Origin of the sequence: uncultured Boseongicola sp. (assembly GCF_937988555.1) — a bacterium.
Taxonomy (GTDB): domain Bacteria; phylum Pseudomonadota; class Alphaproteobacteria; order Rhodobacterales; family Rhodobacteraceae; genus Boseongicola.
In genome coordinates this window covers 1-57,048 of the sequence record NZ_CALJXO010000221.1, presented here as the reverse complement: position 1 = coordinate 57,048, position 57,048 = coordinate 1, and the positions used below count along the sequence as shown (strand labels likewise).

General features: G+C 56.8%; 52 protein-coding genes and 1 pseudogene. 35 read left to right on the top strand and 18 right to left on the bottom strand.

The features are described 5' to 3' along the window. Together Q1B15_RS13550 and Q1B15_RS13545 are read left to right on the top strand one after the other, a co-directional pair. The coding region (locus Q1B15_RS13550) for an insulinase family protein (protein WP_299754405.1) at positions 1-849 on the top strand (849 nt) is incomplete at its 5' end. After that, entirely contained in the window at positions 846-2,159 is a 1,314-nt protein-coding gene (locus tag Q1B15_RS13545) for a pitrilysin family protein (RefSeq protein WP_299754403.1), read from the top strand. The genes Q1B15_RS13550 and Q1B15_RS13545, both read left to right, overlap by 4 nt. 279 nt (positions 2,160-2,438) lie before the next feature. Here the strand turns inward: Q1B15_RS13545 and Q1B15_RS13540 are convergent, their stop codons facing one another. The 3 genes from Q1B15_RS13540 to Q1B15_RS13530 are packed head-to-tail and all read right to left on the bottom strand — an operon-like array spanning position 2,439 to position 5,538. After that, complete coding sequence (locus Q1B15_RS13540) at positions 2,439-3,248, bottom strand: transglutaminase family protein (RefSeq protein WP_299754401.1); 810 nt, start codon at positions 3,246-3,248, stop codon at positions 2,439-2,441. Then, positions 3,248-4,210, bottom strand: coding sequence for an alpha-E domain-containing protein (locus Q1B15_RS13535; RefSeq protein WP_299754399.1), 963 nt, complete (start codon positions 4,208-4,210; stop codon positions 3,248-3,250). Before Q1B15_RS13535 ends, Q1B15_RS13540 begins: the two co-directional genes overlap by 1 nt. Continuing rightward, complete coding sequence (locus tag Q1B15_RS13530) at positions 4,207-5,538, bottom strand: circularly permuted type 2 ATP-grasp protein (RefSeq protein WP_299754414.1); 1,332 nt, start codon at positions 5,536-5,538, stop codon at positions 4,207-4,209. Before Q1B15_RS13530 ends, Q1B15_RS13535 begins: the two co-directional genes overlap by 4 nt. Before the next feature lie 229 nt (positions 5,539-5,767). Between Q1B15_RS13530 and Q1B15_RS13525 the strand changes: the two genes are divergently transcribed. From Q1B15_RS13525 to uvrC, 10 genes are all read left to right on the top strand, one after another. Beyond that, positions 5,768-6,772 carry a ligase-associated DNA damage response exonuclease gene (locus tag Q1B15_RS13525; protein WP_299754398.1) on the top strand — a complete coding sequence of 335 codons (1,005 nt, stop codon included), beginning with the start codon at positions 5,768-5,770 and terminating at the stop codon, positions 6,770-6,772. 93 nt (positions 6,773-6,865) lie between these two features. Further along, positions 6,866-8,386 (top strand): 2,3-bisphosphoglycerate-independent phosphoglycerate mutase, encoded by a 1,521-nt coding sequence (gene gpmI, locus Q1B15_RS13520; RefSeq protein WP_299754397.1) that lies wholly within the window; start codon positions 6,866-6,868, stop codon positions 8,384-8,386. Continuing rightward, on the top strand, positions 8,383-9,486 hold the full coding sequence (locus Q1B15_RS13515) for a peptidoglycan DD-metalloendopeptidase family protein (protein WP_299754395.1): 1,104 nt from the start codon (positions 8,383-8,385) through the stop codon (positions 9,484-9,486). The genes gpmI and Q1B15_RS13515 overlap by 4 nt, the downstream gene beginning before the upstream one ends. Positions 9,487-9,495: 9 nt before the next feature. Continuing rightward, positions 9,496-10,857: a S41 family peptidase gene (locus Q1B15_RS13510; protein WP_299754393.1), complete on the top strand. Its 1,362-nt coding sequence runs from the start codon at positions 9,496-9,498 to the stop codon at positions 10,855-10,857. Between the two features lie 169 nt (positions 10,858-11,026). After that, positions 11,027-11,956 (top strand): ABC transporter ATP-binding protein, encoded by a 930-nt coding sequence (locus tag Q1B15_RS13505; protein ID WP_299754391.1) that lies wholly within the window; start codon positions 11,027-11,029, stop codon positions 11,954-11,956. Continuing rightward, complete coding sequence (locus tag Q1B15_RS13500; protein ID WP_299754389.1) at positions 11,953-12,714, top strand: ABC transporter permease; 762 nt, start codon at positions 11,953-11,955, stop codon at positions 12,712-12,714. The genes Q1B15_RS13505 and Q1B15_RS13500 overlap by 4 nt, the downstream gene beginning before the upstream one ends. 177 nt (positions 12,715-12,891) lie before the next feature. Then, positions 12,892-13,692 (top strand): S49 family peptidase, encoded by an 801-nt coding sequence (locus Q1B15_RS13495; RefSeq protein ID WP_299754387.1) that lies wholly within the window; start codon positions 12,892-12,894, stop codon positions 13,690-13,692. A gap of 179 nt (positions 13,693-13,871) precedes the next feature. Further along, on the top strand, positions 13,872-14,819 hold the full coding sequence (locus tag Q1B15_RS13490; RefSeq protein ID WP_299754385.1) for a calcium/sodium antiporter: 948 nt from the start codon (positions 13,872-13,874) through the stop codon (positions 14,817-14,819). Further along, a complete protein-coding gene (locus Q1B15_RS13485; RefSeq protein ID WP_299754383.1) occupies positions 14,816-15,601 on the top strand; it encodes an SDR family oxidoreductase in 786 nt (261 codons plus the stop codon). Before Q1B15_RS13490 ends, Q1B15_RS13485 begins: the two co-directional genes overlap by 4 nt. 300 nt (positions 15,602-15,901) lie before the next feature. Continuing rightward, positions 15,902-17,767, top strand: coding sequence for an excinuclease ABC subunit UvrC (uvrC, locus tag Q1B15_RS13480; RefSeq protein ID WP_299754381.1), 1,866 nt, complete (start codon positions 15,902-15,904; stop codon positions 17,765-17,767). Here the strand turns inward: uvrC and Q1B15_RS13475 are convergent. Continuing rightward, positions 17,764-18,441, bottom strand: a complete 678-nt coding sequence (locus tag Q1B15_RS13475; RefSeq protein WP_299754379.1) for a hemolysin III family protein — start codon at positions 18,439-18,441, stop codon at positions 17,764-17,766. The genes uvrC and Q1B15_RS13475 overlap by 4 nt on opposite strands. 89 nt (positions 18,442-18,530) lie before the next feature. Between Q1B15_RS13475 and pgsA the strand changes: the two genes are divergently transcribed. Genes pgsA through Q1B15_RS13460 form a run of 3 tightly spaced genes read left to right on the top strand, consistent with a single transcriptional unit; the run spans position 18,531 to position 19,893 of the window. After that, complete coding sequence (gene pgsA, locus Q1B15_RS13470; protein ID WP_299754377.1) at positions 18,531-19,208, top strand: CDP-diacylglycerol--glycerol-3-phosphate 3-phosphatidyltransferase; 678 nt, start codon at positions 18,531-18,533, stop codon at positions 19,206-19,208. After that, positions 19,205-19,453: a molybdopterin converting factor subunit 1 gene (moaD, locus tag Q1B15_RS13465; RefSeq protein ID WP_299754375.1), complete on the top strand. Its 249-nt coding sequence runs from the start codon at positions 19,205-19,207 to the stop codon at positions 19,451-19,453. Before pgsA ends, moaD begins: the two co-directional genes overlap by 4 nt. After that, the gene (locus tag Q1B15_RS13460) at positions 19,453-19,893 is read left to right on the top strand and encodes a molybdenum cofactor biosynthesis protein MoaE (RefSeq protein ID WP_299754373.1); all 441 of its coding nucleotides are present in this window, start codon (positions 19,453-19,455) and stop codon (positions 19,891-19,893) included. The genes moaD and Q1B15_RS13460 overlap by 1 nt, the downstream gene beginning before the upstream one ends. Positions 19,894-20,323: 430 nt before the next feature. Here the strand turns inward: Q1B15_RS13460 and hrpB are convergent, their stop codons facing one another. After that, entirely contained in the window at positions 20,324-22,726 is a 2,403-nt protein-coding gene (gene hrpB / locus Q1B15_RS13455) for an ATP-dependent helicase HrpB (RefSeq protein WP_299754371.1), read from the bottom strand. Positions 22,727-22,805: 79 nt separating this feature from the next. Here hrpB and meaB point away from each other — a divergent pair, with 79 nt between their 5' ends. The 3 genes from meaB (at position 22,806) to Q1B15_RS13440 (ending at position 25,026) form a co-directional block, all read left to right on the top strand. Beyond that, a complete protein-coding gene (meaB, locus tag Q1B15_RS13450) occupies positions 22,806-23,810 on the top strand; it encodes a methylmalonyl Co-A mutase-associated GTPase MeaB (RefSeq protein ID WP_299754412.1) in 1,005 nt (334 codons plus the stop codon). A 156-nt stretch (positions 23,811-23,966) separates the two neighbouring features. Then, positions 23,967-24,257 (top strand): 50S ribosomal protein L28, encoded by a 291-nt coding sequence (gene rpmB / locus Q1B15_RS13445; RefSeq protein ID WP_299754369.1) that lies wholly within the window; start codon positions 23,967-23,969, stop codon positions 24,255-24,257. A gap of 319 nt (positions 24,258-24,576) precedes the next feature. Next, on the top strand, positions 24,577-25,026 hold the full coding sequence (locus tag Q1B15_RS13440) for a low molecular weight protein-tyrosine-phosphatase (protein ID WP_299754367.1): 450 nt from the start codon (positions 24,577-24,579) through the stop codon (positions 25,024-25,026). 403 nt (positions 25,027-25,429) lie between these two features. Here Q1B15_RS13440 and Q1B15_RS13435 read toward each other — a convergent pair whose 3' ends face one another. Continuing rightward, a complete protein-coding gene (locus Q1B15_RS13435; RefSeq protein WP_299754410.1) occupies positions 25,430-26,020 on the bottom strand; it encodes a LysE family translocator in 591 nt (196 codons plus the stop codon). 82 nt (positions 26,021-26,102) lie between these two features. Between Q1B15_RS13435 and Q1B15_RS13430 the strand changes: the two genes are divergently transcribed. From Q1B15_RS13430 to Q1B15_RS13405, 6 genes are all read left to right on the top strand, one after another. Then, the gene (locus tag Q1B15_RS13430; RefSeq protein WP_299754365.1) at positions 26,103-26,546 is read left to right on the top strand and encodes an Lrp/AsnC family transcriptional regulator; all 444 of its coding nucleotides are present in this window, start codon (positions 26,103-26,105) and stop codon (positions 26,544-26,546) included. Positions 26,547-26,672: 126 nt separating this feature from the next. After that, positions 26,673-27,242 (top strand): DUF6778 family protein, encoded by a 570-nt coding sequence (locus tag Q1B15_RS13425; protein WP_299754363.1) that lies wholly within the window; start codon positions 26,673-26,675, stop codon positions 27,240-27,242. Between the two features lie 40 nt (positions 27,243-27,282). After that, positions 27,283-28,068, top strand: coding sequence for an ion transporter (locus Q1B15_RS13420; protein WP_299754361.1), 786 nt, complete (start codon positions 27,283-27,285; stop codon positions 28,066-28,068). A gap of 12 nt (positions 28,069-28,080) precedes the next feature. After that, entirely contained in the window at positions 28,081-28,761 is a 681-nt protein-coding gene (pth, locus tag Q1B15_RS13415; protein ID WP_299754359.1) for an aminoacyl-tRNA hydrolase, read from the top strand. A gap of 140 nt (positions 28,762-28,901) precedes the next feature. Then, positions 28,902-29,789 carry a DUF2332 family protein gene (locus tag Q1B15_RS13410; protein WP_299754356.1) on the top strand — a complete coding sequence of 296 codons (888 nt, stop codon included), beginning with the start codon at positions 28,902-28,904 and terminating at the stop codon, positions 29,787-29,789. A 34-nt stretch (positions 29,790-29,823) separates the two neighbouring features. Beyond that, entirely contained in the window at positions 29,824-30,198 is a 375-nt protein-coding gene (locus Q1B15_RS13405) for a DUF2237 domain-containing protein (protein ID WP_299754354.1), read from the top strand. A gap of 27 nt (positions 30,199-30,225) precedes the next feature. Here the strand turns inward: Q1B15_RS13405 and trpB are convergent, their stop codons facing one another. Then, positions 30,226-31,458, bottom strand: coding sequence for a tryptophan synthase subunit beta (gene trpB / locus Q1B15_RS13400; RefSeq protein ID WP_299754352.1), 1,233 nt, complete (start codon positions 31,456-31,458; stop codon positions 30,226-30,228). A gap of 67 nt (positions 31,459-31,525) precedes the next feature. After that, positions 31,526-32,554: a tryptophan--tRNA ligase gene (trpS, locus tag Q1B15_RS13395; protein ID WP_299754350.1), complete on the bottom strand. Its 1,029-nt coding sequence runs from the start codon at positions 32,552-32,554 to the stop codon at positions 31,526-31,528. Between the two features lie 83 nt (positions 32,555-32,637). Between trpS and Q1B15_RS13390 the strand changes: the two genes are divergently transcribed. Further along, the gene (locus Q1B15_RS13390; RefSeq protein ID WP_299754348.1) at positions 32,638-33,330 is read left to right on the top strand and encodes a rhomboid family intramembrane serine protease; all 693 of its coding nucleotides are present in this window, start codon (positions 32,638-32,640) and stop codon (positions 33,328-33,330) included. On the opposite strand, the gene murJ is transcribed toward Q1B15_RS13390, so the two are convergent. From murJ to Q1B15_RS13375, 3 genes are read right to left on the bottom strand one after another with little or no spacing between them, the layout of a single operon-like run. Then, positions 33,321-34,901 (bottom strand): murein biosynthesis integral membrane protein MurJ, encoded by a 1,581-nt coding sequence (murJ, locus tag Q1B15_RS13385; RefSeq protein ID WP_299754346.1) that lies wholly within the window; start codon positions 34,899-34,901, stop codon positions 33,321-33,323. The genes Q1B15_RS13390 and murJ overlap by 10 nt on opposite strands. Positions 34,902-34,929: 28 nt before the next feature. Beyond that, complete coding sequence (locus Q1B15_RS13380; protein ID WP_299754344.1) at positions 34,930-37,746, bottom strand: [protein-PII] uridylyltransferase; 2,817 nt, start codon at positions 37,744-37,746, stop codon at positions 34,930-34,932. Beyond that, complete coding sequence (locus tag Q1B15_RS13375; protein WP_299754342.1) at positions 37,706-38,869, bottom strand: penicillin-binding protein activator; 1,164 nt, start codon at positions 38,867-38,869, stop codon at positions 37,706-37,708. The genes Q1B15_RS13380 and Q1B15_RS13375 overlap by 41 nt, the downstream gene beginning before the upstream one ends. 81 nt (positions 38,870-38,950) lie before the next feature. On the opposite strand from Q1B15_RS13375, the gene rsmI reads away from it, so the two are divergent. Both rsmI and gshB read left to right on the top strand, forming a co-directional pair. After that, positions 38,951-39,814 carry a 16S rRNA (cytidine(1402)-2'-O)-methyltransferase gene (rsmI, locus tag Q1B15_RS13370; protein ID WP_299754340.1) on the top strand — a complete coding sequence of 288 codons (864 nt, stop codon included), beginning with the start codon at positions 38,951-38,953 and terminating at the stop codon, positions 39,812-39,814. Positions 39,815-40,306: 492 nt separating this feature from the next. Then, positions 40,307-41,242, top strand: coding sequence for a glutathione synthase (gshB, locus tag Q1B15_RS13365; protein ID WP_299754338.1), 936 nt, complete (start codon positions 40,307-40,309; stop codon positions 41,240-41,242). A gap of 12 nt (positions 41,243-41,254) precedes the next feature. On the opposite strand, the pseudogene Q1B15_RS13360 reads toward gshB, so the two are convergent. Next, positions 41,255-42,347, bottom strand: a pseudogene (locus Q1B15_RS13360) (magnesium chelatase domain-containing protein). A gap of 191 nt (positions 42,348-42,538) precedes the next feature. Between Q1B15_RS13360 and Q1B15_RS13355 the strand changes: the two are divergent. The 6 genes from Q1B15_RS13355 to Q1B15_RS13330 all read left to right on the top strand — a co-directional run bounded on the left by Q1B15_RS13355 (position 42,539) and on the right by Q1B15_RS13330 (position 49,172). Continuing rightward, complete coding sequence (locus tag Q1B15_RS13355; protein ID WP_299754336.1) at positions 42,539-43,417, top strand: RNA polymerase factor sigma-32; 879 nt, start codon at positions 42,539-42,541, stop codon at positions 43,415-43,417. A 124-nt stretch (positions 43,418-43,541) separates the two neighbouring features. Further along, on the top strand, positions 43,542-44,738 hold the full coding sequence (gene coaBC / locus Q1B15_RS13350) for a bifunctional phosphopantothenoylcysteine decarboxylase/phosphopantothenate--cysteine ligase CoaBC (RefSeq protein WP_299754334.1): 1,197 nt from the start codon (positions 43,542-43,544) through the stop codon (positions 44,736-44,738). A 1-nt stretch (position 44,739) separates the two neighbouring features. After that, entirely contained in the window at positions 44,740-45,204 is a 465-nt protein-coding gene (dut, locus tag Q1B15_RS13345) for a dUTP diphosphatase (RefSeq protein ID WP_299754332.1), read from the top strand. Beyond that, entirely contained in the window at positions 45,204-46,241 is a 1,038-nt protein-coding gene (locus Q1B15_RS13340) for a HesA/MoeB/ThiF family protein (protein WP_299754330.1), read from the top strand. Before dut ends, Q1B15_RS13340 begins: the two co-directional genes overlap by 1 nt. A 67-nt stretch (positions 46,242-46,308) precedes the next feature. Further along, positions 46,309-48,333 (top strand): M3 family metallopeptidase, encoded by a 2,025-nt coding sequence (locus Q1B15_RS13335; protein WP_299754328.1) that lies wholly within the window; start codon positions 46,309-46,311, stop codon positions 48,331-48,333. Continuing rightward, positions 48,330-49,172, top strand: coding sequence for an inositol monophosphatase (locus Q1B15_RS13330; protein ID WP_299754326.1), 843 nt, complete (start codon positions 48,330-48,332; stop codon positions 49,170-49,172). Before Q1B15_RS13335 ends, Q1B15_RS13330 begins: the two co-directional genes overlap by 4 nt. Here the strand turns inward: Q1B15_RS13330 and Q1B15_RS13325 are convergent. Next, entirely contained in the window at positions 49,169-50,875 is a 1,707-nt protein-coding gene (locus Q1B15_RS13325; protein ID WP_299754324.1) for a bifunctional sulfate adenylyltransferase/adenylylsulfate kinase, read from the bottom strand. The genes Q1B15_RS13330 and Q1B15_RS13325 overlap by 4 nt on opposite strands. 167 nt (positions 50,876-51,042) lie before the next feature. After that, positions 51,043-52,038 (bottom strand): thioredoxin-disulfide reductase, encoded by a 996-nt coding sequence (gene trxB, locus Q1B15_RS13320; protein WP_299754322.1) that lies wholly within the window; start codon positions 52,036-52,038, stop codon positions 51,043-51,045. A gap of 176 nt (positions 52,039-52,214) precedes the next feature. On the opposite strand from trxB, the gene Q1B15_RS13315 reads away from it, so the two are divergent. After that, complete coding sequence (locus Q1B15_RS13315) at positions 52,215-52,715, top strand: Lrp/AsnC family transcriptional regulator (RefSeq protein WP_299754320.1); 501 nt, start codon at positions 52,215-52,217, stop codon at positions 52,713-52,715. Here the strand turns inward: Q1B15_RS13315 and Q1B15_RS13310 are convergent. From Q1B15_RS13310 to lgt, 4 genes are all read right to left on the bottom strand, one after another. Further along, positions 52,712-53,515: a Hint domain-containing protein gene (locus Q1B15_RS13310; RefSeq protein ID WP_299754318.1), complete on the bottom strand. Its 804-nt coding sequence runs from the start codon at positions 53,513-53,515 to the stop codon at positions 52,712-52,714. The genes Q1B15_RS13315 and Q1B15_RS13310 overlap by 4 nt on opposite strands. Before the next feature lie 322 nt (positions 53,516-53,837). Further along, positions 53,838-54,596: a peptidoglycan editing factor PgeF gene (pgeF, locus tag Q1B15_RS13305; RefSeq protein WP_299754316.1), complete on the bottom strand. Its 759-nt coding sequence runs from the start codon at positions 54,594-54,596 to the stop codon at positions 53,838-53,840. Next, positions 54,593-55,654 (bottom strand): SAM-dependent methyltransferase, encoded by a 1,062-nt coding sequence (locus Q1B15_RS13300; RefSeq protein WP_299754313.1) that lies wholly within the window; start codon positions 55,652-55,654, stop codon positions 54,593-54,595. The genes pgeF and Q1B15_RS13300 overlap by 4 nt, the downstream gene beginning before the upstream one ends. Further along, positions 55,651-56,535 carry a prolipoprotein diacylglyceryl transferase gene (gene lgt, locus Q1B15_RS13295; protein WP_299754407.1) on the bottom strand — a complete coding sequence of 295 codons (885 nt, stop codon included), beginning with the start codon at positions 56,533-56,535 and terminating at the stop codon, positions 55,651-55,653. The genes Q1B15_RS13300 and lgt overlap by 4 nt, the downstream gene beginning before the upstream one ends. Positions 56,536-56,632: 97 nt before the next feature. On the opposite strand from lgt, the gene Q1B15_RS13290 reads away from it, so the two are divergent. Beyond that, on the top strand, positions 56,633-56,881 hold the full coding sequence (locus Q1B15_RS13290) for an accessory factor UbiK family protein (RefSeq protein WP_299754311.1): 249 nt from the start codon (positions 56,633-56,635) through the stop codon (positions 56,879-56,881). The last annotated feature ends 167 nt before the right edge of the window (positions 56,882-57,048 follow it).

Genomic DNA, 57,048 nt, shown 5'->3' with positions numbered 1-57,048 from the left:
CGTGCCGCGCAGTACCTTAGCCACCCCTATAGCATTCCGATCATTGGCTGGAAACATGAAGCCGAGGCGCTGACGCTGGAAGACGCCGTTTCGTTTTATGAGCAGCATTATGGGCCCAACAACGCGATCCTTGTGGTTGCGGGCGATGTGCAACCGGACGAAGTGCGTCGTCTTGCCGAGCAATACTACGGTGTGATTCCACCCAATCCGAATGTGAAGCCACGTGAGCGTGTAACCGAACCTCCCCAGCTTGCTGAGCGCCGGCTCTCCTATGCGGATCCCCGCATCGGTCAGGCTTATGTAATCCGCACATATCTTGCGCCCGAACGGGATGCGGGTGCGCAAGGAGAAGCGGCCGCTTTGACGCTTCTGGCCGAGTTGTTGGGCGGGTCGGGCACGACATCGTTCTTCGCCGAGCAGCTTCAGTTTGAAAGCCAGGTCGCGATCTATTCGGCGGCGTTTTACAGTGGACTTTCGCTTGATGAAACAACGTTTGGTCTGATCGTTGTGCCAAGCGAGGGTGTCAGTCTTGCCGATGCAGAAGCGGCGATGGACAAGGCTTTGGATGCCTTTCTAGAGACCGGTGTGGATATGGCAGACCTCGAACGCATCCGCATGCAAATCCGGGCGTCAGAAATTTACGGGCAGGACAATCTGTCGTCTCTCGCACGCACCTATGGTGGCGGGCTTACCAGTGGGCTGACAATCGAAGACATCGAGGCATGGCCGCAAATCCTTGGCGAAGTGACAGCCGATGACATCATGGCCGTCGCGGCCACCATTTTTGAGCGCCGAAATGCTGTCACTGGTTGGGTGATGCCCGAAGGGTCCGAGGAGTTGATGCAATGATCCGTGTTGTCTTTGCCACGATGATGGCTATGGCTATGGCGGCCCCTTTGAAGGCGGCTGTTGAAATTCAGGAAGTTACGTCGCCCGGCGGCATTGAAGCCTGGCTGGTACAGGAGGACTCGATCCCGTTTGTGTCGCTGCAAATCCGGTTCCTGGGCGGTGCATCGCTTGATCCGACAGGCAAACGCGGTGTGATTAACTTGATGACCGGATTGATCGAAGAAGGCGCGGGCGAGATGGATGCCACCGCCTTTGCGGAAGCCCGCGATGGATTGGCGGCAAGCTTTGATTTTTCCGTCCAGGACGATGCTTTGAGCGTGTCGGTCCGAATGCTAAGCGAAAACCGCGATGAAGCCTCTCAGTTGTTGCGCGACGCATTGGTCAACCCGCGCTTTGATGAAGATGCGGTTGAGCGCGTGCGTGCGCAGGTTCTATCAGGCATCAGATCCGACGCCACGGATCCGAATTCGATTGCGAGCCACACCTTCGACGCGATGGTGTACGGCGATCATCCCTACGGCAGCGACAATAGCGGAACCCTTGAAAGCGTGGCTGCGCTGACGCGAGACGACATTGTTGCGGCACATCGCGCTGTTTTGGCGCGGGACCGCATCTATGTCGGCGCGTCCGGTGATATCTCGGCCGAAGAGCTTGGGCTGTTGCTTGATAGTTTGCTGGGTGGCTTGCCTAAAACGGGTGCAGAATTGCCGGGGACGGCGGAGCTTAACATCACCGGGGGCATGACAATTGTACCTTTTGAAACTCCGCAATCGGTCGCGTTTTTTGGCCATGCGGGTATCCCGCGCGATGACCCGGACTTCTTTGCGGCCTTCGTTGCCAATGAGATTTTCGGCGGCTCGGGTCGCCAGTCTCGGCTTTCGGAAGAAGTGCGCGAAAAGCGAGGTCTGACTTATGGCGTCGGGTCGTATCTTGTGAACTTCGACAATGCCGACATGCTTTTGGGTCAGTTTGCTTCTGCCAATGACCGCGTTGCGCAAGCGATTGATGTCGTGAAAGCTGAATGGGCCAGGATCGCCGAAGAAGGCGTCACCGAGGAAGAACTGGCCGAGGCCAAAACCTATCTGACGGGTGCGTATCCCTTGCGTTTCGATGGGAACGGCCCGATTGCGCGGATCATTGTGGGGATGCAGACCATTGGGCTAACGCCTGATTACATCACAACCCGCAACGACCGGGTCGAGGCTGTGACCCTGGATGACGTCAAGCGTGTGGCGGCCCGGCTATTTCAGCCCGAAAACCTGCGGTTTGTCGTTGTAGGGAAGCCGGATGGATTGGACAGTACGAACTGATTGGACGAAAAAAAGGGCCGTGCAAGCACGGCCATCCAGTCAGGGAGGAACTAATATGCTGCGCGGTCGTAAATCTGCGCGGCTGGAATAAGAATCTGCTAATTCGTAAAGACACAATACCTATCAAAACGAGACTACACAGTCTGCGGACGCTGTGCGTGATTTTTCTTCATCACGCCTAAAAATGTGGCAATATTACCTCATCGCCGAATGTTATGGATCGCGCGACGCGCCTCAGATGAGGTTCTCCGCAAAAAGCCCTCAGATTGATAAAAAACCCTATTGTTGACCTGCATCAATGATTGTCACGTCGACACTTAACGCTTCTGCGCCCGAGCCTTGAGACACCCCTCGGATGGGCGCGGCATCGATCGCATCAAAGCCCGACCCAAGCCGGATATAGCGTTCGTCGGGGCAAACTCGGTTCGAGGCATCAAACCCAACCCAGCCCAAATCCCGCACATATAGCTCGGCCCAGGCGTGGCTTGCTTCCGCGATGGCACCTACGGCGTGAAGATATCCGGTCACATAGCGCGCGGGAATTTCCAGACTTATGGCTGCTGCGACAAGCGCATGTGCGTGATCCTGACAAACGCCACGCCCTGCTTCCAGCGCTTCTGCGGCCGTGGTCCGTTCGTCGGTTTCTCCCGGAACATAGGCAATCGCTTCACCGACGGCTGTGGCAAGTGCATGCGCTTCGGCAATTGGGCTTCCGGCGTCTTTTACGGCGGCTTCGGCAAGGTCGCGTATTGCGGGGCTTGCGTGGGTGAAAGGCCCGCGCCTGACGTACGCCAAAGGCGGTACTTTCTCGGAGTGGCCGCGCAGGACGCCAGACAGATCTGTCGTTTCGACCGTTCCGCTGACCTCGACAACGACATTTTCGACGGAGCCAAGGAAGGTCGCGGTTTCGATCAGATCACCGGCGCCGTCACGGAAGCTTGCGCCACGTACCGCGCCTTCGATATCCACGTTCCAATCCAGAATTTTCTGACCGTCAAACAGAGACGGCCAAAGCCGCAATGATTGCGCGACACCCCGCTTTGGCGGGTCAAATCGGTAGCTTGTGCGGTGGTTTACTTGTAAGCGCATTACCGGGCCTCCCCACTTAGATAGACGCCGCTAATGACAGCCGCCAAAGCCGCGATCTCGTCAATTGACCGCGACAAGAACTCGTGGAGCCCCTCTTCAAAGATATCATCGACGGTAATCTCGCTCATGTTAGCCACCAGAAGACGGGCCTGGGTTTGGGCTTCGGTTGTTTGCCCATAAGCGCGGGCAAGCCGGTCCAGATGCCAACAGGCCTCCTCGGCGCAGGTGATCAGCGATCGTGGTGCCTTACGGTTAAGGATCAGGAAATCGGCAATTTTAGCCGCTGTAACCTCGCCGCCATAGGCCCAACTGAACGCCCGGTGGGCGGACAGTGCCCGCAAAATCGTCCGCCACTGGTAGTTATCAAGTTCGGTCCCGACGAAATCCACCTGTGGCAAAAGCACAAAGTATTTCACATCCAAAAGGCGCGCGGTGCTATCGGCGCGTTCAAGGTATGTGCCGATATTCAGGAAATCGTAACCGTCGATCCGAAGCTGCGTGTCTTCGATTGTGCCGCGGATCAATGCGGCTGTTCGCAAGGTCCAATCAATCAGATCGCTCATCGACAGTTTCGAGCGTTCTGTCCGCTTCAACTCGCGCATTTCTTGATTGGCGTTGTTCAGCGCGTCCCACGTCTGGCTGGTCAGTGAGGTGCGGACAATGCGCGCGTTTTCGCGAGCATGTTCAATACACGAAGCGACGGACGAGGGATTATCGGAATCAAAAAATAGGAAGCTTTCCACGTTTCGTTCTCGAATATCGTCCCCGTATTTGGCCTTGAAGGTACCGGCCGAGCCGCTGGCGCGCAGGACAGATTCCCACTCGTTGCGAAAGCCGCCCGCAGTGTTTGGGATCAGCGCATTGCGTGAGCCAACTTCGAATAGACGGGCGACGGTTTCGGCGCGCTCAACAAGGCGCCCAATCCAAAAAAGGTTCTCGGCGTGGCGGGCAAGAAGGGTCATTCGGCCAACACCCAGGTGTCTTTGACGCCGCCACCCTGACTTGAGTTCACCACCAGCGAGCCGTCTGTCAACGCAACCCGCGTGAGGCCACCCGGTACAAGTTCTATGTTCTCTCCGACAAGGCAATAGGGCCGCAAATCGACATGGCGCGGTGCGATCCCTTCCTCGACGAATGTGGGACAGGTCGACAGCGCGAGTGTGGGCTGGGCGATGTAGTTTCCGGGATTGTCTTCGATTTTCAGGCGGAACACTTCGATCTGCTCCTTGGTCGAGCGCGGCCCGACCAACATCCCGTACCCACCCGATCCATGGACCTCTTTCACGACCAGCTCGCCAAGATTCTCAAGCACGTATTTCAGCTCGTCTTTCTTGCCGCACTGCCAGGTCGGGACGTTGTTCAGGATCGGTTCTTCGCCCAGAAAAAAGCGGATCATTTCGGGTACGAAGGTATATATTGCCTTGTCATCGGCGACACCGGCCCCCGGCGCACTGGCGATGGCAACACCGCCCGAGCGATAGACATTCATCAATCCTGGAACGCCGAGCATTGATTCCGGTCGAAAACAAAGCGGGTCAATGTAGGCATCGTCGATACGGCGATAAATCACGTCAACTTTCTTGGGGCCTTCCGTCGTGCGCATGTAGCAGAAGTCGCCTTTGACGAACAAATCCTGCCCCTCGACTAAAGCCACGCCCATCATGTCAGCCAGAAAACTGTGCTCGTAGTAAGCCGAATTGAAATGGCCGGGCGTCAGGATTGCAACCGTCGGCTCGCCATCGCATTTTGCGGGGGCGACGCTGGCAAGTGTGCGTCGCAGTTGCGCCGGATAGCTCTCCACAGGGGCAATCCGGTTTTCGCGGAACAATTGCGGGAACATCCGCATCATGATCTCGCGATTCTCCAGCATATAAGAGACACCTGACGGGGTGCGACAGTTGTCCTCAAGGACGAAAAATTCGTCGGGGCCGGTCCGTACAAGGTCGATGCCAACGATATGACTGTAGACACCGCGCGGCGGCTTGATCCCAACCACTGCTTTCTCGTAGGCCTCGTTTTGATAGACAAGACGCCCCGGAATAATCCCGGCTTTTACGATCTCACCGCGCCCGTAAACATCCATAAGGAAAGCGTTCAACGCCTTCGCACGCTGTTTGACGCCGCGTTCCAGCTTGCGCCATTCTTGGGCGGCGAAAATGCGCGGGAACATATCAAAAGGGATCAGCCGGTCCGGGTCGCCCCCTTCGCCGTAGACCGCAAAAGTAATGCCGATGCGCCGGAACAGGGCTTCGGCCTCGGATTGCTTGGTGTTGCGGAATTCCTCGGGCATCTCAGCCGCCCATGCACCAAGTCCCTCATAGGGTGGGCGGATCGCATTGCCTGAGCCCATTTCATTGAAGTAGTTTGGTTTTTTCAACATTATTCCCCTTGTTCTCGCTGACTATGATCGCCGAGGCTGGAAAGTCAAAGGGCAAGCGCGCCTGGCTTTCGGCAGGTAAAGTCTGGATTTATGCAATTGCCTGCTGTTCGGGCAGTTTTGGGACGCTAAGATTAAAGGTATGGGCAAAACGCCAATTCTGACGTTCACCAAGAAGGGTGTCTTTTGCCCGGCTGGGGGCTTTTATATTGACCCTTGGCGGCCGGTTGACCGGGCGTTGATTACGCATGGACATGCGGACCACGCAAGGGGCGGCATGGGGCGTTACCTGGCGACCAAGGCCGCGGCCCCGGTGATGCGGCATCGCCTTGGTGACATCGCGCTTGAGACCATCTCCTATGGCGAGCGCCGGCAGATCGGCGATGCAAAAGTCAGCTTCCATCCGGCCGGCCATGTTCCGGGTTCAGCACAAATTCGCATTGAAGTTGGCGGCGAGGTCTGGGTTGTTTCGGGCGACTACAAAGTCGTGGACGATGGTGTCAGCGAGCCTTTCGAGCCGGTGCGCTGTCACACGTTCATCAGCGAATGTACGTTCGGTTTGCCGGTCTTCAAATGGGACGCTCCGTCATCGGTGGCCGCCGATATGAACTCCTGGTGGGCTGCAAACGCGGCGTCGGGTCGGTTCTCGATCTGCGGGGCCTATGCGCTGGGCAAGGCACAGCGCATCCTTGCAAGCCTCGATCCTTCGATTGGCCCGATCCTGACGCATGGGGCGATTGAAAACACAAATGAAGTCCTGCGTGCACAAGGCATAAGACTGCCCGCGTCCATCCGTGTGACGCCCGATCTGAAGCCCGCAAATTATCCGGGGGCGTTTGTTCTGGCCGTGCCTTCAGCCATGGCAAGCGCCTGGGCCGGTAAATTCCGCCCGACATCCACGGCATTTGCAAGTGGCTGGATGGCGCTGCGAGGTGTGCGGCGTCGCCGCTCGGCGGATCGGGGCTTTGTGCTGTCGGATCATGCGGATTGGGACGGTTTGAACATGGCAATCAAAGCTACCGGCGCCGAGCGCGTGTTTGTGACCCACGGCTATACGTCGGCGTTCCGGCGTTGGCTGGAGGACCAAGGATATGACGCCGGGATCGTCGAAACCGAATTTGGCGCAGACAGCGAGGACGATCTTTGACGGACCGTGCGAAGCTAACTTCTTTTGGCGGTGGTTTTCCTCGGGCCACGCTTTCTATATGGTCCGCGAAAATCCCAACCTGAAAGGCATGAGATGAGCATCCCGAAACCTGTGGTTCTGTGCATTTTGGACGGCTGGGGGCTCCGCGCGGACCGCGAAGCAAACGCGCCGGTTCTTGCAAATACGCCGACGTTTGATCGGATTATGGCGACCTGCCCGAATGCGACTTTGATCACCCATGGGCCTGACGTTGGTTTGCCGACAGGGCAGATGGGTAATTCCGAAGTGGGTCACACCAACATCGGTGCAGGCCGCGTCGTTGCGATGGATTTGGGGCAGATCGATCTGGCGATTGAAGACGGATCGTTCTTCGACAACGAAGCCATTGGCGCTTTTGCCAAAAAACTACAGGGCAGCGGTGGCACGGCACATATTATCGGGCTGGCATCACCGGGTGGTGTACATGCCCATCAGACCCACATCGTCGCGGCAGCAAAGGTGCTGACCGATCGCGGTGTGAGTGTTGTGGTTCACGCAATTACAGACGGCCGCGACGTGCCGCCGCAATCAGCGCACGATCAGGTCGCTGCTTTGGCGCAAGCATTGCCGGAGGGCGTCAAAATCGTTTCAGTTTCCGGGCGGTATTTCGCGCTTGATCGCGACAATCGCTGGGACAGGGTTGAGAAAGCCTATCGTGCCATGGTGCTAGGCAAAGCTGATCCCGTGGCTGATGCGGTCGAGGCCATTGCTAAGCGGTATGAGCTTGGTCAGTCCGATGAATTCATCGAGCCCTATATCGCTAATGGTTACCAAGGGATGAAGGACGGCGACGGCGTATTTTTTGTCAATTTTCGTGCGGATCGTGCGCGCGAAATTTTGAGCGCGATAGGGGCGCCTGTGTTCTCGAATTTTGACGTCGGCGAGCGTCCGAAATTGGCGGCCCTTCTGGGAATGGTGGATTACTCGCAGGCGCATAACGCGTTCATGACCGCCGCTTTCCCCAAAAAGAAGATCGCCAACACGCTTGGTGAATGGGTTGCAAAGCACGGATTAACTCAGTTCCGCTTAGCAGAAACGGAAAAATACCCGCACGTTACGTTTTTCCTGAACGGCGGCAAAGAGACACCCGAGACCGGTGAGGATCGTTTTATGCCGAAGTCGCCCAAAGTGGCGACTTATGATTTACAGCCTGAAATGTCGTCGGTCGAAGTGACGGAGCATTTCGTGGCGGCGATCGAGGACGGCTATGATCTGATCATCGTGAACTACGCCAACCCGGACATGGTGGGTCACACCGGTGATCTGGCCGCCGCGATGAAGGCCTGCGAGGCCGTTGATCAGGGGCTTGCGCGTGTGATCGTCGCCTTAGAGGCGGCGGGAGGCGCGATGGTGCTGACGGCTGATCACGGGAATTGTGAGACCATGGTCGATCCTGAAACCGGCGGTCCGCACACGGCGCATACGACCAATCTTGTGCCGGTTGCCGTGATCGGCGCGCCGGATGGGGCCACTCTGATGGACGGACGACTTGCGGATCTTGCGCCGACGCTTCTTGATCTTCTCGGGTTGAACGCACCGCCTGAAATGACCGGGCAAAGCTTGATCACGCGATGAAGCATCTTCTGCTTTGCCTGTCACTGGCCTTCGCTCCGGCGGTTTCGGCGCAGGACTCCGCTGCGGATTTGGCGCGCGAAGCGTCTGATTTTCTGCAGGAGGCAGCTTTGGCTTTGTCCGAGGCAGACGGCGCAGGCAATCGGATTGCGGCTTTGACGGTCACGGTGCGCGCTTACGAGCGTGGGCTTGCCGCCATGCGCGAAGGTCTGCGTCTTGCAGCCCATGAAGAACGCGCAATCAGCAGCGCTTTGGAAGGGCGCGATGCCGAGTTGATGCAGCTTTTGGCGGCGCTGCAAAGCATCGAACGCAGCGGCGGTGCGGCGCAAGTCTTGCACCCCGACGGCCCGCTTCCGGCGATCCGCACCGGTATGCTGGCCAGCGAGTTGGTCCCGGCGCTTAATACGAGGGCGCAATCAGTCGCGCGCGAACTAGAAGGCATACAGGATATCGTTGCCTTGCAACTTGCGGGGCAAGCGCAGCTTGAAGATGGCTTGGCGGGCATTCGCGCGGCGCGGCTTGCTTTATCTGAGGCCGTCTCAAATCGCAGTGATCTGCCGCAAGCAGCTGCGACCGATGATGCTGCGATGGAGGCGTTGATAAACTCCTCCGAGACACTCGCCGCCTTCGCCGACAATTTTGTGACAGCAGCCCAGGGGCCGGACGCTGCCGGTGAAAGCTGGGCTTTGCCAGTGGTCGGCCGGGTCCTGCGCGATTTTAACGAGGCCGACGCGGTGGGTGTGCGGCGCCCCGGTTGGATTATTGCGACAAATGCAGCGGCAATCGTCACCACGCCTGTGGCGGCCACGGTTCGGTTTGCGGGCGCTTTGCCGGACTTCGGAAAGGTCGTGATTTTGGAGCCGCGTGCAGGCGAATTGCTGATTTTGGCGGGCGCGTCTGATCTGTTTGTGACCCGCAGTCAAATCCTGGCATTGGGCGAACCAATTGGCCTTATGGGCGGCGATTTTGCACGTGAACAAGAGAAATTGATCGAAAGCGAACAAGGCAGTGGTCAACCTGGCCGCGAAACGCTTTATATTGAGCTAAGACAGGGCCGGGAGGCCGTCGACCCCGGGTCGCGGTTTCATCGGCAGATAGATTAAGGAACTGTAATGAAAAGATTCTTTCTAGCGTCCGTCACCGGTATCATGCTTGGCGCCGTTGTGACTACGCAGGTGGCCGGACCGTTGTTGGCGCAAGAAGCCGACCGAAAGGCCTCGGTTTACGAACAATTGGACCTGTTCGGTGATATATTCGAGCGGATCCGCGCGCAGTATGTCGAAGAAGTAGACGAGGGCGACCTGATCGAAGCTGCGATCAGGGGCATGCTGACATCCCTTGATCCGCATTCGTCGTATCTGTCGCCAGATGACGCCGCCGATATGCGTGTGCAAACACGTGGTGAATTTGGTGGGCTTGGCATCGAGGTCACACAAGAAGAGGGCTTTGTGAAGGTCGTCTCTCCGATCGACGGAACGCCAGCTGATCAAGCCGGTGTCGAGGCGGGTGACTTCATCACCCACGTGGATGGCGAAAGCGTCCTGGGCCTTGGTCTTGATCAGGCAGTTGACCTGATGCGTGGCCCGGTCGGCAGTGAAATCATCATCACAGTGGTGCGGGAGGGCGCAGGCGAACCCTTCGATGTCTCCATCATCCGCGATATCATCACTTTGACTGCGGTGCGCTCGCGCACAGTTGGCGACACTGTCGTATTGCGCCTGACGACCTTCAGCGATCAGACATTCCCGTCGATGCGCGACCAGCTTGCTGAACAAGTGGAAGAGCTTGGCGGCCTGGACAACGTCAACGGCTTCGTTATTGACCTGCGTAACAACCCGGGCGGTTTGCTCAATCAGGCGGTGCGTGTTTCGGACGCGTTCCTTGACGCGGGCGAGATCGTGTCGACCCGTGGTCGCGATCCGCAAGATGGCGACCGCTTCAATGCAGAAGAGGGCGACCTTGCTCAAGGAAAACCGATCGTTGTTTTGATCAACGGTGGCTCCGCATCGGCGTCTGAAATCGTTGCGGGCGCTTTGCAGGACCATCGCCGCGCCATCGTTGTCGGCACCAAAAGCTTCGGCAAGGGCTCGGTGCAAACCGTGATGCCGCTTCGGGGCGAAGGCGCGATGCGCCTGACCACCGCACGGTACTACACGCCGTCGGGTCGCTCGATCCAGGCGTTGGGCGTGTCACCGGATATCATCGTGGCTCAGCCGCCGCGCCGCGAGGAAACTGAAGAGGAGACGCCGCAGCGTGGCGCCCGCTCCGAGGCTGATCTGCGTGGTAGCCTTAACAACGACAGCCTCAGCGAAGATGAGCGCCGCCTGATCGAAGCGGATCGTGCCAAGGCAGAAGCTTCCGCGGACCTGCGTGAAGAGGATTATCAACTCGCATATGCGATTGATATTCTTAAGGGTATTTCTGCGTTAGGTCCCGAATATGCGGCTGCGTTGGCGGCTCAAAAGGCCGACTAGTCACCCCTGATTAAGTGTTTAAACCGGCGAGGATTTCCTCGCCGGTTTTTCGTTTCTGAGGGTCGTTTAGCCATGCGCTCTCTTCATCTGCGTAGCTCGTCTGTTCAAAAATCCGCAATGTTTCCCACGGACGTTCCCGGTTAGGGTCCTGTGCGAAGGAGGTTTAAAAATGCCCGCAATCGTCGAAGTTCAGAACGTCACAAAGACCTATGATGGTGGGTTTGACGCGCTGAAGAACATCAACCTCGATATCGAGCAAGGTGAAATCCTTGCCCTTCTGGGTCCAAATGGAGCCGGGAAGACGACCTTGATTTCGACGATTTGTGGTCTGTCATCGCCGACAAGCGGCCACATCCAAGTCGGCGGGCATGACGTCATAAGCGACTATCGCGAGGCTCGCAAACTGATCGGGCTGGTGCCGCAGGAAATCAATCTCGAACCCTTCGAGTTCGTCATAAACACCGTGCGGTTTTCGCGGGGTCTGTTTGGCAAGCCAAGGAACGACGCGTTGATCGAAAACGTCCTGCGCGACTTATCTCTTTGGGACAAACGGAACGCGCGGATTGCCGAATTGTCAGGTGGTATGAAGCGCCGCGTCCTCATCGCAAAGGCGCTAAGCCACGAGCCACGAGTTTTGTTCCTTGATGAACCCACCGCAGGTGTGGATGTGGAGTTGCGCAAGGATATGTGGGCCATGGTCGACCAGCTTCGCCAGGACGGGGTCACGATCATCCTGACGACCCACTACATCGAAGAAGCGGAAGCCATCGCCGACCGCGTTGGCGTAATCAACAACGGCGAAATTCTTCTGGTTGAGGATAAGCAGGATTTGATTGTCCGCATGGGACGCAAGGAAATGCGGATCGAACTGACCGAGCGCGTTGAAACCATTCCCGACAGTCTGGCAAAATACAATCTGCAGCGCGCCGATGACGGGTCTGCCGTTGTTTACGTTTACGACACCCGTGGTGAACGCACCGGCATCACCGCTCTTTTGAAAGACCTTCGGGAGGCTGGCATGGGACTTCGAGACGTGCAGACGCACCAAAGTTCGCTGGAAGACATCTTTGTGACTCTCGTGCAGGAGGCCTCGGCATGAACTGGTACGGTATTCGCGCGATCTGGCGGTTTGAAATGGCGCGGTTCTTCCGGTCGATCATTCAATCGATTGTCTCGCCTGTTTTGTCTACGTCGCTTTATTTTGTTGTGTTCGGCGCCGCAATCGGCAGTCGTATCGATTCTGTTGAAGGCGTGAGTTATGGCGCGTTCATTGTGCCAGGGCTAATCATGCTCTCGGTGCTGACCCAGGCGCTACAAAACGCGAGTTTCGGGATCTATTTCCCGAAATTCATCGGGACAATTTACGAAATCCTTTCGGCGCCGATCTCCTCCCTTGAAATAGTCGTCGGTTACGTAGGCGCCGCCGCGACAAAGGCGATGATAATCGGCATAATCATTCTGATCACGTCCTTTTCCTTCGTAGATATTTCGATCCAACACCCGTTTTGGATGATCGCCTTTCTGGTCCTGACTTGCGTGTCTTTCTCGCTTTTGGGGTTTATCATCGGCATCTGGGCGAGAAGCTTTGAGCAACTAAATCTCGTTCCGCTTCTGGTGATCACGCCGCTCGTTTTCCTTGGCGGATCGTTTTATTCAATCACCATGCTCCCGCCAATCTGGCAGACGATTTCCCTGTTTAACCCTGTGCTTTATCTTGTCTCCGGCTTTCGGTGGTCGTTCTTTGGCGCATCGGACGTGCCCGTCCTTGCAAGCCTCATCGCAATCACTGGCTTTACCGCGCTTGGTCTTGCGATCGTCTGGTGGATTTTTCGCACGGGGTATCGCCTGAAAGCCTGAAGACTAATGTCAGAAATTCAAAATAAATTGCGCTTCTTCTTGGGGGCGGATACTCGTGGGGGAGGCGTTAGCCGGGGTGCTGGCGCCTTCTAGGATGTGACCGCAGACGCAACATATCGATGAACAGCGCGACATCTTCACTTGTTGCGGCCCAAAGGACACCCTACATCGGTCTCCATGAAGCGCTTTATTCCATTCATGAAATCGCCGCCAACGGTCTCGGTCCTTCGACTGCAGGGGATCATCGCTGCACAAGCCCGCGGAGCTGCGTTGAATGACGCAGGCCTTGCGGACCTGATACAAAAAGCCTTCACCAAAGGCAAACCTGCGGCTGTCGCTTTGGCGATCAATTCGCCCGGCGGAAGTCCAACGCAGTCGTCGCTTATTGCGGCCCGCATTCGTCGCCTGGCCGAGGAAAAAGACATCAAGGTTTACGCCTTTGTCGAAGACGTTGCCGCGTCGGGGGGGTACTATATCGCCTCTGCGGCGGACGAAATTTGGGTGGATCGCCACTCGATTGTTGGCTCTATCGGGGTCATCTCCGCTGGGTTTGGCTTTACTGATCTGATCGAGCGCTACGGGATTGAACGTCGCGTTTACACAGCTGGCAAATCAAAGAGCATGCTTGATCCGTTCCGTCCCGAAAACGCGGACGATGTGACACGGCTCAAGGCGCTACAGGAACACATTCACCAAGGCTTCATCGATCACGTAGAAACCCGTCGTGCCGGACGTCTGAATGCGGACATGGAACTGTTTGCCGGAGACATCTGGGTGGGAGACGCCGGAATTGAAACGGGCCTCATCGACGGTGTTGCTCATCTTGTGCCGAAAATGAAAGACCTCTTCGGCGACAAGGTGAAATTCCGAGTGTTCCAACAGCGCAAACCATTGCTTGGTCGCCTCGGGGCGCAAGTGACAGACGATGCGCTGGGAGCCTTTGAGGACCGCGCCTCCTTCGCGCGTTTCGGGGTCTGACGTCTCATATGCTAATCAAGACTGTCACGCTTTTTCTTGTTGTCATCGCCGTTCTGGCGATGTTTGGAAAAGTGCGTTGGATTTTGCCTTGGAAAACCCGCCTTGATACTGCGAAATGCTCGGCCTGCGGCCGCCACCGTATTGGCAAAAGTGCTTGCCCCTGCGGGAAGGGGTAAGGCATGGAGTTTCTCTTTGCGGGCATAGGTCTGGTGATCTTGCTTCTGGCCGGCGACCTTTTGGTGCGCGGGGCCGTGAATTCCTCCCTGCGGCTTGGGGTTCCTGCGTTGATCGTCAGCCTGACGGTCGTGGCCTTCGGTACATCGGCGCCAGAGCTTCTGATTTCTGTTGCAGCTATTATGGACGAAGCTCCGGGTCTTGCGCTTGGCAATGTGGTCGGGTCGAACACTGCAAATATCCTTCTGGTCCTCGGCATACCCGCATTGATTTCAACGCTGAATACCTCCGAATGCGACACGCGCAAAAGCTATTTGACCATGCTGTTTGCCAGCATAATCTTTGTCGGCCTGGCCTTTATGGGGCCGATCACATGGGTTCACGGGGTGGTCCTTCTGGCGATGTTGGCACTGATCCTGGGCGATCAGGCAAGGCAGGCGTTGGTCCACCGACGGTCGATGAAAGCGATGGAAGACGACCTTGAAGGCGTCGATCCGGATATGCCGTGGTGGAAAATTTGTCTGTTCCTGCTGCTTGGCCTCATCGGTCTGCCGCTTGGGGCGAATATTTTTGTGGACGCGTCGCTTGTCATCGCCAGAAACTTCGGTGTGTCCGACAGCGTGATCGGGCTGACGCTTGTTGCTTTGGGCACCTCGCTGCCTGAATTGGCAACGACCGTCATGGCCGCCATCAGGCGTCAGGCAGACGTTGCTTTGGGCAATGTGATCGGCTCAAACATGTTTAACCTGTTGGGCATCATGGGCGTCGCAAGCTTCTTCGGCGATATCCCGGTTGCCACGACCTTCATGAGGTTTGACTTCTGGGTGATGCTTGGTGCCTCTGTCCTGATCGCACCGTTTGTCTTTTCGAACGCCCGGAACATGACTCGCCGCTGGGGCATCTCGCTTTGCGCGGCTTACGTCGCCTACATTTGGGTCGTGGTGCAGGTATGAGCAGTGCTGCGTTGGTCACAGGGGCTGGCAAGCGGCTTGGGCGCGCTATGGCGCTTTCGCTGGGGCAGCGTGGGTTTGACGTTGCGGTCCACTACAATAATTCGGCGGACGAGGCCGAAGAAGTCTCGGCGGAAATTCGCGCCATGGGCCGGAAGGCGATTGCGGTTCACGCAGACCTTACCGTCGAAGAAGATATGCAAAGACTGGTTCCCGCCGCCGCGGCAGCCTTGGGCCAACCCCTGACAGTCCTTGTGAATTCAGCCTCGATCTTTGAATACGACAATATCGAAACCGCCACCCGCGAAAGCTGGGATCGGCATCTGGAATCGAACCTGCGTGCGCCGTTTGTCCTGACCCAGGCCTTCGCTGCACAGGCCCCGGATCCCGATATCGGCGGTGAATGGAGCGACGCGACCGCTAAGGCGCTTGTGGTGAACATGATCGATCAGCGTGTCCGCAAACTGACGCCCGAGTTCATGACTTACACGATTGCCAAGATGGGCCTCTGGGCGCTGACTCAGACGTCTGCGCAGGCGCTTGGCCCGAAAGTGCGGGTCAATGCCATCGGGCCGGGGCCTGCCATGCAAGGCACGCGCCAAAGCCGGGAACACTTCGCAAACCAGCGCGCGGCGACGATCCTGAAGCGTGGGGCGGACCCGTCCGGGATCACGCATGCCCTTGCCTATTTTCTGGATGCTCCGGCCGTCACGGGTCAGCTCATTTGCGTCGATGGCGGCCAGCATCTGGCTTGGATGACGCCTGACGTGCAGGGCGTCGAATAGTCAGACTTCGCTGCGATGACAAAAGTTTTGCACCGCCGCTGAGCTATCGCATTTCTGTTAAGAAAACCTTAATGTTTTCAGTTGGTTGCGCCGCGTTAAGCAAAATATTGAATGATTCCAAGGCCCTACTGAACAGCCTAATTTTTAGGCAGTCACGCGAATGCTGCATTATCAAACGAAAAAATCCCTCCGGTTCCAATTTGTCCCAAGGTTTATCCACAGAAGAAGTGGATGCCTTTTCTCTTGCTCCTGGCCTTGTGGCGGTGCAGCGAGGGAGAGAATCGTATAAGAGCGAATGCTATGCCTGAAGAGATCCGTAAACCCAGCCTGACCGGCCATGATGTTATCCAGTCGTATCTGAAAACGTTGGATGGCTCGCCCGGGGTCTATCGCATGCTCGATGAGAAGGGCGCGGTGCTTTACGTCGGCAAGGCCCGCAATCTGACGGCCCGTGTGTCAAGTTACGCCCGGGCGACCGGCCACAGCCCGCGGATCGCCCGTATGATCCGTGACACCGCGACGATGATGTTCCTCACGACGCGGACCGAGACCGAGGCGCTGCTTCTTGAACAGAACCTGATCAAGCAATTAAAGCCCCGCTACAACGTTCTTCTTCGCGATGATAAATCGTTTCCGAACATCCTTTTGTCGAAGGAACACGCCTTTCCGCAGATCAAGAAACATCGCGGCGCGAAGAAAGAGAAGGGCGAGTATTTCGGTCCCTTCGCAAGCGCAGGTGCGGTGAACCGGACGCTCAATCAGCTGCAAAAGGTGTTCCTTTTGCGGAACTGCTCGGACTCGACCTTTGAAAGCCGCACGCGTCCCTGCCTTCTCTATCAGATCAAGCGCTGCGCTGGGCCTTGCGTTGGGCTGATCTCCGACGACGCGTACGCTGGTTTGGTCAAAGACGCTCAGAAATTCCTTCAGGGGCGCTCAACACAAGTGCAGGAGACGCTTGCCGCCGAGATGCAGAAAGCCTCCGAGGCAATGGAATTCGAGCGTGCCGCCGCGTTGCGTGACCGCCTGCGCGCGCTGACCTTCGTTCAGGGCAGCCAGTCCGTAAACCCGACCGGGGTGGCCGAGGCGGATGTCATTGCTCTGCACGTCGAGGGGGGACAAGCCTGCGTTCAGGTCTTCTTCATCCGCGCCAACCAAAATTGGGGCAACCGCGATTACTACCCGCGCACGGGTGCGGGGGCCGATGCGCGCGAGATCATGCAGGCTTTCATCGGTCAGTTTTACGACACCAAAGATCCGCCGAGGCAAATCCTGCTGTCGGATGGGATTGAAGACATCGAGTTGATGTCTGAGGCGCTCGCTTTGAAAGCGGGCCGGAAGGTCGAGATTCTCATCCCGCAGCGCGGTGAAAAGAAAGAACTTGTCGCCGGTGCCTTGCGCAACGCACGCGAAAGTCTTGCGCGCAAGATGTCCGAAACCGCGACGCAGGCGAAACTGCTTACAGGGCTGGGAGAGGCCTTTGATCTGGACAGTGCTCCGACCCGTGTTGAGGTCTACGATAACTCACACATTCAGGGCGCACATGCGGTTGGTGCGATGATCGTCGCGGGTCCCGACGGTTTTCTCAAAAGCCAGTATCGCAAGTTTAATTTCAAAGACGACAGCATCACGCCCGGCGATGATTTTGGCATGATGAAAGAGGTTCTGACACGCCGGTTCAAACGCCTTTTGAAAGAAGACCCTAGCCGCGAGACCGAAAACTGGCCTGATCTTTTGCTGATCGACGGCGGTGCGGGGCAGGTCAGCGCGGTGCGTCAGATACTGGCCGAGTTAGGTGTGGAAGACGTGCCGATGGTCGGCGTGGCCAAGGGCGTGGACCGCGACCATGGCAAGGAAGAATTTCACCGGACGGGCTTGCGTCCCTTTGCACTTCAGCGTGGCGATCCGGTGCTGTATTTCATTCAGCGCATGCGGGACGAGGCTCACCGGTTTGCCATTGGCGCGCATCGTCAGAAGCGCTCAAAGACTGTTGGCGCAACACCCCTTGATGAGGTTCCGGGCGTAGGATCGACGCGTAAACGCGCCCTTCTCGCGCATTTTGGATCGGCAAAGGCTGTCGGGCGCGCGAACCTCACCGACCTGAAGGCGGTCGACGGGATTTCAAATGCGATTGCCGAGACGATCTATGATCACTTCCACGGCAACTAGCCCAGGACAGCAACCACAGCTGCTGCATAAAACGCCAGGCTCGCCACCAGCACAAAGCAATGCCAAATCGTCAGGTGAAACGGCAGCTGCAGCCAAAGGTAGAACCCCGTGCCGACCGTATAAAGCAGCCCGCCGCCGACGATCAGACTGCCTGTCAGCGGCGGCAAAGCGGCGAATATCGCGAACGCGACCAGGCCACCGGCCCAACCCATCCCAAGATAGAGCGCGATGCTTGTGCGACGAAAGCGAAACCGGCAGATCATCTTCAGCGAGATGCCCGCCGCCGCCGCCCAAAGCGCTCCGACAATCACAAATCCCTGTCCTGCAATCATCGCAAACCCGGTGAATGTACCTGCAATCTTAAGATAAATTGCAGAATGGTCGAGCCATTTAAACAGCCACTCCCAATCGGGGTGCGGGAAGATATTGTAAACCGCCGAGCACAGGATCATCGCCGCAAAGCTTAGGCCATAAAGCACCATCCCGATCACAGATGCCGCCCCATGCGCTGACACAACAGCCAGCACCACAAGCAACGGCACGAAGGTCAAAATAACGATCGTCCCGATCAGATGCACCGCAAGGTCCGAAAGGTATTCGGTCCGGGTGTAACCTGCGCGTCTAGCCAGCAAAATGTGGATGGCCGCGGCATATCTGGGCTCGGTAACTCGCATATGGACCCATAGTGCGCGGGTTCAAGGTTTCTCGCAACGCTCACCCAACGGCACTTTCCCTTTGGGGCCGAGGGTATTAAGTGCAATGCATGACATGGAACATTCCAAATATCCTGACGATGGTCCGCCTCATTGCGGCGCCCGGACTTGTGCTCATGTTTCTCTATTTCACGCGCCCCTGGGCTGATTGGTTCGCCCTCACCCTGTTCGTCAGCGCAGCGCTGACCGATTGGATCGACGGCTACCTTGCCCGCGCCTGGAAACAGGAGACCAAGCTTGGCGCGATGTTGGACCCGATTGCCGACAAGGCGATGGTGGTGATCGCGCTTTTGATGATTGTCGCACTCAGTGGCGATCCCAGGGTTGGCATGGATCCGTGGATCCTTCTTCCCGCAACAATCATCATGTTCCGTGAAGTGTTCGTGTCGGGCCTGCGCGAGTTTCTTGGCGATACCGCCGGCACGCTAAAGGTCACCAAATTGGCCAAATGGAAGACGACGGCGCAAATGGTTGCCATCGCGGTTCTGTTTTCCACGGGTATTTTCCAACACATGTGGATCGAACGCACGGTTGGCATGGATCGCGATATCCTCGCGGAGATTTTGGCTGGCGGCGACGATCCGGTGAACGTCCGGCTGATCAGCGATGCCTATTGGTACACGTGGTGGATTGGTGTCGGTCTACTTTGGGCGGCCGCCACTCTGACCATCGTGACGGGATGGGACTACTTACGAAAATCTCTCCCATATCTAAAGGATACGGAATGATCGACGTCCTTTACTTTGCGTGGCTGCGCGAGCGTATTGGCGCGCCGAAAGAGCAGATCGACACAACTGCCGAAACCGTCGCAGATCTCGTCGAATATCTTAAAACCCGCAGCGATGCACACGCTTTGGCGTTTTCAGACATGGCGTCGGTGCGCGTTGCCATTGACCAGGAACTGACCGAGATGTCGGCACCATTGGCTGGCGCGCGCGAGGTTGCGTTCTTCCCCCCGATGACGGGCGGCTGATGGGCGTACGCGTTCAGTCCGCGCCATTCGACATGGGCGCCGAAGTTCAGTCATTTACTGATGGAGCCAACGGTGCAGGTGCCATTGTCACGTTTTCCGGCCTTGTGCGAGATGAAGGCGGCACCCTGTCGGCGATGGAAATTGAACACTACCCCGGCATGACCGAAAAAGCGCTTGAGGCGATCTGTGCGAAAGCTGTGGCGCGGTGGTCGTTGGCCGATGCGCTGGTGATCCATCGTTTTGGATCATTGGCCCCTGGCGAGCAAATTATGATGGTCGCCACTGCGGCGCGCCATCGGGCTGATGCGTTTGCGGCGGCAGAATACTTAATGGATTACCTTAAATCCCGCGCGCCATTCTGGAAAAAAGAGCGCGGCGCGGATGGCGAAACTTGGGTTGCGGCGAAAGAGGCGGACGAAGACGCATTGAAGCGCTGGTAGGCGGCTAGGTAATTGATTTAAAATGCGTGTGACGCAAATCGGCTTCTCGCATCTCCTATGGCTTCGACGCATCTCGCGCCGAAGTCTCAACAAGAACCGATTTCTGTGAGAGGTCTTGCATTGCGTGCATGGACATATGTAACCTCCCAAACCTAACTCAGCGTTAACTATCCGATGCCCCGGTGCGCTTTGGGGCGTGTACTTTCAATGTGACAGGGGCTGGCGGAGGAAAGCTCATTCTTACCGGCAAACTGCCTAAGAAAGCGGTTGCCAATCTTAACGGAGGCTGCACAAAACAGTGCTGTTCTGCCAGCTTACTGAAACATGCACCGACGCAAAACCGACGTTGCGATTGGCGTGCGTTTCCCTTGATTTGCTGGCATTAATCATCCGGCTTTTTTCGCGCATCGCCCCTCGTGCGCACGGCGTGTTAAGTTTTGCCGCGCGGTTTGGCCCTTAGCGTCGGGTCCGCCACAGTTGGGTCCTCGGGCCAGGGGTGGCGAGGATAGCGCCCCCGCATGTCTTTGCGGACATCAGCATAAGACGTCGCCCAAAAGCCGGGGATATCCATTGTCGTCTGAACGGGCTTGTTGCCCGGTGACAGCAGCGTAACCCGCAAGGGCCGCCCAGCCACTTGCGGATGTCGCGTAACACCGAACATTTCTTGAAGTCGCAGAGTTATTTCCGGCGCCTCCTGCGCATAATCTATTGGAATCCGACGCCCCAAGGGCGTGACGAAATGGGCCGGGGTTTCGCGATCAAGGACTTGCGTTTGTTCCCAATTCAACCCTGCGCGAAGCGCTGGCAAAAGGTCGAACCCTTTCCAATCATGGGCGCTTTTAACGCGACCAAGGTGAGGGAGCAGCCAGCCTTCCAGGCTATCCAGAAGGATTTGATCGCTCATATTCGGAAGGTCGTGGCCCGCATCCCGAACCAATGCCACGCGCGCGCGGAACCGTTCGGTGGCTGGTGAAAAAGCAAGGCCAAGATGCCTGATACCGTCCAACATTGCCGTTGCCACACGATCGTGTGGCGCCTTCGTCCACGGCTTTGAAGTCAATGCAATCGCGCCTAGGCGTTCTTCGATCCGAGCGATAACGCGCCCGTCGCGCCGCGACCATTCCACGACCTCCGTGGTCTCAATGCGGTCGCCCAATACCGTGCGCAGAGCGGCCTCTGATATCTGCAAAGCGGTGCGGATCATCGCTTCCCGCGGGTGTCCATCTGTGTCGGTCACTACCAAAAGACGCGCGCCCGCAATCGGGTCGGACGCGTCCATCTTTGCACCCTTCCCCCCCGACAAAAGCCAGCGCGGATCATCTCCCGGACGTCGAAGTCCAATGCGGTCAGGGAACGCCAAGGCGGCCTGTTCGGCAGGGTCATGAAGCGTGGTTGGCGGTGCGCGGCCGCGAAGGCGTTTGGCTTCTGCGCGGATGCGCTCAAGGCCCGCGTCGCGTTGCCCACTTCTCAATGCTGTCAGGCGCAAACCGAGGTCAGCGCCCACGCCACGCAGCGGGTCACGATCCCCCAGAAGAGCTGCAAGCGGGGCGGCATCGGCGCCCGCGATAGCGATCATATGGGCCAGTCTTGGGTGCAGCGGCGTCCTTGCCAAAACGCGTCCGTGATCCGTGAGACGTTGATCCACGAGGGCCCCGAGACTGGCCAGCAACCCGCGTGCTTCCGCCATAGCGCCGTCGGGCGGCGGAGTGAGAAACGGCACGCCAACGCTGCCCCATTCGGCCAGTTCAAGCGCAAGGCTTGCCAGATCAGCGGTTTCGATTTCGGCAGGGGGAAACGGCGCCAACGCGCCTTCCTCACCTTTTGTCCAGAGACGATAGCAAACGCCTTTTGCAACACGGCCGGCACGCCCGCGACGTTGGTCAGCTTCTGCACGGGTGACGCGCTCGGTGACCAGCCGAGACATCCCTGATCCGGGATCATAGCGCGCACGGCGGGCGCGTCCGCCATCCACAACAACACGAATATCCGGAATGGTTAGCGAGGTTTCTGCAATCGCGGTCGCCAGAACCAGCTTTCTTCCTGATACAGGCCGAAGGGCGCGTTGTTGTTCCTTGAATGGCAACGATCCGTAGAGCGGGAGAAGTGTGAAGCCGTTCAGGCGGTTACTCAGCAGGGATGCGACTTGACGAATCTCCCGTTCGCCCGGGAGGAACGCTAGAATTCCGCCTTCGCTTTTCGACGCAGCGTGCTCAATCAGGGCGGCCATCGCCGGTTCAAGCCGTTGCCCTTTTGGATTTGGTTTGTCCAACCAACGCGTGTCGACCGGGAAGCTTTTCCCCTCAGAGGTAATAATCGGTGCGCCGCCCATCAGTTCCGCGACAGGACCGGCGTCCAGTGTCGCGGACATCACCAGCAAGACCAGGTCTTCGCGAAGGGCAGACCTGACATCAAGAACAAGGGCCAGCCCAAGGTCGGCGTTCAGCGATCTCTCGTGGAACTCATCGAAAATCACCGCGCCGACGCCTTCAAGGGTAGGGTCGCTTTGGATCATGCGGGTCAGGATGCCCTCTGTCACAATTTCGATACGCGTCGCGCGTCCCACCTTCGCTTCGCCTCGAATGCGGTAGCCGACGGTTTCTCCGACGGTTTCTCCAAGTGTCGAGGCCATGCGTTCGGCCGCCGCGCGCGTTGCCAGGCGACGGGGTTCCAGCATCAGAATGCGACCGTCTACAAACCGCGCTTCCAGCATTGCCAATGGCACGCGCGTTGTCTTGCCCGCGCCGGGTGGAGCCTGCAACACGGCTTGTCGGTGAGCGCGCAGCGCCGTGTTCAACGTGGCCAGTATGTCGTCGATGGGAAGAGGGCTTGTCATGGTCTGCTTATCGCAAGGTGCGAAGGAGGGTGAAAGCCCCACTGGACAGGCCGCCGCGGGCGCGCCAAAGTCGCCGCCGATGACCGAAAAGAGCTCCAAAGATACGGCATGGCTAGCCAAAGCTGTTCAGAATGGCGATCGGCGTGCTTTAGCGCGCGCAATTACACTGATCGAAAGCGCGCGGGCTGATCATCGCGGCGATGCGGACGCATTGCTTGAAACGCTCGCATCGTCGGGTCGTCAAGCGTTGCGGATAGGTCTTTCGGGCACACCGGGTGTCGGTAAATCCACGTTTATTGAAGCGTTTGGATGCCGGTTGACGAAAGCGGGGCGTAGGGTTGCAGTTCTCGCCGTCGATCCGTCGTCAACGCGAACCGGCGGGTCCATCCTAGGCGACAAGACCCGGATGGAGCGACTTGCCCGCGAACCCAATGCGTTTATCCGACCGTCGCCAAGCCAGACCCATCTTGGTGGTGTGGCACGCCGTACACGGGACGCGGTGGCGCTTTGCGAAGCGGCTGGGTTTGATATCGTTTTGATTGAGACGGTCGGTGTTGGTCAATCTGAAACCATCGTGGCCGAGATGTCGGACCTGTTTGTGCTGCTTTTAGCGCCCGCAGGGGGCGACGAACTGCAAGGCGTGAAGCGCGGGATTATGGAGATTGCGGATCTCGTCCTTGTGAACAAGGCCGATGGTGACTTGAAATCGACCGCCATCCGAACAGCAGCCGACTATGCCGGAGCGCTTCGGCTTTGGCGCAAACGCGATGGAGACCCGGAAGATTTTCCAAAGGCGATGACGGTATCGGCGCTTGACGAAACCGGGTTGAGCGAGGCTTGGGGCGAGATGCAGAAGCTTGCGGTGTTTCGTCAGGAGACAGGGTTTTGGGATTCAAGGCGGGCGCAGCAGGCGCGTGGTTGGTTCGCAGACGAAGTGCGGCAAGGTCTTTTACGTCGCCTTGCATCTGATCCAAAAGCGGATGCGGCAATGGCGCGGCTTTCGGACGATGTCGCCGAGGGCCGTCGTGCGCCCGGGGCGGCTGCGGCTGAGGTGCTTGGCCGACTTGGGAACGATCCTGTTTAGGCACACGTCTTTCGACGACAGAGACTTGACGCCCGCTGGGATTCCACCTATCCACCGCGAACGGATTCTTGGGCAGGGCCGATGGCGCTGCCCGTTTGTATTGAGGGGGGCCCCGAGCGGCCTTCTTTACTGAGACAAAAGATCGAGGATTAGCCCATGTCGCGCCGCTGCGAATTGACCGGAAAGGGCCCGATGTCTGGCAACAATGTCAGCCACGCCAAAAACCGAAGCAGGCGTCGGTTCTTACCGAACCTGACCGAGACAGCACTGATGTCTGAAACGCTCGGACGCACTGTGCGCCTGCGCGTATCAACGTCGGCTCTGCGTACTGTAGACCACCGTGGTGGTTTGGATGCGTTCCTTGCGAAAGCAAAGGACATTGATCTGTCGTCCAACGCGCTTAAGGTGAAAAAGGCGATCGTTAAGGCACAAGAAGTCGTCGCCTGATCCGTCCGCTTAGATTTACTGGAAAACCCCGCCCTATTGGGCGGGGTTTTCGCGTTTAGTGGTTTGTTTGCGCGACGTGAAGGGGCTTGTTCACCCAAAGTGGGACGACGTTACTTACTGGTTCCAGTCGTTTGTTGTCCAAAAGGGCCAAAACCTCAGTGGGCACCAGGATGATCTCAGATGTCGTAGCGCCCTCACGGTCGGCTTCGTCCCTTAGCACGGAATATTCGCCGAACCAGACAATATCGGGCGGGGTGCGGTCAATGCCACGATCTTCGCCGGATTGCCGGTCGGGACGAGCCCTGGAGAAAGTCTGAACATGCCCGAAGTCACGCGTATTTTATTTGTCTGTCTGGGGAATATTTGCCGATCTCCGACAGCAGAGGGTGTTTTGCGCTATAAGGCGCCGCATCTTGATATCGACAGTGCCGGGACGAGCGACTGGCATAAGGGCGATCCGCCCTATGGACCGGCGATCGACGCGGCGGGTTTACGCGGTTACGATCTGAAGCTGCTGCGTGCGCGGCAGGTGGTTGTTCAGGATTTTGAAGACTTTGATCTTATCCTTGCGATGGACAGCGAGAATCTGGATACCCTTGCCCACATGCAGCCCGTTAAGTCGCGAGCGAACCTTCGGTTATTTCTCGACTATGCGCCCCAAACGGGGCGTAGAGAGGTTCCTGATCCCTATTACACCCGCGACTTTGAAGGCGCGCTGGATCTTATTGAATGCGCCTCAGACGGAGTGCTTGCATCGCTAGAGCCTTAGCCACGACAGAATGTTTCTGCGGCGTTGCCGAAATTGCGATATCTCTCCCAAAAAGATGCATTCGACCGGCTGCTGGACTGGCGGATTTCCTGCGCGCGATGGGGATTGCTGAAGAATGTGGCTGCCAAACGTTGATCGCGCGTGGTCAGAGTTCGGTTTGCAGCATCCTGAATGCAACCACACAAGGCGTAATTCCCGCCCGCGCGATCCGAATTCAAACAGGCGCTCTTGATCGCGTTGGCGTGCGAAGGTCCGGCTATCGTTGCCATGAGTACACCAATAAACGCAAAACGTTTCATGCTATTACCTTGTATGTCTTGCCCCGTTGGCGCGATTGGTTCGCGCTCTTCGTTAGTTGGTTCTGCCACAGGGGGGGTGACAGAGCGAGACTTTTTTGGCGCGCTCAAAGCAGTGCTGGATAAAGGGACGCCACGAGGATGCCTGCCATTGCCCAATTGAAAAGGCGCAATCGGTTGGGATTTGTGAGAACGCGCCGCATTTCGCGCCCCAATATGCACCACGTGCTGACCGAGGGAAGGTTAACCGCGCCAAACACTGCAGCTACAAAAAACATGGCAAGGGGGGTGTCATCTGGCGCGTAGAGCGTGACAGACGTAAGAGCCATTGACCATGCTTTCGGGTTCACCCATTGGAACGCCGCTGCCTGCAAGAAGGTAAGGGGTTTGCCCGCCGCCATTCCTTCTTTTGGAGCGGCCGCATGCGCGATCTTCCAGGCAAGCCACAGGAGGTAGGCGACACTGAAAATGGTGAGGACATCGCGTAAACGCGGCCACGTTTCGAAGATTTGGGACAATCCTATGCCCATCAGAAATGCCATAAAAACGAAGCCCAAAGCAACGCCTAGCATGTGAGGAATTGTGCGTTGAAATCCGAAATTTGCGCCTGATGCCATAAGCATAAGGTTGTTCGGGCCCGGCGTGATGGATGTCACGAAGGCGAAGGTCACAAGAGGTAGAAGCGTGTCAGTCCACATGGATGCAATTATTAACAAACTTTGGCCTCATGGGATTGCATAGTCGCTTGTGAGGGCGGCAATTGCGCAATAAATTCACAATATGGACGCTATAAACAAAAAGATATTGCGTGAACTGGCTCTCAATGCGCGCCTATCGAACCTTGACCTTTCTGACCGCGTCGGTCTGTCACCTTCGGCATGTTTGCGGCGGGTGCAAGAACTTGAGCGCACAGGAGTAATCACCGGATATCGCGTTCAGACGGACCGTGTGCGCCTTGGAATCGGGTTCACGGCCTACATTACTGTCGGCTTGTCAATCCACACCAAGGATAGCCAGGAAGCCTTCGAACGCGCGATTTCCCGCGCACCGGAAGTGATCGAATGCCACAATGTGACTGGCACCGTTGAATACCTCTTGCGTGTCGAGGCGGCCGACTTGGCTGCTTATAAAGTCTTTCATACAAACGTTTTAGGGACTTTGCCCCAAGTGAGTGCGATCACGTCCTACGTTGTTATGGGCTCGCCCAAGGATTTGCGGGCCTGACGGGGCGTCATTTGCGAAACAATGCGCGCTGATTGCCTTTAAAGAGCCAGTATCTTTAACAACAGTCGGCGAACAGAGTTTAGATACCTGCCTAGTAAGAGGCATGGAAAGGCCCACAAAGATCGAATGGAACACAGGCGCGCTATTGCTGACGCGCTTGCGCTGATGCTTCTGGCCGGATGTGGCGGAAACTCGGAAGTCGCTTACGACGATCCACCCAGTACCATTGTCACTCAGGCGTGGCGCGTCGTCGATGTGGTGGCGGTTGTTCCCGATACGCTCAGTGTTTCAAACAACAATATGTTTGCGCCTCGGGCCGGTATTGTTTGGCAGGGAGAACCCGTCGGGGATTGCCGCGCGCAGGTGGCAGCCGTCCTTGATGACGGCCTGACGTTTCAGTGCGTCACGCCCACGGGGTTGCAAGCGCGTCTGCTGCGGTGCATGTCATCCGCCTTATCCCGTGCGGTTTTGATGCGGAAATGGGTGAGGCAATTGTTGCCAACGAATTTATTTCCGCCAATCTGGAAGCAAATATGGACATGGCAGCTATCGCGGCTGCCATCAATTGGCAGAGCCAGCGTGAGCGTGTTGTCTAACACATCGCTGCTGTCATACGCGGGTGGTTGGGGTTTGGTCCTCACCAAAGATGGGAATTTTGCAGCATTGGCCGATAGTCCCTTGCCTCGGACAGTTTAGACCACATCTTCCAAAAAAGACCCATGACTTTGAGGATACCGTGAAAGCTTCTCTTTCCCGCATACTGAACCATCGCCGCTTCGAGCCAACGATCATGATTTTGATCATCGTAAACGCGATTGGTCTGGCGCTTGAAACCAGTCCGGCGATCATGGCAGCGGCTGGGTCTTTGATCCTTTGGATCGACAAGCTGATCCTTGGGATCTTTGTCGTCGAGATTCTCCTGCGGCTCGCTGTCGATTTTCGTGGTTTCTGGCGAGACCCTTGGCGCATATTCGATTTCATAATTGTCGCCGTTGCGCTTGTTCCTGCGACTGGGGCGCTTTCGGCGCTGCGTGCATTCCGTATTTTGCGGGTGCTACGCCTTGTGTCTGCTGTGCCGCAAATGCGCCGCGTGGTCGCTGGATTGCTGACCGCCCTGCCTGGCATGGGGTCCATTGTTGCTCTGTTGGGTCTGATCTTTTTTGTCTTTAGCGTAATATCCACGAAGCTGCTTGGGGGCGCCTTTCCTGAGTGGTTTGGCACGCTTGGCGCGTCGGCTTATACGTTGTTTCAGGTCATGACGCTTGAGAGTTGGTCCATGGGCATCGTTCGCCCCGTTATGGAGGTTTTCCCCTTGGCTTGGCTGCTGTTCGTGCCATTTATAATTGTGACTGCGTTTGCTGTTTTGAATCTGTTCATCGGCGTGATCGTTGACGCGATGCAATCTGAGAATGCAGAGATCGCGCATGACGAGCGCGAATCGATGAAAATTGAAAGTGCAGAGATTTTGCGCGAGGTGCGCGGGCTTCGCGCTGAGCTTGCGGCGCTGAAAGTAGACAGATAGGGTCTGGCGGCAATGAAGCTCTTTGTTGGCCTTGGAAATCCCGGCGCAAAATATGCCCAAAACCGCCATAACATCGGGTTCATGGCGCTTGATCGCATTGCATCGGAGCACGGTTTCGCGCCGTGGCGCGGAAAGTTTCAGGGGCAGGTTTCTGAAGGGCAGCTTGGGGGCGAAAAAGTTATCCTTTTGAAGCCCGAGACTTTCATGAACCTTTCGGGACAATCCGTCGGTGAGGCGATGCGCTTTTATAAGCTGACGCCCGCTGACATCACCGTATTTCACGACGAAATTGATCTTGCTCCGGCGAAGTTGCGGGTGAAGCAGGGCGGCGGCCATGCTGGGCACAACGGGCTGCGGTCGCTGCATCAGCACATCACTTCCGAGTATCAGCGGGTTCGCATGGGCGTCGGGCATCCGGGTCACAAAGATGCTGTTGCAGGATTTGTCTTGAAGGACTTTGCCAAGGCTGATCAGAATTGGCTGGACGATATGCTTCGCGGTGTTTGCGACGGTGCTGGATATCTGGCTGACGGTGATACAGGACGGTTTCTAAATGCCGTTGCTTTACGGCTTAATCCGCCAAGATCGTCCCCTTCGGCCGCGTCCAAAAAGAGTGTGCCCGAGCAGGTGCATGCGCCTGTAGAGAATGATGCACGGTCGCCTTTGCAGCGCCTTGCGGACAAGTTTCGTTGAGCTTTGACATACCTGGTGCGTTCCGGTCGCAATCTGTTGCATGCGCGAAGCTCTATTCTCCATTTATGGCGTGACTCATGGGGCTTTGCGCTGATCGTTTGCGCGGCGGTTCGGCGGTAAGCGACTATGTACTTGGCTGATTGGGCGACCCGCGACGACAAAGCGACAACGTTCCCCTAAGATTGGCAGGCGCACGTCACGCATTGGGCATTGAAGGACTTGCTCTGGAGGGTGTTTACCCTTCGCAAGAGGGTGACAACGAAGCGCTTTGGGCAGCGGTCGAGCCAACGCTTTTGCGTTTCCCGAAGCGAATATTTTTATGGCGGCAAAGCGCGCCGCAGACCAACGAGGTTCTGCGTGCGGCAGTGATCCTTCCTGCGCTTGCGCTTATCGAGGAGCGTTTTGGACGCCCGCTTGATCTTTTCGAGTTGGGAGCAAGTGGAGGGCTTAACCTCTATGCCGATCAGTTCCATCGACAGTTTCCGGGGGCTGCGATTGGCAATCCAGATGCGACTGTGCGGCTTCACCCGGACGGGAGTGGACCGCTTCCGCCGACGCGGCTTCAGACCGTTGTCTCGCGGCGAGCGGTTGATCTAAACCCGCTGGACCCAACAGATCCAACGGATCAGCTTCGGCTTTTGGCCTACCTCTGGCCGGACCAGCCCGACCGCATGTCGCACACGCGTGCAGCAATCGGAATTGCGAAGGTGGATCCGCCCAAGATTGACTGCGGGGACGCGAGGGACTGGTTGGCCGAGGTTTTGGAAGCCCCGGCAAAGACAGGCCGCGGTGTCTATCAAACGGTGGCTTGGCAGTATTTTACCTCTGAGACCCGCGCCAAAGTGCGCGAAGCGACTGAGAAAACCGGATCATGCGCGACGGATGAGGCGCCTTTCGCCCATTTGTCGATGGAAGCGGAGGGCGGCGTTGGGGCGGCGGTCAAACTTGAAATGTGGCCGGGTGGGGCTTCCCGACAGATTGCACATGGAGACTTTCATGGACGTTGGGTAAACTGGACCGGCGTTTAAGGCGCGCTAAATGCAGCTTCAGGGGAGCGAAAAAATGCAAAAAGACCCGGCCGTGAATATACTTGGGGAACCGTTGGAGTCTTGTTCAACAGATCCGGTGACAGGGTATTTTCGCGATGGAGCGTGCAACACCTGCGACGAAGACACAGGACAGCACACGGTGTGCGCAGTATTGACCGCCGAATTCCTGGCGTTTTCAAAATACCTCGGAAATGACCTGTCGACGCCGCGCCCGGAATTCATGTTTCCGGGGCTGAAACCCGGAGATCGGTGGTGCCTTTGCGCAGCGCGTTTCTTACAGGCCGCCGAAGAAGGCGCTGGGCCGCTTATTCGTTTGGAAGCGACGCACTTGAAGACGCTGGATACTGTCCCGCTTGACGTCCTTATGGCGCATGCATTCGAGGAATAACCTGTCCGGTCGGACGGATTAAGCCGACTATCCGCCCGTATTCATCTCGACGCCAAGCGCTTTTGCCACGGTAAAGATATCCTTGTCGCCTCGGCCGCACATGTTCATGCAAATGATATGATCTTTCGGCAAATCCGGGGCGATTTTCATCACATGGGCAAGCGCGTGGCTTGGCTCGAGGGCGGGGATAATACCTTCCAACTCGCAACACAGCTTGAACGCTTCCAGCGCTTCAACATCCGTGATGGCGACATACTGCGCGCGACCGATCTCGTGGAGCCATGAGTGTTCTGGCCCGATGCCCGGATAGTCGAGGCCCGCTGAAATGCTGAAGCCTTCGAGGATTTGCCCATCGTCGTCCTGAAGGAGGTAAGTGCGGTTTCCGTGAAGCACGCCGGGGCGACCGCCGGTGAGCGAGGCGCAGTGTTCCATCTTTGCGTTAACGCCCTTGCCACCTGCTTCGACGCCAATAATAGAGACTTCTTTGTCATCCAGGAACGGAAAGAACAGACCCATCGCGTTGGAACCACCACCGATGGCGGCGATGAGAGTATCGGGGTGGCGGCCTTCGGCCTCCATCATCTGAGACTTGGTTTCGGTACCAATAATGGCCTGAAAATCGCGGACCATTGCCGGATAAGGGTGCGGCCCGGCGACTGTTCCGATGCAATAGAACGTGTCGCGGACATTTGTGACCCAGTCGCGAAGCGCGTCGTTCATCGCGTCTTTCAAAGTTCCGCGGCCCGAAGTGACAGGGACAACCTCAGCGCCAAGAAGCTTCATGCGGAAGACGTTTGGTGCCTGACGTTCGACATCGTGGGCGCCCATATAAACCACACATTTTAAACCAAATTTCGCGCAAACGGTCGCAGTAGCAACGCCGTGTTGGCCAGCGCCTGTTTCGGCAATGATCCGTGTCTTTCCCATACGCCGTGCAAGGATGATCTGACCCAACACATTGTTGATCTTATGGGCGCCGGTGTGATTCAGCTCGTCGCGTTTCATGTAGACTTTCGCGCCGCCAAGATGCTCGGTCAGGCGCTCAGCGTGGTAAAGCGGCGAAGGACGGCCGACATAGTGCTTCCACAGGAAATTCATCTCGTCCCAGAAACTCTGGTCCGTCTTCGCATGCTCGTATTGGGCTTCCAACTCGAGGATCAGCGGCATCAGCGTTTCAGAAACAAAGCGCCCGCCGAAATCACCAAAGCGCCCGTTCTCGTCGGGGCCGGTCATGAATGAATTGAAAAGATCGTTCGCCATCACACTCTCCACATCTGACTGCGCAGGTCTAACGAGGTGTCAGACCTGCGTAAAGCCGTCGCGGCGCTTAGCCGCGCGACGACACCATTCCGACAAGCTCATAGGTTTTTTCAAGGATGGGGGTCGCAATCGAGTCGGCACGGTCTGCACCCTTCCCCAGAATGCGGTCGATCTCGGCAGGATCCGACAAAAGTCGCGTCATTTCGGTAGAAATTGGCGACAGCTTGTCCACAGCTAGATCGGCGAGCAGAGGCTTAAACGTGCCCCACTGCATGCCTTCTACCTCGGTCATGATATCGGCTTGTGTGCGACCGGAAAGGGCGGCGAATATGTCGACCAGATTTCGCGCCGCGGGACGTTCTTTCAGCTCGTCGTAGTTTCCGGGCAAAGGCTCGGAGTCGGTCCGTGCCTTACGGAACTTTTGCGCAATCTTGTCTGCGTCGTCGCTCATGTTGATACGGCTCATGTCACTTGGATCGGATTTAGACATCTTCTTGGTCCCGTCGCGTAGGGACATCACCCGTGTTGCAGGGCCTTCGATCACCGGTTCTGTGATCGGGAAGAAATCTACACCATAGTCATGGTTAAACTTTGCCGCCACATCCCGCGTAAGTTCAAGGTGCTGTTTCTGGTCTTCGCCAACCGGGACGTGGGTCGCGTGATAAAGAAGAATGTCCGCCGCCATGAGGGCAGGGTAGGCGAATAGCCCAAGTGATGCGTTCTCGCTGTTCTTGCCTGCCTTGTCCTTCCACTGGGTCATCCGACCCATCCAGCCCATGCGGGCGACCGTGTTAAAGATCCACGCAAGTTGAGAATGGGCCGGGACCTGACTTTGGTTGAACAGGATCGATTTCTCCGGGTCGATGCCACAGGCAATGAAAAAGGCTGCAAGCTCGCGGGTGTTGGCGCGAAGCTTCTCTGGTTCTTGCCAAACAGTAATCGCGTGGAGATCGACGAGACAGTAAACGCATTCGTATTTGCCCGCGTCCTGCATATCGACAAAGCGTTTCAAAGCGCCAAGGTAATTTCCAAGCGTCAGGCCTCCCGAAGGCTGGATGCCTGAGAAGACGCGCGGAGTGAATGCCGCATTCGTCATATTGTACCCTTTCGAAAGGTGGATTTCCGCGTCCACGCGGCTTACCGAGAGGGGGCAGTCCCGTCAAGAAAGGCAAATGCCCCATGAGCCATGATTCCCAACCTTCTCAGCCCGTCGTAAACCCCCTTCCTCCGGTTGTCGTGGCGTTGGCGCTGGCGATTTTCGCGGTCGAGGTTTTGCTGAGTGCGGGCGCTCGGGGCCTTATCGGCGGGGACGCCGGGGGTGGCTGGCGCATAGAGGCTATCCAAAGCTATGGATTTTTCGCGCCTCTGCTTGAGGTCATCGTTCAGCGGCAAATGTGGACAACACCCGAATTGGTTCGCTTCGTTTCGTATCCGTTCATTCACCTCGGATTCACACATGTTCTGTTTGTGATAGTGTTCCTGCTAGCTCTTGGAAAGCTGGTGGGTGAAGCCCTAGGAGGTGTCGCGGTTATTGCGACGTTCTTTATCTCGGCCATATTCGGAGCGTTGGTTTTCGCGGGTCTGACGGGGGACCCGCGCCCTCTCGTCGGCGGATACCCGGCCGTTTACGGGCTAATTGGAACCTATACGTTCATTCTTTGGGTCAGTTACGGGCAAACGGGACAAAACCAGTATCAGGCTTTTACACTTATTGGGTTTTTGCTTGGTATCCAGTTATTCTTCGGTGTGTTTTTTGGAAGCTCAAGCGAGTGGGTTGCCGAAGTTGCCGGGTTTATAGTTGGTTTTCTGGTTGCCCCTTTCGTAGCACGAGGCGGTATGCGCCGGATGTTAGCGCGAATTCGTCAGCGTTGACGGCGAAAGGCTGCGGTAAGATCGCGGCCGCTGAATGCGCCGAAGGCGATGCCGGCGATGGCGTAAAGACCCATGCCAAAGAGCACCAGCAGCGCGAGAACCGCGAATTTAAGCACACCCACCATTAGATCGGGTGTGATCAGCAGTTCGGCGCACCAAAGGCCAATGCCCATGATGGCAGCAGCAATAATGATGCGACCAATACGTTTGCGCGCGCGGACATCCAACGCGCTAGCCTGACCCATCGCGCGGCTCTTCCACCACAAAAGGGCAAACATAGCCCAGCCCGCGACTGTGGTTCCGATAGCGGCTGCGATGTAGCCGATTGTTGGGGCCAAGCCGACGGCAAGCACGGCATTTATGACCATTGCGACCATCGCGAAATAGAATGGTCGTCTCGTATCCTCCCGAGCGAAATAAAGCGGTTGAAGAACTTTTTGCATGACGAAGGCGGGAAGGCCGAGCCCATATACGGCCGTTGCAAGCGCCGTTGCGGCGGTGTCTTCGGGACCAAAGGCACCGCGTTCAAAAAGGATCTCGACAAGCACCACAGGGATCACAAACAGCGCAACCGCCGCAGGGATCGAGAGGGCAAGCGACATCTCTGTGGCGCGACTAAAGGCATCCTGGCCGCCCGTGGTGTCCTGCGCTTGTAGGCGCCGCGACAGGTCGGGGAGAAGGACGATCCCGATCGCAATCCCGACGACACCCAACGGGAGTTGGTAAAGTCGGTCGGCGTAAGACAGCCATGCGATGGCTCCGTCAAAGAAGCTTGCCACTTGCCGCCCGACGATGAGGTTGACCTGAACAACGCCCCCGGCCAGTGCGGCAGGTGCGGCGATGATTGCGAGGCGCTTTAATTCTGGCGTCCACACCGGCTTTTTAGGCCGCAAATCAAACCCGTTACGGCGTGCGGCGACCCAAACAAAGGCAAGCTGCGCAATGCCCGCCAAGACCACTCCGAACGCCAGCAGCGTTCCGTGCGTGCCTTTTCCGTCAGAAGCAGACACCAAATCTGATGTGAAGGTGCCGGTCTCAGCAAATATCAGTGCTGCAATGAGAATGATGTTCAGCAAAACGGGCGCAGCCGCAGCCGCAACGAAGCGTCCACTTGCGTTCAGGACCCCGGAGACCAGCGCCGCAAGCGAGATAAACAGAATATAGATGAAAACAATGCGCCCCAGAGTGACCGTTATGTCGAAGCGTTCATCGCCGACAAACCCCGAGGCCATCGCCCACACAAGCCACGGCATAAAGACAGTCGCTAAGCCGCTGAGCACCAACAAAATAGCCGCGAGCCCGGCGAAGGCATCCCGCGCAAAAGATTGTGCCCCGTCGTTGGCCTCAAGTTTCTTTGAGAACATTGGCACGAAAGCCATGTTGAACGCGCCTTCGGCAAAAAAGCGTCGGAACATATTTGGTAGGGAAAACGCGACCAGAAATGCTTCGGCGACTGGGCCGGTTCCAAGCCAGGCCGCGATTAGAATATCGCGCACAAACCCGAATATGCGGCTCAGAAGTGTCCAGAAGCCGACGGTGAGAACGCCTGAAACAAGACGGATCGGCTTCACCGCGCGAATTCCCTTTTGTTAAAGCGCCTCATTTGTCGAGTGCCCGTTTGGCGCCGTCCAGGATTGCGGCGCGCAGTCGGTTTTCCAGCGTTTTCTGCTTGCTGGCTGCATGGAATTTCAGACCAAACATGTCTTTGACGTAGAACGTATCGACGACCTGCGCGCCGTAAGTCGCGATGACAGCGCTGGCGATATAGACGTTCGCCTCGGCAAGGGTCCGCGCCAGATCGTACAGCAGTCCGGTGCGGTCCCGAGTGTCGACTTCGATGATGGTGTAAATATCCGAGCCCTCGTTGTCGAAGGTGATCGAAGTGGCGACGTTGAACGCCTTCTCGCGTTTTTTCAGCTTGTCGCGGTCGGCCAGTGATTTGCGCGGAAGAACTTCGCCTTTGAACGTTTTTCTGATCATCGACTTCAGGCGTGGAAGCCGAGCGGCCTCGTATTGGGCGCCGTCTGCATCCTGTATCCAGAACACTGCTGTCGCGTACCCGTCGGACGATGTGTAGGTACGTGCGTCTACAACGTTGGCCCCGACAAGCGCCAAGGCCCCTGCGAGGCGGGCGAAAATGCCGGGATGGTCTGCAAGTGCAAAGCAAACCCGCGTCGCATCGCGGTCGTCGTCTGGTTTGATGTCGATGCGGATCTCGTCGTCGGCGATGTCTTTCAGAAGATTGGCAAAAATCACATGCGCTTCGCTTGGCAGGCCTTGCCAGTAAGTGCCATAGTGACGTGCAGTTTCGGTGCGAAGAGGTTTGCTTTGCCAGTCCGAAAGGGCCGCGCGAAGGGCTTTCTTGGCTTCTTTCTCGGCCGTTTCGCGGTTTACGTCTTCTAGACCATGTTCGAGGGCAGAAGACGTCTGCCAATAAAGGGCGCGGATCAGTTGCGCCTTCCAGTTATTCCAGACATCGGGTCCGACACCTCGGATGTCACAGACCGTCACGACCGTCAGTAAATCGAGCCGTTTCTGGGTTTTTACTGCTTTCGCAAAATCACGAACCGTGCGGGGTTCGGAAATATCGCGCTTTTGTGCCATGTCCGACATCAAAAGGTGATAGCGGACAAGCCATTCGACGGTCTCAACCTCGTCCTGTTTTAACCCGAAGCGTCGCGCCACTTTTCGTGCGATTTGCGCCCCGAGCACCGAGTGATCTTCGGGCCGGCCCTTGCCTATGTCATGAAGGAACAACGCGGCATAAAGCACTTTGCGGTTTACGCCGCGTTTGAGAATGCCGCTTGCGACCGGAAGCTCCTCGACAAGCTCACCGCGCTCAATCTGCGCCAGTGTCGAGATGCATTGGATCGTATGCTCGTCCACCGTGTAGCTGTGGTACATGTTGAACTGCATCATCGCGACGACGGGCGCGAATTCAGGGACAAAGGCTGCAAGCACGCCTAGTTCGTTCATCCGACGTAGAGCGCGTTCGGGGTTGCCGCGTTTCAGTAGCAAATCTATGAAAATGCGGTTTGCCTCAGCCGAGGTGCGCATTGTGTCGTCGATCAGGTGAAGGTTGGCTGAGATCAAACGCATGGCGTCAGGATGCAGGAGATAGCCGGTTCGAAGGGCTTCATCGAAAATGCGAAGAAGGTTGAGATTGTCCGCCAGAAACGGCTTTTGACGTGTGACGGTCAGACGGTTTTGTTTGATAGTGTATTGGACGTTAACTTTTCGGCGGCGACGGAAGAAGTTGACCAATGAAGGTGCTTTTTTGACGTGCTTTGCTTCAAGTGCGGTCAGAAAGATGCGTGTCAGTTCTCCCACGGTTGTTGCGTGCCGAAAGTAGTCCTGCATGAAGAATTCGACGGCGCGCCGCCCTGCTTTGTCGACGTACCCCATGCGTTTTGCAACTTCGACCTGCATGTCGAAAGTAAGTTGATCCATGGCGCGACCGGCAACAATGTGAAGATGGTTGCGGATCGCCATGAGGAACGTTTCGGCGGCAACGAAGTCATCATATTCGTCTTGGCGCAGCAGGCGCATCCTGACCAAATCAGCGGCATCACGGACACCGTGGATGTACTTGCCGATCCAGAACAGCGTTTGCAGGTCGCGCAAGCCACCTTTGGCTTCTTTGACGTTTGGCTCTACCATGTAGCGCTGGCCACCTTGTTTCCGGTGACGCTCGGCGCGTTCGGCAAGTTTGGCTTCGATGAATTCCGAAGCTGTGTTCTTGAACAGGTCTGATTTCAGCTTTTTAGAAAGCTCCTGCGCGATGGCCTGGTCCCCGACCAGAAAACGATGCTCAAGAAGCGCGGTACGAATCGTATAGTCTTCGCGACCAAGGCGAATGCAGTCTTTCACCGTTCTGCTTGAATGACCGACTTTCAGATGCAGATCCCAGCACATATAGAGGATGCTTTCGATCAGGCTTTCGGCCCATGGGGTGATTTTCCATGGGTTCAAAAACAGCAGGTCAACATCCGAATATGGCGCCATTTCTCCGCGTCCGTATCCTCCGACGGCCAAAACCGCTATCCGCTCGCCCTCGGTCGGATTTGGATTGGGGTGGAGGTAGGTCTGAGCCACATGCAGCACGGTGCGGATCACGCCATCGGTTAAAAATGCGTAGGAGACAACGGCAGGTCGCGCGGCAAGAGGCGCGCGTTCGAAAGCGTCTTCGATGATCTTGCGACCAGACGAAATGGCTGTTTTCAACGTATCGACAGTAACCCGCCGGACAGCGCGACTGTCGGCGCCATCTGGCAGATTAGCCGCGATTTCGGCACGTATGGCGGCTTCGTCAAAAATCTCAGACGCAGGCGCGATCAGGTGTTTTGTTGGGTCTTCACCCAACGGTGGCGCGAGGTCAGAGACCGGCGCCTCCAAAGCTTGTTGGAGCGGGGTCAATGACGATCACCTGATTGTTCTGAATTTGCGCAACGGCCAAGCCGCGCTCGTTGGTGCCATTTGGGAAGAACCGGAACGGGCCGTAGACACCGGCGAAGCCGGCGCCTTGGGTCAATGCTGGTTGCGTCAGAGCGTTAGAATTGCCTTGGGCAACCAGCGCTCCGATTGCGGCGATACCGTCGTAGGCAAGGCCTGCAACGGGCGTCGGCAATGCCCCGTACGCCGCCTGATAGCGCGCGTTGAACCGCGCCGTGCGATCAGGCGAAGGGGTTGCAAACCATGCGCCTTGCAACCCCTTTAGCGACAATGCGCTTGTCGGGATATCAAGTCTTTGCAGGCCAATAAATTGTGCAGCTTCGGCGTCGATCCCGTTTTCTGGGAGAAGTTCTGCAAGGAAGGGCAGAGCCCCGGAAGTACCGGATGTCACAAAGAGCGACGAAGCCCCCGACGCCCGGTAAGCGCGAGAAATGTTCGGGATCTCAGCGATGACACCCTGCTGTGAAAGCGGGAAGGATGATGTCCCTGCCAAACGTGCGCCGTTGGCTGCTATCGCGCGCTGAATTGCATCTCGTCCAGCAATCTCAGCGCCATCTTCGGCGTGGACGATATAAATATCGCCGTTTGCCTGGCTGGCAGCGTACCGCACGAGACGGTCAGCGGAAGTTTGGAACGTGTTTCCCAAAAGGAAAACGTTGCCGCCAGCAATGGCGGGGTTGTTTGAGAAAGTGAGAACGTTCACGCCGCGCGCCGCAACTGCCTGTCCGGCGGCCGAGGCCGCCTCGCCAAACAGCGGGCCGACAATGATCCGCGCGCCGTCACTCACCGCCTGATTTGCAGCCAGTGCTGCACCTTCGGCCGTTCCAGCCGTATCATAAACGCGCAAGTCGACTTCAACGCTTTGAAGGTCGCTCACTGCCAATCGCGCTGCGTTTTCAAGCGATTGTGCTAGATCACCGGCAACGCCTGAAGTTTTTGGAACAAGCAAAGCAACCGGGACGGCGCGCGAGGCATTTATCAACGGACCGGAACCAAGCGATGCATCACACGCCATCAGCGCGCCCATTGCAAAAAGTGCAACAAAGCCAGAGAGTAACTTGCGGCGAAGAGCCAAAAAAGCGACCATTGGATAGGTACCTCAAAACGGTGGAAACATTTTGCGCGACCCTATGCAGAATCGACGATCAAGTAAATCGCGGACGCGGAAATGGTAAGTGAAGCGAGCCAGGTGCCGCTTGCTGCGGGCCTATACTTCGTTGCAACTCCAATTGGAAATGCGCGCGACATCACTCTTAGGGCGCTTGATATTCTTCGCGCGGCGGATGTGCTGGTGGCAGAGGACACGCGAACTTTGCGGCGTTTGATGGAAATTCACGGCGTGCCGTTGGATGGCAGACGGGTGTTGGCGTATCATGACCATAACGGTGCTGCGATGCGGCCGCGACTGCTGGATGCAGTGCGCACAGGCAAATCCGTGGCCTATGCCTCGGACGCTGGAACGCCACTGGTCGCCGACCCGGGGTATTCGCTTGGACGCGCCATGACTGGCGAGGGGCTTGTCATCACTTCGGCCCCGGGGCCGTCGGCGGTACTTGCTGCACTGACCTTAAGCGGACTGCCGAGTGATTGTTTCATTTTTGCTGGATTCTCGCCAACAGCGAAATCTGCACGAAAATCGTTTCTGGAAAGCTTTCGCGACGTTGCGGGCACGCTTGTCTTGTTTGAAAGTCCGCGCCGTCTGTCGGCCATGCTTGCCGCTGCCGTTGAGGTTTTGGGTCCAGAGCGTGACGCGGCGGTCTGTCGCGAACTGACCAAGCGATTCGAAGAGGTTCGGCGCGGAACGCTCGCTGATTTGGCCGAGCAGTACGACGGTATAGTGCCAAAGGGCGAGATCGTCTTGTGCATCGCAAAAGGCGCGACAGAAGTTGACCCCGCGCGAGTACGAGACGCAATGACTGAAGCGATGAAGACGCAAAAACTCAAGGCCGCCGCGACGGATGTGGCGGATCGCTTTGGAGTGTCAAAACGGGATCTCTACCAACTTGGCCTTGAGATTCAGAGTGAAGATTAGCTTAAAACTTGTCCCGGTTAGCGAGTGGTGGCCCCGCAAAGGAGCGGGCAATGAACAAGCAGACGCGCGCTCTGGCGATCTATCTTAAACGCATATTTGCTGAAGAATGCGGCAAGCGTCGCGTCTGTGACGACGGGGCCAAAGTCGTGAGGCGCCGATGGCGCAGTAAGTCCGGCGAATTTGATCTTGTTTTTCAGCTCGGATCCCTTTTTTGTCTTTGTCGAAGTCAAAAGAGCCAAGGACTTCGCTACGGCCGTGGACCGGATAACAAGGCGCCAGCCTGGCCGTATCGGGGTGTGTCTGAAGAGTTTGCCGCGCAATCTCCGCAGGGGCTAGAAACGGGCATTCGGATCGACGTGGCCTTGGTGAATGACACGGGCGCGTGCCCGATTATCGAAAACGTTTCCCTTTCGGCGCATAGGTTCCGTGCGTTGCAGTGCTTGCAAGGATGGGTCACAAGGTCTCGAACCGATCTAAAGGGAGGGCTTCGTTGTGCGTGTTGCAATTCAAATGGATCCAATTGGATCAATCGATATCAACGCTGATTCGACCTTTCGATTGGCGGAGGAAGCGCAGACGCGCGGAGCCGAGCTTTTCTACTATACGCCGGATGCGTTGGCTCTGGACGAGGGGCGTGTCACCGCGCGGGGCCATGCCCTGACGGTGCGCCGCGAGATTGGGAACCACGCCGATCTTGGCCCCGAAGAGACCGTTGATCTCGCTGATTTCGACGTCGTGTGGCTACGACAGGACCCGCCATTTGATATGGGATATATTACCAGTACGCATATTCTAGAACGTCTACCGGCTTCAACGTTGGTCGTGAACGATCCGTTTTGGGTGCGAAATTACCCTGAGAAGCTTCTTGTTTTGGGCTTTCCTGATCTCACTCCACCAACCACAATTGCGCGCGATCTCAAGACGATACAGGCATTTCGCGACCGTCATGGCGACATGATTTTGAAGCCTCTGTATGGCAACGGCGGCGCTGGCGTCTTTCGGCTTGTGCATGCAGACCGCAACCTCGTCAGCTTGCATGAACTGTTCACCAGCATGAATCGTGAGCCTCTGATTGCGCAGAAGTTTGTGCCGGATGTTTCAAACGGAGATAAGCGGGTTATCCTTGTGGACGGCGAGCCAATTGGGGCCATCAATCGGGTTCCTGCCGCCGGAGAGACGCGATCAAACCTGCACGTCGGGGGGCGGGCTGAAAAGGTCGAATTGTCGGCGCGGGATCACGAGATTTGCGCCGCTATTGGACCGCTCTTGCGCGAAAAGGGTCAGGTTTTCGTCGGCATAGATGTCATTGGAAGTTATCTGACTGAGATTAATTTGACTTCGCCAACCGGCATTCAAGAGCTTGAGCGCTTTGACGGAATCAATGCGGCTGGTGCGATCTGGGACGCGATCGAAGCCCGCAAAACCTAGTCCACAAGTGGTTTAGATCGGTTGGCCCGCCAGCCGGAACGCCACGGCCTCTGCGATTTTATTTAGCGACGCGTTTTCGGTGTTTAATAGGTCAGAGATTGTGCGGGCGACGCGAAGTACCCGATGCTATCCGCGCCCAAAAATCCAAGCTTTTCGTCCGCCTGCATCAGAAACTTCTTTCCTTCGGCATCTGGCATGGCAACGGCGTCTAGCCAGATGCCGCCTAAGTCCGCATTTGCACGGATTTCAGTAGCTTGCGCATATCTCGCAGTCTGCCGTGCGCGCGGCGGGCAGGCGACCGGCTACAACTGCCGAGGCCTCGCCCTTTGGGGTGTGACTTCCAAGATCGGAGAACGAGACCTGCGGCACCTCGGTGCGTGAATGCACCATCGAGGTTTCAAGGGCTTCTTCAGGACTAAGCTCGGGAAGAATTCCGGGCGATCGTGCCGCAAGCACTGACTTGCCTGCCCCTGTTGTCCCAACCAACAACAGATGGTCTCGACCTGCAGCAGCGATTTCAAGCGCGTTTTGCGGGTTTCCTGTCCGCGGACGTCACGCAGATTGAGCTGCGCCGGTCCGTTTTGGATTTCGACCAGCTCTGAGATCGCAAGGGGTCGATCCTCGTTCAGGTGTGCAATTGCTTCTGAAAACCTGGCAGGTGCGTAGACAGCCGTGTCTCCAACCCATACCGCCTCTGTCCGATGCTTTCGGACACATAAGGGTGCGGCTGGAGTCGACAGCTGCAAGTGCGGCGGAAAGGGCGCCCGCGACCAGAATAAGACCGCCGTCCAGGGAGAGTTCCCCAAAGCTACCGATCTGTCGACGTCGTCCGGTGGGATCACGCCAATCGCTGAGAGGACGGCCAGCGCGATGGGAAGATCGAATAGGAGCCTTCCTTTGGCATGTCTGCGGGCGACAGATTAACCGTTCCGCGTTTCGGCGGCAGCGCGATTGATAAACTGGTTAGTGCCGCACGACCCCGCTCGCGGGCTTCGGTCGTTGTTTTGCGGGGCAAGCCGATGATGGAAGACGACGGCACGCCCGGCGACAGAGCGTCTTGTCCCTCGATGCCTTCAACGGCAACCCTATGCGGGCGTGCATCCATGAATATGTCCGCTGCGGGTATGCCCGAGGTTTGGTTAGGCAAACCTTAGTGTAGGTAGCCCGCCGGGCGTGGTTCGGCATGGCTGTCACGGCGAAGGCTGGCCAAAAGTGATCCAACCCGAAAATGGAGCCGTAGAAATTGTAAGCGATAGAGTAAACACAGGTTAATCGGTCAACTCAGGGAGAACTATGATGGCGCTGGACGGGGTCAACGATCATTCACTCTCACGAAAGGCAATGAAAGCTGAATTGCTTGATGCCGAGACTGAACTGAGACTTGCTTATGCGTGGCGTGATGACCGTGATGAGGAAGCTCTTCACCGGCTCATTACAGCCTATATGCGCCTGGCGATTTCCATGGCTTCAAAGTTCCGACGCTATGGCGCTCCAATGAACGACTTGATTCAAGAAGCAAATCTTGGTTTGATGAAAGCAGCCGAAAAGTTTGATCCCGACCGCGGTGTGCGCTTTTCGACCTATGCTGTTTGGTGGATCAAAGCGTCTATCCAGGATCACGTCATGCGCAATTGGTCGATGGTTCGGACAGGCTCCACAAGTTCGCAAAAATCTCTTTTCTTCAACCTGCGCCGCGTGCAGGCTCGTCTCGAGCGTGAGGCTGCGGGTCGAGGTGAGGCACTTGATCGCCATAAAATGCGCGAGATGATTTCGCAAGAAGTCGGGGTTCCGCTGCACGATGTGGAAATGATGGAAGGTCGCTTGGCGGGCTCTGATTTCTCGTTGAATGCGACGCAGTCGTCGGACGATGAGGGCCGCGAATGGATTGAAACTCTGGAAGACGAAGGCGCACAGCAGTCCGCGCGCGTGGAACAGAAGAAAGATAACGATACGCTTCGGACTTGGTTGGTGACCGCGATGTCCGCGTTGAACGAACGCGAACGGTTCATTGTTCGGGAACGCAAACTTCGCGACGATCCGCGCACTTTGGAAAGCCTCGGCAACGAGCTTGGTCTTTCGAAAGAACGGGTTCGGCAGCTAGAAGCGGCGGCATTTGGAAAAATGCGAAAGAACCTCGAAGCGCAATCCAAGGAAGTTTTCGAGTTTTTTGTCTAAACCTCAACTGCTCCTAAATAGAGGGATCGGCGGATGACGGTCCGGTTTTTGTTGCGCACACCATGGCTTGCCCCTTGGACAGCGTGCCCGTAACACTTGATCGGCAAACGCGTGGAGTGCTGACATGTTGCAAGGCAAACGCATATTACTGATCATTGGGGGCGGAATTTCTGCCTATAAATCCCTCGAATTGATCCGTCTGATCAAACGTGAGGGAGGGTCCGTGACGCCGGTCCTGACGCGCGCGGCCGAGCAATTCGTGACACCGCTTTCGGTAGCGGCACTTGCCGGACATAAAGCCTACACGCATCTTTTCGATCTGACCGATGAAGCCGAAATGGGTCATATTGAGCTTAGTCGGTCCGCTGATTTGGTGGTTGTCGCACCGGCAACTGCAGATTTGATGGCCAAAATGGCAAATGGTCAGGCCAATGACCTGGCATCGACCCTTCTATTGGCAACTGACACACCCGTGCTGGTCGCACCGGCGATGAATGTCCGCATGTGGCTTCACCCAGCAAATCAACGCAACATTGCGACGCTAGAGGCAGACGGCATCCATCGTATTGGCCCCAATGAAGGGGACATGGCTTGTGGTGAATTTGGTCCTGGTCGCATGACAGAACCGGTGGAGATCCATGCCGAGATCATGGCCCTATTGGCCACTGGCCCTCTGGGTGGCCGGCACATTATTGTGACGTCTGGTCCGACACACGAGCCGATTGACCCCGTGCGGTACCTTGCGAACCGCTCGTCCGGGCAACAGGGGAGTGCCATCGCTTCCGCCCTGGCGGGCCTTGGCGCGCAGGTTACTTTCGTCACTGGGCCGGCACGTACAGCGCCTCCTTTGGGCGTCAAGGTCGTGAAAGTTGAAACAGCGAGCGAGATGCTTGATGCGGTGATTTCGGCATTGCCTGCAGATGCGGCGGTTTTTGCTGCGGCAGTAGCGGATTGGCGCGTTGCCGAAGTCGCGGCTGGTAAAATTAAGAAAGCGAAAGCCGAAGGGCCGCCCGCGCTGGCCCTTATGGAGAACCCGGACATATTGGCGACAGTATCGCAAATGACGAAGGGGCGCCCCGAACTTGTCGTCGGCTTTGCGGCCGAAACTGACGATGTCGTGGCTCACGCAGCCCAAAAGCGCAAGCGCAAGGGGTGCGACTGGATCGTTGCGAATGACGTCTCGCCAGAGACGGGGATCATGGGCGGTAGCGAGAATGCCGTCACCGTAATTGACGCCGACGGCCCTGAAACTTGGCCGCGGGCATCAAAAGATGATGTAGCCCGCAAACTGGCACTTCGTATTGCCGCGGCGCTTGGTTGACATGCGCCCGGTCATTAAAATAATGCGACTAGACGGGGCCGACCCTGAGATCGCCTTGCCAGATTACGCGACATCGGGAGCGGCTGGAGCAGATGTTCGGGCGAACTTGGCGTTTGCTGATCGCGGGGGAATTGTTCTGTCACCCGGTGAGCGAATGTTGGTTTCAACTGGCTTTTCCGTACATATTCCGGAGGGATATGAAATCCAGATCCGTCCTCGCTCGGGACTGGCGTTGAAGCATGGGATCACGCTGGCAAATACGCCGGGTACGATCGATTCCGATTACCGGGGGGCGGTTGGGGTCATTCTCATAAACCTCGGCGCGAAGCCTTTTGCGGTCGCCCATGGCGACCGGATCGCGCAGATGGTGGTGGCGCCGGTGGTGCAGGCGCGGTTTGAACTTGTGACTGAACTGTCAGGCACCGACCGGGGTGCCGGCGGCTTCGGATCGACGGGACGCGGCTGATGACGCTCGTATTGGCTATGGCCGCGATGCTTTGGGGGATCGGGCATATCCTGCGAATGCCCACGAATGCGCGATTTTTGATGATTGCGCTTCTTTATGTCGGCGTTCTTGTGGTGCAAGCAATTTTCCCGGAAGGGCATGCATTGCGTGCTGCAACTGGCGGGTCCTTGGGCGAATGGATCTCGCTTGGCTTTCTCGCGGGTATGGTTTGGATATATTCGCAGGGCCTCAAAAAGCTCCGTACTCGGGTTCGTCCGGAGAATTTGCCAAAAACCGAAAATGTTCCATCAAGCTCGGAACTTGAACGCAATGCGCGCCATATTGTGTTGCGCGAAATTGGCGGCCCTGGGCAGAAACGACTGAAAAATGCCGCCGTTCTTGTTGTTGGGGCCGGAGGGCTGGGGTCGCCAGCACTTTTGTACTTGGCAGCATCGGGTATCGGGACGATTGGTGTTATCGACGATGATGTGGTCGAGAATTCGAATTTGCAGCGGCAGATCATCCACACAGATGATCGTATCGGAATGCCAAAAGTGTTTTCTGCAGAACAGGCAATGCGCGCTCAAAACCCTTTTGTTGAAGTGCGTCCCTACCACCGACGTTTGACGGCCGATATCGCGCGTGAGTTGTTTCAAGACTACGATCTGATCTTGGACGGATGTGACGATGTTGAAACTCGGTATCTTGTAAACGAAACGGCCGTGGGACTGCGCATTCCGCTGGTTTCCGCCGCGATCACGCAGTGGGAGGGTCAGATCAGTGTTTTTGATCCGTCACGAAAGGGGCCTTGCTACGCCTGTGTATTCCCGGAACCTGCGGCGGCCGGACTTGCGCCTTCTTGCGCGGAGGGGGGCGTGTTGTCGCCGTTGCCCGGCGTGGTCGGTGCGATGATGGCTGTTGAAGCGGTTAAGTTTCTGGCGGGAGCGGGCGAAACGTTGCACGGGCGCTTGCTGATCTACGACGCACTCTATGCGGATACGCGGATCATCGCCGTAGAACGCCGGAACGATTGCAAGATTTGTGGGACCGCCGGCTAGAGCACTGGAATGGTGATCTTGCGGGGAATAGGGTCAAAGGATGACGCGAGTCGCAACAGGAGCCATTATGTCGAACCCCCTACTTAGCGAGTGGACCACCCCCTTTGCCTTACCGCCCTTTGCGGCCATCGCAGATGATGATTTCGAACCAGCCCTTGACGTAGCTTTGAGCGAGGCCCGCGCCAATATTGCGGCCATAGTAGACACCGCAGAGCCGCCCGATTTCGCTAACACAATTGAAGCGCTTGAGCTTGCAGACGAGGCTTTGGGTCGCGTCTTGTCGGTGTTTTTCAATCTTTCAGGAACCGACGCCAACCCCAAACGCGAGGCGCTTCAGCGCAGGTTTTCGCCTTTGATCTCTGACTATTCGTCTGAAATCACACGCAACCGAGCCTTGTTTCAGCGGGTGGAAGCAATCTGGGGGGCCAGGGACACACTTGATTTGACTGACGAGCAGGCGCGTGTGCTGATGCTGACCCATCGCAGCTTTGTGCGTGCGGGTGCTTGCCTGGAGGGGCCCGAGAGTGAGCGATTGGCTGAGGTTAAATCGCGATTGGCGACGCTTGGCACTGAGTTTACGCAAAACATCGTTGCCGAAGAACGCAGTTGGGTGATGGATCTAACCGACGCCGATCTTGCGGGTCTGCCGGACTTTCTGATTGAGGCAGCAAAGGCGGCCGGCGACGAAAAGCAGCGGCCTGGGCCTGTCATCACGTTGTCGCGTTCGCTGATCGTCCCGTTCCTGCAATTTTCAACGCGCCGAGACCTGCGTGAGAAAGCATGGCGTGCCTGGACTTCGCGATGTGCCAATGGCGGAGAGACGGACAATCGCGCGAAGGTCGCGGAGACGCTGAAGCTGCGGGCTGAACGGGCGCGCCTGCTGGGGTACCCCGATTTCGCGTCTTTCAAGTTAGAAACCGAGATGGCGAAGACTCCCCAAGCTGCCCAAGATCTGCTGATGCAGGTTTGGGAGCCTGCGCGCGCTGGTGCGCTGGCAGATGCAGGGCATCTTGAAGAGATGCTGCATTCTGATGGCGTGAAGGGCGATCTGCAGCCGTGGGACTGGCGGTATTACGGCGAGAAGCGCCGCGCGCAAGAACATGATTTGGATGAAAGCGCTCTGAAGCCCTATCTTCAGTTGGACCGCATGATCGAGGCTGCGTTTGCCTGTGCGACCCGCCTTTTTGGGATCGAGGCGCGCCCGCTTGACGGCGTGTCACTCAATCATCCGGATGCACGGGCGTGGGAAATCGTGCGAAACGGTGAGCATCTGGCGGTTTTCATCGGCGACTATTTTGCGCGTGGCTCCAAGCGGTCAGGTGCATGGTGTTCCGCCTTGCGGTCGCAGCGCAAACTTGGTGGGGACGTTCATCCCGTCGTGATCAACGTCTGCAATTTTGCGAAGCCCCCAGAGGGACGCCCCGCATTGTTGAGTTACGACGATGCCCGGACGCTGTTTCATGAATTTGGCCACGCGCTTCATCAAATGTTGAGTGATGTCACTTACGAAACCATTTCCGGAACGAGCGTCGCCCGAGATTTTGTAGAATTGCCGAGCCAGCTCTACGAACACTGGTTGGAAGTTCCGGAAGTTCTTTCTGAATTCGCCACACACGCTGAAACCGGCGCGCCGATGCCGCAAGACATGCTTGATCGGCTTCTTGCTGCCGGAACTTATGATATGGGGTTTAAGACAGTGGAATATGTTGCGTCGGCTCTTGTGGACCTCGATTTTCATCAAGGCGATCTGGCGACCGACCCGATGCAAAGACAAGCCGAAGTTTTGGATCGCATCGGTATGCCGCCCGCGATCGCGATGCGACATGCAACGCCGCACTTCGCGCATGTGTTTGCCGGAGACGGCTATTCCAGTGGTTACTACAGCTACATGTGGTCCGAGGTCATGGATGCGGATGCTTTCGAGGCGTTTATTGAAGCTGGCGGACCGTTTGACGCAGGGATTGCGGCAAAACTTGAACAGCACGTTTTGTCCGCGGGCGGCTCAAAGGATGCAGCAGATCTTTATCTGGCCTTCCGAGGTAAAATGCCGGGCCCTGAAGCTTTGCTGAAGGGCAGAGGGCTGGCGGTGTGATTTTCCCGGCTGAGGCTGAAGCCAAACTGATTGCCGCTGTGCGCCAGATCGCGGCAGAGGAAATACTGCCTCGGTTTCGGTTTTTGGGCGAAGGTGACATCGCAACAAAGTCTCGGATGGACGATCTGGTTACCGTGGCGGACCGCGAGGCGGAGAGGCGTTTGAGTGAGGTCGCAATCACGATTTTGCCGGGTGTTGCTGTTGTCGGAGAAGAGGCAGTTTCCGAAGACGCGAGCGTTCGCGATGCAATTGATTGCAGCGTTTGTCTTATCGTCGACCCCATAGACGGCACCTGGAATTTCGCAAATGGGCTTGCAAATTTCGGGGTGATTTTGTCGTTGTCGCAGAATGGCGAGACCGAGTGGGGGATGATCTACGATCCAATCGGAGACGACTGGGTGATTGCCACACGTGGGCAGGGCGCACGATTTGTGAAATCAGATGGGGCTGAAACGCAACTGCGGTTCACGCAGGATTGCGACCGGATCGCTTCGAATGCGATCGGCTATGTCCACAGCTATCTTTTTGAAGGTGACGAACGCCGTCGCCTGTTTTCACGGCTACCGGAATTTCACAAAACCGACGCCCTTCGGTGCTCGGCGCACGAGTATCGACTTCTGGCGCGAGGTATCGTCGATTTTTGCGTCTCGCCAGTTCTGAACCCGTGGGATCACGCAGCCGGATGCCTGATTTCTGAAGAGGCCGGTGGAGTTTCACGCCTCCTGACTGGCGAGCCGTATCGTCCTACCCAGCGCGAAGGTCGGCTTATTGTCGCGTCTTCGGAGGCAAACTGGCAAATGGTTGCGGATGCCATCACTGGCCCAGACGGCACTATTTAACCGGCAACCAGCCCCATCTGTTCCAGCTTCAGCAAGACCTGATGCGCGCAGTGGTCCACTTCGGCATTCTCTGTATCAAGACGAAGCTCGGGTTCGGCGGGGACATCATAAGGATCGGAAATCCCAGTGAATTCCTTGATTTTCCCCTCACGGGCGAGTTTATATAGACCCTTCCGGTCGCGGCGCTCGCATTCTTCAAGGCTTGTTGCAACGTGGATTTCCACGAACGCGCCAAACATCTCGACGTCTTCACGAACTGCCCGCCGTGTTGTCGCGTAGGGGGCAATCGGCGCGCAAATTGCGATGCCGCCATTCTTGGTGATCTCGCTGGCGACATAGCCGATGCGGCGAATGTTAAGATCGCGGTGCGCTTTTGAGAAGCCTAACTCGGACGAGAGGTTTTTACGGACTATGTCGCCATCAAGCAGGGTAACCGGGCGCCCGCCCATCTCCATCAACTTAACCATCAATGCGTTGGCGACAGTCGATTTCCCCGAGCCTGACAGGCCTGTGAAAAATACTGTGAAACCTTGCTGAGCGCGCGGGGGATAGCGAGTGCGCAATTGCTCGACCACTTCCGGGAATGAAAACCATTCTGGAATCTCAAGGCCTTCGCGCAAGCGTCGGCGCAGTTCAGTGCCTGAGATGTTAAGCACTGTGGCGCCATCCACGACTTCGTCGGCAGGTTCGTATTGGGCACGTTCCTGCACGTAAACCATGTGTTTGAAGTCAACCATCTCAATTCCGACCTCGTCTTGATGCGCGCGAAAGAGGTCCTGTGCATCATAGGGTCCGTAAAAGTCCTCGCCGGCAGAGTTTTTGCCAGGCCCCGCGTGATCCCTTCCGATGATCATGTGCGTGCAGCCGTGGTTCCGGCGGATTAACCCGTGCCAGACAGCTTCGCGCGGACCTGCCATACGCATTGCCAAGTTCAGCAAGCTCATCGTTGTGGTCGCGGCTGGATATTTATCAAGGACCGCTTCGTAACAGCGAACGCGTGTGAAATGATCAACGTCACCGGGCTTTGTAAGACCCACAACGGGATGGATCAGAAGATTGGCCTGCGCCTCCTTTGCGGCGCGAAAGGTCAATTCCTGATGGGCGCGGTGGAGCGGATTGCGCGTTTGAAAAGCGACAACGCGTCGCCATCCGACTTTCCGGAAATAGGCGCGAAGTTCATTCGGGGTGTCGCGCCGCATCTTAAAATCATAGTGAACCGGTTGCTGGATGCCGGTGATAGGTCCGCCCAGATAAACGGGTTCGGCGACATTGTGCAGATAGTTTACTGCCGGGTGGGCATCGTCGTCTGCACCGAAAACCTGTTCGGCCTCGCGCGCTTTGTTTGGTGTCCAGCGGTCGGTCACCGAGAGAATGGCCAGAATGACCCCCTCTTGATCGCGAAGTGCGATGTCTTGTCCGACGTTTAGCCCGTCTGCGAAGTCTTGGCTGACATCAAGTGTGATCGGCATGGGCCAAATTGTGCCGTCCGCGAGGCGCATGTTCTCGACGACGCCATCGTAGTCTTCCTCGCTCAAAAAACCCTTCAGAGGATTGAAGCCTCCGTTCATAAGAAGCTCTAAGTCGCAAATCTGGCGCGGTGACAGGTCCCATGACGGCATCTCCCCAGCTTCGACTTTAAGCTTTTGGGCGCTTTCGTAAGAGACATAGAGTTCCGGAATGGGAACGTGGTTTAAGATTTTCATCAGGTTCTCTTTGCCAAATATTGCATGCCGCGCACCTATTACACGCACCACAGGAAGATCAAGGTTAGCAGGTCATTTGTTTAAAAAACCGCTTCGAATAGTCCGTAAAAAAAGGAAAGTGATCGGCAAGATTTGTCGCTACTGGCCAATATTCAGCTTTCAGAAGTCTACTCGGCGGGAATGCTTGCATCCTCACCGACCGGCGCAATGACGTCCTCTTCGGCGGCTTGTTCCGCAAGAAAGCGCTCGACTTCAAGCGCCGCCATACACCCCATGCCGGCCGAAGTTACGGCTTGACGATAAACATGGTCGGTAATGTCGCCTGCCGCAAAAACACCGGGGATGGACGTCGCTGTTGAATCGGGTTTGGTCACGACGTAGCCGCCATTGTGCAACTCAAGTTGCTCCGTCACCAACTCCGACGAGGGTGCGTGGCCGATAGCGACAAAGACGCCGTTCACGGTGATCTCTTTGATTTCGCCGGTTTTAGCATGCTTCAAGCGCAGGCTTTCGACGCCTCTGGGATTGCTTGCACCGACCACTTCATCGATCTCGTGGTTCCAGATCACTTCGATCTTGGGATTATTGAACAGGCGATGCTGAAGGATTTTTTCCGAACGGAGCGAATCTCTCCGGTGGATCAGTGTGACTTTGGAAGCGAAGTTTGTAAGGAATAGGGCCTCTTCTACAGCTGTATTCCCTCCCCCAACTACGGCAACTTCCTGACCGCGGTAAAAGAAGCCGTCGCAGGTGGCGCAAGCGGAAACACCAAAGCCTTTGAAGTGCTCCTCCGAGGGAAGGCCTAGCCACTTGGCTTGCGCGCCCGTGGCAAGAATGATCGCGTCTGCAGTGTAGGTTGTGCCACTGTCACCAATTGCGGTGAAAGGTCTCTTTGAGAGGTCAAGCGATTGAATGTGATCGGAAATAATCTCGGTACCAACGTTCTTCGCATGGGCTTCCATGCGCACCATAAGGTCAGGACCCTGGACTTCGATATCGCCAGGCCAGTTCTCGACTTCGGTGGTAATTGTCAGCTGCCCGCCTGGTTGAATGCCTTGCACAAGCACCGGTTCCAGCATGGCGCGACTGGCGTAAACAGCTGCTGTATATCCCGCAGGACCCGACCCGATTATCAGTACGCGGCTGTGCTTTTGATCGCCCATGTCTATCCCCTTTGAGTGGCAGCAAGGGCCGATATAAACCCGGCGCGAAGGGACGGAAAGAGAGATCGCATAGAGTTGACCGGGTTGACCGCATCCAATAATAAAATTACTCATTTTTGAAATATTATTGCGCAACGGACTAGCTGCGCCTAAAGAATGCAAAACTGGGAGGGCTTATGTCGGGTGTTAAACTTGATCTAATCGATCGCAAGATTCTTGCTGAACTTCAGGCTGACGGTCGCATGACCAATGTTGAGTTGGCGTCGCGCGTCGGTATTTCTGCACCCCCCTGTTTACGCCGTGTACGGACGCTTGAAGAGCAGGGATATATCAAGGGGTACCATGCGTCGGTTAATGCGCGGTCGCTTGGTTTTGAAGTGCAGGTGTTCGCAATGGTCGGACTTCAAAGTCAGGCTGAAGCTGATTTGGTTGCATTTGAGGGCCTTTGCAAAGCGTGGTCTTTGGTTCGTGAATGCCACATGCTGAACGGCGAAGTGGACTTCATCTTGAAGTGTGTCGCTCCGGATCTGTCGACGTTCCAGCGCTTTTTGACCGAATCTTTGACCTCGGCGCCAAATGTTGCAAGCGTGAAGACATCATTGGTCATCCGCGATGCAAAAGATGCGCCAGGTGTCCCGTTCGATATCTTGGAAGCGCGGCTCGCCAAGAACGCCTAAGTGATGGCCGCCAATTCTGCCGACGTGATCCGCGGCGCGGTGAGGCGTCCGAAATCCCGTATGCTGCGGATGTATGGGAAAAACATCAAAAAATGCTGCATCATCTCGTCAGACAGGGAAAGCGCGACATCCGGACCCGGATGATAGGTTTCGACTTCCATCCCGGCCGCAAAGATCGTTTCGTGTTTTTCGCAGGCAAGATGATAGACGCGGGTCGCTGCGATAGGGTTCACTTCAATTACCGCCATGCCGTCGGCTGTTGCCGAAAGCGGGACAAGGGCGGTTTCCGCGCCAAGTGCCGCACGTACTTTTGGGTCGCGGTTAAAGCGGCGTGCGTGAGGGCCGAATGTTTGGTCTTGTGATGGCCGTCCCAGCCCAAAGGCATCGGGCATGACCCGGTAAAGGCGATCGGGCAATTCTGACATTGACGGAGCACCCGGAACCAGCGTGATTGCGCCTTTCCAAAGGAGCTGTGACGTATGTCCGCCGGCGCATTCAAGAAACGCACCCGGCAAAAGGTCTTCGACAGCGACCGGACCTTCGGTCGTTTGGACTAATACACCATGCGCAAAAGCCCCGAAGGCTTGTTCAAAAACAGGCAAAGCGGGGGCCACTCGAACGGAGGATTGGACGCCATTTTCTGCGAGCCATTCAACTTCGAAGCGTCGCGTTAGTTTGGTTGCGAGCGATTGTGATTGGGGTCGTGTGACCCGACGCGCTGTCCAGCGCGCTTCTGAATGAACGCGACGCGTGGGAGTTTCTCCGGGAAACGGCGGCAGGGTTGGTGGGGTGTAGCTCATTTAATCAACCTTTTGGCAGCGGTCTGGCGGTTCGGATCACGGGGTCAGCCTGCGCCACAATTTCGGCGCAAATCTGATCAAGCGTGATCGGAAAAAGCCGGTTTCACGGGTATGTTTTCGATAGCTCCAGATCGCTGAAACGGCATTGTAGGCAACTGTTTTTTGGCCGTTGCAATCACGCTTTTCATCCAACGTGGCTTGATTTTCATAGCCCGATCTCCATCACTTGTCTTGCGCACGGCATATCACCGGGCCTTAAGAGAGTGTCACCTGGCAATGGGGCAATGGCGTGGCGGTTTCAGGGTGGTTTGGCATCGAAATGCTAAAGACAGATCGCCGCAATTAGGCGCCCATAGTCTGCTTCTTGTGCGTGAACGCTTCGCCGGTAGGAAAAGAACCGCTCAGGGTCGGAGTAGGTGCAGTGTCGTGTCCACTCGGCGCCCCCAATGTCGGCGTTTTGCAAACGGTGTAAGCCGTAGGCGGGAAGATCGAACTGCACTCGGTCGCCGCTACCACCGGCAAAGAAACGACTGTTTTCGGGGTCGTCATCAAGAAATGTCTCAAGGAAGTCCGGGCCAACTTCATAGGCAGTCTGCGAAATAGACGGGCCTATGGCTGCGCGAATGTCCTGCCGCCTTGCGCCAAGAGCGATCATGCCATCAATCGTGGCTTCAAGCACGCCGCCGATTGCACCTTTCCATCCTGCGTGTGCAGCTCCAATTACTCCGGCGGTCGTATCGACAAATAGCACAGGCTGGCAGTCGGCCGTCAGGATCGTCAGGCAGACGCCGGGCGTTGCTGTTACGATTGCGTCAGCTTTGTCGGGTTCTTGATTTGTCGCGCCGTCAAACGTCACGACTGTTGCTGAGTGAACTTGGTGAACACTTGCCAAATAGTCGGATGCGACACCCATTGCCTTAGCGACCCGGTTTCGGTTGATCGTCACTATTTCGGTCTGATCGGACGAACCGTATCCACAATTCAGCCCTTCAAACACTCCCGAGGATGCGCCGCCGCGACGGGTAAAAAACCCATGTCGGACCGGCAACAGCATGTCAGAGGTCAAGATTTCCACCGTCACGCTGTCACTCCCGGTGGGAGGGGTCCATCTTTGGGATAAAGTGCCATCACCTTGAAGAGCGTTCCCATTTCGTCGGGGTGCGTCAAGCGTCGATGTGCCGCCACGTGCTGATCAAGGGCTGATCCCTCAAGATTTTGAGCCAACGCTTGTGCGCGATTAGTAATTCCAAGGCGCTCGAGAAAGACCCCTTGAGGGGTCAGGCGAGACGTCGTGGCAGTCTGGACAGCCTTCGCGATGGCTTCAAAATCAACGTGCGCCGTCAAATCTGCCGATCCGGGCCTGTCGAGTGGGGGGTCTGGTTTATGCGCATGAAGGGCTTGAAATGTGTCGCCTAAGGACCGCCAGTCCCCATAGTCGATGATGTAGGCGATGCCGCCTTTTTGAGTCAGGCGGGCGTCGATATCGCGCGCGATGGCCGCATAGGCAGGGCTGATCTCAACCAAATCACCGTCTTTTGTGTCGCTTAGCCGATCTTCAAGACCTGGAGGGTGGGAAACATCCGCCAATCCAAACGCCAGTGCCCCGTCAACGAACCCGACCACGCGTTCCCGCCATCCCGCGCCGTCTCGCACAAATTGTCTTATAGGGAGGGCATCGAAAAACTCGTTGGCGATCAGAAAAACCGGCAGGTCCGGTACGCTGGCCAGTGTGTCGTGGTGCAGGATTTTATGTGGGATGGTCCTGATCTGAAAGTCGCGGAGGGTGGGGGAAGCTTCAATCATGTGCAACTGGGCTGCATCGTGAAACCCCGGGACGCCCTTTGTTGCCCGTAGAAGGTCAGCCAATAGCGTGCCGCGACCGGGGCCTAATTCGACAAGGGCGAACGGAGACGGTGCCCCTTGATCGAGCCAGGCCTGCGCAAGTGCAAGCCCGATCAATTCGCCAAACATCTGGCTGATCTCAGGGGCGGTTGTGAAGTCTCCTTTGGCACCGAACGGATCGCGTGTTGAGTAATATCCAAACTCGGGGTCAAGCAAGCAATGGCGCATGTAGTCGGCCACGGTTAGCGGTCCGTTCTCGCGGATGATCTGCGCGAGACGGTCAAACAGTGTGGTCATGCGCGTCGTCGGGCAAGGACAATGAAGGCGAGGCCGATCAGGATCATCGGTGTCGATAGGATCTGGCCCATGGACAGGCCGAAATCACCAACGAACAGGACGCGACCCAGTGGATTGTCGGGGGTGATATATTGGGCATCCGCGACGCGGTAAAATTCGACAAAAAAGCGGGCCGCGCCGTAGCCTGCAAGGAAGAAGCCGCAGATGGCTCCGGGTGTTCTCAACCAGCCCCGTGTGAAGGCTAGCCAGACAAGAATTACCCCCAAGACCAGACCTTCTAGCCCGGCTTCGTAAAGTTGTGACGGGTGGCGGGCGCAGGGTCCCACGATGTCGGGACAGTCCTGTGCGCGTACCCCCGGGAATATAACGCCCCATGGCGCATCTGTAGGGCGGCCCCAAAGTTCGGCGTTTATGAAGTTTGCGACACGGCCAAACAGAAGTCCCGGAGCGGTGCAAAGGGCGGCAAGATCCGCAAGTTTCGGGATTGAAATGCGGTGCTTTCGGGCAAAAATTAGTCCAGCCACCAACACGCCAAGAAAGCCGCCGTGGAACGCCATTCCACCGGTCCAAACCCGCAGAATATCTCCCGGGTTCTCAAGAAAATATGCAGGTTCGTAGAAAAGAACATACCCAATGCGCCCGCCCAGAATGATGCCGATTATCAGCCATGTGGTGAAATCCTCAAGCCGCTCCTTGGTCATTGGCGGTGTTTCATTCTGCCACAATGCAGGACGCGCAAGGGCCCGTCCGGCCATCCAGACGCCAAGAATAATTCCCGCAATATAGGCCAGAGCATACCACCGAATAGGGAGCGTGATCGGTCCCAGCGGGATCTCGATCAGTGTTGGTGACAGGTCGGGAAAAGGGATCGCAAGTAACATGGTTTGAGTGAAGTGGCAGCGGATTGGAGAGACGTCAACCTTGCGATCACTGATACGTTCCCCATATAGGGTATCGTAGCCAATTCCCGGAGGAGCCATGCAGACGCGCAATAAGATTATCGACGATTTTTCGCAATTGATGACCAATGCGATGGGTGTGGCACAGGGTGCGCGCGATGAAGCTGAGACGGCCATGAAGGGCCTTGTCGATCGCTGGCTTGCAGATCGCGATTTTGTGACGCGGGAAGAGTTCGACGCGGTGCGTGCAATGGCCCAAAAGGCGCGCGAAGAAAACGAAGTTTTGAAAGCGCGACTTGATGCGCATGAAGCCTCTAGCGACAGCTAAAAAGCCTTCTGACCCAAATTCCAACTTGTTTGGAGCGTGGTAGCGCGCAAGCTGCTCGGCTTGCGTGGCCTGGCCTGGTTTATCCCCAGAAATCTTGCTGCGTTGCAGGTTATCCACCGGTATTTCCTAAATTAGACCTTTACAGACTCGGGCTTTGCGCACACCAT

What these genes read in the sequence shown, in the direction of transcription:
- rsmI (WP_299754340.1), top strand. Translation starts at nt 38,951, where the DNA reads ATGGTAAGTGAAGCGAGCCAGGTGCCGCTTGCTGCGGGCCTATACTTC.
- uvrC (WP_299754381.1), top strand. Translation starts at nt 15,902, where the DNA reads ATGCCTGAAGAGATCCGTAAACCCAGCCTGACCGGCCATGATGTTATC.
- Q1B15_RS13535 (WP_299754399.1), bottom strand. Translation starts at nt 4,210, where the DNA reads ATGACCCTTCTTGCCCGCCACGCCGAGAACCTTTTTTGGATTGGGCGC.
- gpmI (WP_299754397.1), top strand. Translation starts at nt 6,866, where the DNA reads ATGAGCATCCCGAAACCTGTGGTTCTGTGCATTTTGGACGGCTGGGGG.
- Q1B15_RS13425 (WP_299754363.1), top strand. Translation starts at nt 26,673, where the DNA reads ATGGAACACAGGCGCGCTATTGCTGACGCGCTTGCGCTGATGCTTCTG.
- Q1B15_RS13530 (WP_299754414.1), bottom strand. Translation starts at nt 5,538, where the DNA reads ATGCCCGAGGAATTCCGCAACACCAAGCAATCCGAGGCCGAAGCCCTG.
- Q1B15_RS13290 (WP_299754311.1), top strand. Translation starts at nt 56,633, where the DNA reads ATGCAGACGCGCAATAAGATTATCGACGATTTTTCGCAATTGATGACC.
- meaB (WP_299754412.1), top strand. Translation starts at nt 22,806, where the DNA reads ATGACCGAAAAGAGCTCCAAAGATACGGCATGGCTAGCCAAAGCTGTT.
- Q1B15_RS13435 (WP_299754410.1), bottom strand. Translation starts at nt 26,020, where the DNA reads ATGTGGACTGACACGCTTCTACCTCTTGTGACCTTCGCCTTCGTGACA.
- Q1B15_RS13505 (WP_299754391.1), top strand. Translation starts at nt 11,027, where the DNA reads ATGCCCGCAATCGTCGAAGTTCAGAACGTCACAAAGACCTATGATGGT.
- trpB (WP_299754352.1), bottom strand. Translation starts at nt 31,458, where the DNA reads ATGGCGAACGATCTTTTCAATTCATTCATGACCGGCCCCGACGAGAAC.
- Q1B15_RS13390 (WP_299754348.1), top strand. Translation starts at nt 32,638, where the DNA reads ATGAGCCATGATTCCCAACCTTCTCAGCCCGTCGTAAACCCCCTTCCT.
- Q1B15_RS13500 (WP_299754389.1), top strand. Translation starts at nt 11,953, where the DNA reads ATGAACTGGTACGGTATTCGCGCGATCTGGCGGTTTGAAATGGCGCGG.
- Q1B15_RS13375 (WP_299754342.1), bottom strand. Translation starts at nt 38,869, where the DNA reads ATGGTCGCTTTTTTGGCTCTTCGCCGCAAGTTACTCTCTGGCTTTGTT.
- Q1B15_RS13490 (WP_299754385.1), top strand. Translation starts at nt 13,872, where the DNA reads ATGGAGTTTCTCTTTGCGGGCATAGGTCTGGTGATCTTGCTTCTGGCC.
- Q1B15_RS13430 (WP_299754365.1), top strand. Translation starts at nt 26,103, where the DNA reads ATGGACGCTATAAACAAAAAGATATTGCGTGAACTGGCTCTCAATGCG.
- Q1B15_RS13515 (WP_299754395.1), top strand. Translation starts at nt 8,383, where the DNA reads ATGAAGCATCTTCTGCTTTGCCTGTCACTGGCCTTCGCTCCGGCGGTT.
- coaBC (WP_299754334.1), top strand. Translation starts at nt 43,542, where the DNA reads ATGTTGCAAGGCAAACGCATATTACTGATCATTGGGGGCGGAATTTCT.
- Q1B15_RS13510 (WP_299754393.1), top strand. Translation starts at nt 9,496, where the DNA reads ATGAAAAGATTCTTTCTAGCGTCCGTCACCGGTATCATGCTTGGCGCC.
- pgsA (WP_299754377.1), top strand. Translation starts at nt 18,531, where the DNA reads ATGACATGGAACATTCCAAATATCCTGACGATGGTCCGCCTCATTGCG.
- Q1B15_RS13315 (WP_299754320.1), top strand. Translation starts at nt 52,215, where the DNA reads ATGTCGGGTGTTAAACTTGATCTAATCGATCGCAAGATTCTTGCTGAA.
- Q1B15_RS13485 (WP_299754383.1), top strand. Translation starts at nt 14,816, where the DNA reads ATGAGCAGTGCTGCGTTGGTCACAGGGGCTGGCAAGCGGCTTGGGCGC.
- Q1B15_RS13525 (WP_299754398.1), top strand. Translation starts at nt 5,768, where the DNA reads ATGGGCAAAACGCCAATTCTGACGTTCACCAAGAAGGGTGTCTTTTGC.
- Q1B15_RS13355 (WP_299754336.1), top strand. Translation starts at nt 42,539, where the DNA reads ATGGCGCTGGACGGGGTCAACGATCATTCACTCTCACGAAAGGCAATG.
- dut (WP_299754332.1), top strand. Translation starts at nt 44,740, where the DNA reads ATGCGCCCGGTCATTAAAATAATGCGACTAGACGGGGCCGACCCTGAG.
- Q1B15_RS13335 (WP_299754328.1), top strand. Translation starts at nt 46,309, where the DNA reads ATGTCGAACCCCCTACTTAGCGAGTGGACCACCCCCTTTGCCTTACCG.
- Q1B15_RS13460 (WP_299754373.1), top strand. Translation starts at nt 19,453, where the DNA reads ATGGGCGTACGCGTTCAGTCCGCGCCATTCGACATGGGCGCCGAAGTT.
- Q1B15_RS13325 (WP_299754324.1), bottom strand. Translation starts at nt 50,875, where the DNA reads ATGAAAATCTTAAACCACGTTCCCATTCCGGAACTCTATGTCTCTTAC.
- moaD (WP_299754375.1), top strand. Translation starts at nt 19,205, where the DNA reads ATGATCGACGTCCTTTACTTTGCGTGGCTGCGCGAGCGTATTGGCGCG.
- pth (WP_299754359.1), top strand. Translation starts at nt 28,081, where the DNA reads ATGAAGCTCTTTGTTGGCCTTGGAAATCCCGGCGCAAAATATGCCCAA.
- Q1B15_RS13440 (WP_299754367.1), top strand. Translation starts at nt 24,577, where the DNA reads ATGCCCGAAGTCACGCGTATTTTATTTGTCTGTCTGGGGAATATTTGC.
- Q1B15_RS13495 (WP_299754387.1), top strand. Translation starts at nt 12,892, where the DNA reads ATGAAGCGCTTTATTCCATTCATGAAATCGCCGCCAACGGTCTCGGTC.
- Q1B15_RS13340 (WP_299754330.1), top strand. Translation starts at nt 45,204, where the DNA reads ATGACGCTCGTATTGGCTATGGCCGCGATGCTTTGGGGGATCGGGCAT.
- Q1B15_RS13310 (WP_299754318.1), bottom strand. Translation starts at nt 53,515, where the DNA reads ATGAGCTACACCCCACCAACCCTGCCGCCGTTTCCCGGAGAAACTCCC.
- rpmB (WP_299754369.1), top strand. Translation starts at nt 23,967, where the DNA reads ATGTCGCGCCGCTGCGAATTGACCGGAAAGGGCCCGATGTCTGGCAAC.
- trpS (WP_299754350.1), bottom strand. Translation starts at nt 32,554, where the DNA reads ATGACGAATGCGGCATTCACTCCGCGCGTCTTCTCAGGCATCCAGCCT.
- trxB (WP_299754322.1), bottom strand. Translation starts at nt 52,038, where the DNA reads ATGGGCGATCAAAAGCACAGCCGCGTACTGATAATCGGGTCGGGTCCT.
- Q1B15_RS13405 (WP_299754354.1), top strand. Translation starts at nt 29,824, where the DNA reads ATGCAAAAAGACCCGGCCGTGAATATACTTGGGGAACCGTTGGAGTCT.
- lgt (WP_299754407.1), bottom strand. Translation starts at nt 56,535, where the DNA reads ATGTTACTTGCGATCCCTTTTCCCGACCTGTCACCAACACTGATCGAG.
- hrpB (WP_299754371.1), bottom strand. Translation starts at nt 22,726, where the DNA reads ATGACAAGCCCTCTTCCCATCGACGACATACTGGCCACGTTGAACACG.
- Q1B15_RS13300 (WP_299754313.1), bottom strand. Translation starts at nt 55,654, where the DNA reads ATGACCACACTGTTTGACCGTCTCGCGCAGATCATCCGCGAGAACGGA.
- Q1B15_RS13475 (WP_299754379.1), bottom strand. Translation starts at nt 18,441, where the DNA reads ATGCGAGTTACCGAGCCCAGATATGCCGCGGCCATCCACATTTTGCTG.
- Q1B15_RS13545 (WP_299754403.1), top strand. Translation starts at nt 846, where the DNA reads ATGATCCGTGTTGTCTTTGCCACGATGATGGCTATGGCTATGGCGGCC.
- Q1B15_RS13540 (WP_299754401.1), bottom strand. Translation starts at nt 3,248, where the DNA reads ATGCGCTTACAAGTAAACCACCGCACAAGCTACCGATTTGACCCGCCA.